Source organism: Bombella pollinis (assembly GCF_026385485.1).
Taxonomy (GTDB): Bacteria; Pseudomonadota; Alphaproteobacteria; order Acetobacterales; family Acetobacteraceae; genus Bombella; species Bombella pollinis.
Window position 1 is genome coordinate 1 of the sequence record NZ_JANIDX010000008.1, and the last position, 57671, is coordinate 57671.

The 57671-nt window shown below is 53.5% G+C and carries 45 protein-coding genes, 3 tRNA genes and 1 riboswitch (1 of these 49 running past the window's edge); of the genes, 15 read left to right on the forward strand and 33 right to left on the reverse strand.

Annotated features, from left to right (window positions below; genetic code table 11):
- Positions 1–169: 169 nt before the first annotated feature.
- The 6 genes from atpC to NQF89_RS08115 all read right to left on the reverse strand — a co-directional run bounded on the left by atpC (position 170) and on the right by NQF89_RS08115 (position 5681).
- Positions 170–601: an ATP synthase F1 subunit epsilon gene (gene atpC / locus NQF89_RS08090; RefSeq protein ID WP_266137928.1), complete on the reverse strand. Its 432-nt coding sequence runs from the start codon at positions 599–601 to the stop codon at positions 170–172.
- Positions 602–604: 3 nt separating this feature from the next.
- Positions 605–2068: a F0F1 ATP synthase subunit beta gene (gene atpD, locus NQF89_RS08095; protein ID WP_155573929.1), complete on the reverse strand. Its 1464-nt coding sequence runs from the start codon at positions 2066–2068 to the stop codon at positions 605–607.
- Positions 2069–2090: 22 nt separating this feature from the next.
- Complete coding sequence (locus NQF89_RS08100; RefSeq protein ID WP_155578920.1) at positions 2091–2990, reverse strand: F0F1 ATP synthase subunit gamma; 900 nt, start codon at positions 2988–2990, stop codon at positions 2091–2093.
- Positions 2991–3001: 11 nt separating this feature from the next.
- On the reverse strand, positions 3002–4540 hold the full coding sequence (gene atpA, locus NQF89_RS08105) for a F0F1 ATP synthase subunit alpha (protein WP_155573931.1): 1539 nt from the start codon (positions 4538–4540) through the stop codon (positions 3002–3004).
- On the reverse strand, positions 4540–5115 hold the full coding sequence (atpH, locus tag NQF89_RS08110) for an ATP synthase F1 subunit delta (RefSeq protein ID WP_266137929.1): 576 nt from the start codon (positions 5113–5115) through the stop codon (positions 4540–4542). The genes atpA and atpH overlap by 1 nt, the downstream gene beginning before the upstream one ends.
- A 491-nt stretch (positions 5116–5606) precedes the next feature.
- Positions 5607–5681, reverse strand: a tRNA-Gly gene (locus NQF89_RS08115).
- A 195-nt stretch (positions 5682–5876) separates the two neighbouring features.
- Here NQF89_RS08115 and NQF89_RS08120 point away from each other — a divergent pair.
- The 3 genes from NQF89_RS08120 (at position 5877) to nusG (ending at position 6822) form a co-directional block, all read left to right on the forward strand.
- Positions 5877–5953, forward strand: a tRNA-Trp gene (locus NQF89_RS08120).
- 71 nt (positions 5954–6024) lie between these two features.
- Entirely contained in the window at positions 6025–6279 is a 255-nt protein-coding gene (secE, locus tag NQF89_RS08125; protein ID WP_155573974.1) for a preprotein translocase subunit SecE, read from the forward strand.
- A gap of 9 nt (positions 6280–6288) precedes the next feature.
- On the forward strand, positions 6289–6822 hold the full coding sequence (gene nusG / locus NQF89_RS08130; RefSeq protein ID WP_155573932.1) for a transcription termination/antitermination protein NusG: 534 nt from the start codon (positions 6289–6291) through the stop codon (positions 6820–6822).
- A gap of 154 nt (positions 6823–6976) precedes the next feature.
- On the opposite strand, the gene NQF89_RS08135 is transcribed toward nusG, so the two are convergent.
- From NQF89_RS08135 to NQF89_RS08145, 3 genes are read right to left on the reverse strand one after another with little or no spacing between them, the layout of a single operon-like run.
- Positions 6977–7636, reverse strand: a complete 660-nt coding sequence (locus tag NQF89_RS08135; RefSeq protein ID WP_266137930.1) for a PqiC family protein — start codon at positions 7634–7636, stop codon at positions 6977–6979.
- A 3-nt stretch (positions 7637–7639) separates the two neighbouring features.
- Positions 7640–9316: a PqiB family protein gene (locus NQF89_RS08140; protein WP_266137931.1), complete on the reverse strand. Its 1677-nt coding sequence runs from the start codon at positions 9314–9316 to the stop codon at positions 7640–7642.
- Positions 9313–10704 (reverse strand): paraquat-inducible protein A, encoded by a 1392-nt coding sequence (locus NQF89_RS08145; RefSeq protein ID WP_230873214.1) that lies wholly within the window; start codon positions 10702–10704, stop codon positions 9313–9315. The genes NQF89_RS08140 and NQF89_RS08145 overlap by 4 nt, the downstream gene beginning before the upstream one ends.
- A gap of 169 nt (positions 10705–10873) precedes the next feature.
- On the opposite strand from NQF89_RS08145, the gene NQF89_RS08150 reads away from it, so the two are divergent.
- A tRNA-Thr gene (locus NQF89_RS08150) sits at positions 10874–10948 on the forward strand.
- Between the two features lie 26 nt (positions 10949–10974).
- Positions 10975–11772: a restriction endonuclease gene (locus NQF89_RS08155; protein WP_266137932.1), complete on the forward strand. Its 798-nt coding sequence runs from the start codon at positions 10975–10977 to the stop codon at positions 11770–11772.
- A 62-nt stretch (positions 11773–11834) separates the two neighbouring features.
- On the opposite strand, the gene ahpF is transcribed toward NQF89_RS08155, so the two are convergent.
- Together ahpF and ahpC are read right to left on the reverse strand one after the other, a co-directional pair.
- Complete coding sequence (ahpF, locus tag NQF89_RS08160) at positions 11835–13403, reverse strand: alkyl hydroperoxide reductase subunit F (RefSeq protein WP_155573935.1); 1569 nt, start codon at positions 13401–13403, stop codon at positions 11835–11837.
- 141 nt (positions 13404–13544) lie between these two features.
- A complete protein-coding gene (ahpC, locus tag NQF89_RS08165; RefSeq protein WP_099027534.1) occupies positions 13545–14117 on the reverse strand; it encodes an alkyl hydroperoxide reductase subunit C in 573 nt (190 codons plus the stop codon).
- A gap of 230 nt (positions 14118–14347) precedes the next feature.
- Here ahpC and NQF89_RS08170 point away from each other — a divergent pair, with 230 nt between their 5' ends.
- Entirely contained in the window at positions 14348–15298 is a 951-nt protein-coding gene (locus NQF89_RS08170; RefSeq protein WP_155573936.1) for a hydrogen peroxide-inducible genes activator, read from the forward strand.
- 151 nt (positions 15299–15449) lie between these two features.
- On the opposite strand, the gene putA is transcribed toward NQF89_RS08170, so the two are convergent.
- The 5 genes from putA to NQF89_RS08195 form a co-directional block, all read right to left on the reverse strand.
- Entirely contained in the window at positions 15450–19085 is a 3636-nt protein-coding gene (gene putA, locus NQF89_RS08175) for a bifunctional proline dehydrogenase/L-glutamate gamma-semialdehyde dehydrogenase PutA (RefSeq protein WP_266137933.1), read from the reverse strand.
- 276 nt (positions 19086–19361) lie between these two features.
- A complete protein-coding gene (gene mnmA, locus NQF89_RS08180) occupies positions 19362–20438 on the reverse strand; it encodes a tRNA 2-thiouridine(34) synthase MnmA (protein ID WP_155573938.1) in 1077 nt (358 codons plus the stop codon).
- Between the two features lie 10 nt (positions 20439–20448).
- Positions 20449–20763 carry a ferredoxin family 2Fe-2S iron-sulfur cluster binding protein gene (locus tag NQF89_RS08185; protein WP_099027482.1) on the reverse strand — a complete coding sequence of 105 codons (315 nt, stop codon included), beginning with the start codon at positions 20761–20763 and terminating at the stop codon, positions 20449–20451.
- Between the two features lie 36 nt (positions 20764–20799).
- Complete coding sequence (locus NQF89_RS08190) at positions 20800–21954, reverse strand: cysteine desulfurase family protein (protein ID WP_266137934.1); 1155 nt, start codon at positions 21952–21954, stop codon at positions 20800–20802.
- A complete protein-coding gene (locus NQF89_RS08195; protein WP_266137935.1) occupies positions 21951–23132 on the reverse strand; it encodes a cysteine desulfurase family protein in 1182 nt (393 codons plus the stop codon). Before NQF89_RS08195 ends, NQF89_RS08190 begins: the two co-directional genes overlap by 4 nt.
- 294 nt (positions 23133–23426) lie before the next feature.
- Here NQF89_RS08195 and NQF89_RS08200 point away from each other — a divergent pair, with 294 nt between their 5' ends.
- Positions 23427–24152, forward strand: a complete 726-nt coding sequence (locus NQF89_RS08200) for an alpha/beta hydrolase (RefSeq protein WP_155578924.1) — start codon at positions 23427–23429, stop codon at positions 24150–24152.
- 40 nt (positions 24153–24192) lie between these two features.
- On the forward strand, positions 24193–25443 hold the full coding sequence (tyrS, locus tag NQF89_RS08205) for a tyrosine--tRNA ligase (protein WP_266137936.1): 1251 nt from the start codon (positions 24193–24195) through the stop codon (positions 25441–25443).
- Between the two features lie 11 nt (positions 25444–25454).
- Here tyrS and NQF89_RS08210 read toward each other — a convergent pair whose 3' ends face one another.
- Both NQF89_RS08210 and rpe read right to left on the reverse strand, forming a co-directional pair.
- Positions 25455–27086: a heparinase II/III family protein gene (locus tag NQF89_RS08210; RefSeq protein WP_266137937.1), complete on the reverse strand. Its 1632-nt coding sequence runs from the start codon at positions 27084–27086 to the stop codon at positions 25455–25457.
- A gap of 15 nt (positions 27087–27101) precedes the next feature.
- A complete protein-coding gene (gene rpe, locus NQF89_RS08215; RefSeq protein WP_155573943.1) occupies positions 27102–27764 on the reverse strand; it encodes a ribulose-phosphate 3-epimerase in 663 nt (220 codons plus the stop codon).
- Positions 27765–27879: 115 nt separating this feature from the next.
- A riboswitch (TPP riboswitch) is annotated at positions 27880–27992 on the forward strand.
- Positions 27993–28069: 77 nt separating this feature from the next.
- Here rpe and NQF89_RS08220 point away from each other — a divergent pair.
- Genes NQF89_RS08220 through pnuC form a run of 3 tightly spaced genes read left to right on the forward strand, consistent with a single transcriptional unit; the run spans position 28070 to position 32124 of the window.
- Positions 28070–30457 carry a TonB-dependent receptor gene (locus NQF89_RS08220; RefSeq protein ID WP_266137938.1) on the forward strand — a complete coding sequence of 796 codons (2388 nt, stop codon included), beginning with the start codon at positions 28070–28072 and terminating at the stop codon, positions 30455–30457.
- Positions 30458–30459: 2 nt separating this feature from the next.
- Entirely contained in the window at positions 30460–31584 is a 1125-nt protein-coding gene (locus tag NQF89_RS08225; protein ID WP_266137939.1) for a phosphotransferase enzyme family protein, read from the forward strand.
- Positions 31585–32124, forward strand: coding sequence for a nicotinamide riboside transporter PnuC (gene pnuC, locus NQF89_RS08230; protein ID WP_099027491.1), 540 nt, complete (start codon positions 31585–31587; stop codon positions 32122–32124).
- A gap of 14 nt (positions 32125–32138) precedes the next feature.
- On the opposite strand, the gene NQF89_RS08235 is transcribed toward pnuC, so the two are convergent.
- The 4 genes from NQF89_RS08235 to NQF89_RS08250 are packed head-to-tail and all read right to left on the reverse strand — an operon-like array spanning position 32139 to position 38282.
- Positions 32139–32498 (reverse strand): hypothetical protein, encoded by a 360-nt coding sequence (locus tag NQF89_RS08235; RefSeq protein ID WP_266137940.1) that lies wholly within the window; start codon positions 32496–32498, stop codon positions 32139–32141.
- Between the two features lie 37 nt (positions 32499–32535).
- Positions 32536–34002: an efflux transporter outer membrane subunit gene (locus NQF89_RS08240; protein WP_266137941.1), complete on the reverse strand. Its 1467-nt coding sequence runs from the start codon at positions 34000–34002 to the stop codon at positions 32536–32538.
- Positions 33999–37142, reverse strand: a complete 3144-nt coding sequence (locus tag NQF89_RS08245; protein WP_155573947.1) for an efflux RND transporter permease subunit — start codon at positions 37140–37142, stop codon at positions 33999–34001. The genes NQF89_RS08240 and NQF89_RS08245 overlap by 4 nt, the downstream gene beginning before the upstream one ends.
- A 6-nt stretch (positions 37143–37148) precedes the next feature.
- Positions 37149–38282: an efflux RND transporter periplasmic adaptor subunit gene (locus NQF89_RS08250; RefSeq protein WP_266137964.1), complete on the reverse strand. Its 1134-nt coding sequence runs from the start codon at positions 38280–38282 to the stop codon at positions 37149–37151.
- Positions 38283–38579: 297 nt separating this feature from the next.
- Here NQF89_RS08250 and NQF89_RS08255 point away from each other — a divergent pair, with 297 nt between their 5' ends.
- Both NQF89_RS08255 and NQF89_RS08260 read left to right on the forward strand, forming a co-directional pair.
- The gene (locus tag NQF89_RS08255; protein ID WP_155573949.1) at positions 38580–39146 is read left to right on the forward strand and encodes a TetR/AcrR family transcriptional regulator; all 567 of its coding nucleotides are present in this window, start codon (positions 38580–38582) and stop codon (positions 39144–39146) included.
- 182 nt (positions 39147–39328) lie between these two features.
- Entirely contained in the window at positions 39329–40771 is a 1443-nt protein-coding gene (locus NQF89_RS08260; RefSeq protein WP_266137942.1) for an amino acid permease, read from the forward strand.
- 93 nt (positions 40772–40864) lie between these two features.
- Here NQF89_RS08260 and phoU read toward each other — a convergent pair whose 3' ends face one another.
- From phoU to pstC, 4 genes are read right to left on the reverse strand one after another with little or no spacing between them, the layout of a single operon-like run.
- Positions 40865–41581, reverse strand: a complete 717-nt coding sequence (gene phoU / locus NQF89_RS08265) for a phosphate signaling complex protein PhoU (RefSeq protein ID WP_266137943.1) — start codon at positions 41579–41581, stop codon at positions 40865–40867.
- A 20-nt stretch (positions 41582–41601) separates the two neighbouring features.
- On the reverse strand, positions 41602–42405 hold the full coding sequence (pstB, locus tag NQF89_RS08270) for a phosphate ABC transporter ATP-binding protein PstB (protein ID WP_155573978.1): 804 nt from the start codon (positions 42403–42405) through the stop codon (positions 41602–41604).
- Between the two features lie 35 nt (positions 42406–42440).
- Positions 42441–43298 (reverse strand): phosphate ABC transporter permease PstA, encoded by an 858-nt coding sequence (gene pstA, locus NQF89_RS08275; RefSeq protein WP_155573979.1) that lies wholly within the window; start codon positions 43296–43298, stop codon positions 42441–42443.
- Between the two features lie 20 nt (positions 43299–43318).
- Positions 43319–44263 (reverse strand): phosphate ABC transporter permease subunit PstC, encoded by a 945-nt coding sequence (pstC, locus tag NQF89_RS08280; protein WP_155573952.1) that lies wholly within the window; start codon positions 44261–44263, stop codon positions 43319–43321.
- A 250-nt stretch (positions 44264–44513) separates the two neighbouring features.
- Here pstC and NQF89_RS08285 point away from each other — a divergent pair, with 250 nt between their 5' ends.
- Together NQF89_RS08285 and dps are read left to right on the forward strand one after the other, a co-directional pair.
- Positions 44514–47012: a glycosyltransferase family 2 protein gene (locus NQF89_RS08285; protein WP_155578904.1), complete on the forward strand. Its 2499-nt coding sequence runs from the start codon at positions 44514–44516 to the stop codon at positions 47010–47012.
- 100 nt (positions 47013–47112) lie between these two features.
- Positions 47113–47622, forward strand: coding sequence for a DNA starvation/stationary phase protection protein Dps (gene dps / locus NQF89_RS08290; protein ID WP_155573954.1), 510 nt, complete (start codon positions 47113–47115; stop codon positions 47620–47622).
- Between the two features lie 99 nt (positions 47623–47721).
- On the opposite strand, the gene NQF89_RS08295 is transcribed toward dps, so the two are convergent.
- The 7 genes from NQF89_RS08295 to NQF89_RS08325 all read right to left on the reverse strand — a co-directional run.
- On the reverse strand, positions 47722–48246 hold the full coding sequence (locus NQF89_RS08295) for a hypothetical protein (protein WP_266137944.1): 525 nt from the start codon (positions 48244–48246) through the stop codon (positions 47722–47724).
- Position 48247: 1 nt separating this feature from the next.
- Positions 48248–49480 (reverse strand): glycosyltransferase, encoded by a 1233-nt coding sequence (locus NQF89_RS08300; protein WP_266137945.1) that lies wholly within the window; start codon positions 49478–49480, stop codon positions 48248–48250.
- A 26-nt stretch (positions 49481–49506) separates the two neighbouring features.
- Positions 49507–50415, reverse strand: a complete 909-nt coding sequence (locus NQF89_RS08305; RefSeq protein WP_155573957.1) for a hypothetical protein — start codon at positions 50413–50415, stop codon at positions 49507–49509.
- 130 nt (positions 50416–50545) lie between these two features.
- Complete coding sequence (locus tag NQF89_RS08310; protein ID WP_266137946.1) at positions 50546–53518, reverse strand: glycosyltransferase; 2973 nt, start codon at positions 53516–53518, stop codon at positions 50546–50548.
- Complete coding sequence (locus NQF89_RS08315) at positions 53515–55299, reverse strand: tetratricopeptide repeat protein (RefSeq protein ID WP_155573959.1); 1785 nt, start codon at positions 55297–55299, stop codon at positions 53515–53517. The genes NQF89_RS08310 and NQF89_RS08315 overlap by 4 nt, the downstream gene beginning before the upstream one ends.
- Before the next feature lie 15 nt (positions 55300–55314).
- Entirely contained in the window at positions 55315–56811 is a 1497-nt protein-coding gene (locus NQF89_RS08320) for an HlyD family type I secretion periplasmic adaptor subunit (RefSeq protein WP_266137947.1), read from the reverse strand.
- Positions 56811–57671: the end of a peptidase domain-containing ABC transporter gene (locus tag NQF89_RS08325; RefSeq protein ID WP_155573980.1), read on the reverse strand. The gene runs 1311 nt beyond the window's last position; 861 of the gene's 2172 nt are visible here — the last part of the coding sequence; the start codon falls outside the window, past its right edge; its stop codon occupies positions 56811–56813. Before NQF89_RS08325 ends, NQF89_RS08320 begins: the two co-directional genes overlap by 1 nt.

Below are 57671 nucleotides of genomic sequence, written 5' to 3' on the forward strand. Positions count from 1 at the left end.
TCACATAATCTTCAAAAAACGCAGAAAACAGCCAATTATTAAAAAATCACTCCCCCTCACAAATCACCCAATGCCATTCCTAAAAACAAAATCCCTGTGAGCCTGAACATAAAAAAAGCCGCCTCCTTCACAGGAGACGGCATTCTCTTAAATCACGCACTCTCTAAGCTTAAAGAGCCTTGAGGTCATGTTGTTGGACTTTTTGAGCCACTTCAATCTCAGCACGGACAATCTGAATCTGGCGACTCAAGCTCTCGCGAAGCTCGATTTCATCAGGCCCAACGCTTGTCCATTGGCTTTTTAGCTCATTAAGCGTCTGACGAGCATCATCAATGGAGAGGTCCTCCAAAGCGCGCACCGAATCGGCGAGAATCGTGCAGTGGTCTGCTGTCATATCGACAAAACCACCCCCAACGAAGCAACGCTCCAGAACCTTGCCATCCTGATACAAGGTGACAACCCCACCGCGGAGCTGCAACATCAATGGGGCGCGGCCTGGCATGGCCGCAATGTCCCCCTCAGTCCCCGGAACAACCACCATATCGACCTCACGGTCGGTATAGCGTTTCTCCGGACTCACAATCTCGGTGCGAAGCGGCATGGATCAACCCTCCTGCTTCATCTTCTCGGCTTTAAGCTTAGCTTCCTCGATGGAACCAACCATGTAGAAGGCACCTTCTGGCAAATCGTCACACTCACCATTCACAACAGCCTTAAAGGACCGCACTGTATCTTCCAGAGCGACCAGCTTCCCCGGAGAGCCCGTAAAGACCTCAGCAACATGGAAGGGCTGAGACAAGAAACGCTGGATACGCCGTGCGCGACCAACGATAAGCTTATCTTCTTCAGAAAGCTCATCCATACCCAAAATTGCAATAATATCTTGCAATTCTTTGTAGTTCTGAAGCGTGCTTTGCACAGCGCGTGCGACTTCGTAATGCTCTTCCCCCACAATCTTAGGATCCAAAGAGCGAGAGGTGGAATCCAGAGGATCAACAGCTGGATAAATCCCCATCTCAGCGATGGAACGGTTAAGCACCGTTGTTGCATCCAAGTGGGCGAAGGTCGCGGCAGGAGCCGGGTCAGTCAAGTCATCCGCAGGGACGTACACAGCCTGAACGGACGTAATGGATCCCTTCTTTGTAGAGGTAATGCGCTCCTGCAATGCGCCCATCTCTGTTGCCAAGGTAGGCTGATACCCCACGGCGGAAGGAATACGCCCTAACAGAGCAGACACCTCAGAACCGGCCTGTGTGAAACGGAAGATATTATCCACGAAGAAGAGAACATCTTGCCCTTCCACATCACGGAAATATTCCGCGACAGAAAGGCCCGTCAAAGCAACACGCGCACGGGCACCGGGTGGCTCATTCATCTGCCCATAGACAAGGGCCACTTTGGAGCCGCCATCACCGCCATTTTTATCAAGCTTGATAACGCCTGCACCCTGCATCTCGTAATACAGGTCGTTCCCTTCACGCGTGCGCTCACCCACACCGGCGAACACAGACACACCACCATGCGCCTTAGCAATGTTATTGATAAGCTCCTGAATAATAACGGTCTTACCAACACCAGCACCACCGAAAAGGCCAATCTTACCACCCTTCAGATAAGGGCAGAGAAGATCGATCACTTTAATCCCCGTTACGAGAATCTCCGTATTGGCGGCTTGCTCCTCAAAAGATGGGGCAGGGCGATGAATCGGAAAGCGTTGGTCCGTCTTAACCGGGCCGCGCTCATCGACAGGCTCACCAACAACGTTCAGGATACGGCCTAATGTTGCTGGCCCAACAGGAACAGTAATCTGCTCCCCTGTATCGGTTACCTCTGCCCCGCGGGTGAGACCATCGGTCCCCTCCATAGCGATACAGCGAACTTGATGCTCACCAATTTCCTGCGCGACTTCCAGAATAATGGTTTGGTCACCATTCTTCACATGAAGTGCATTCAGAATATGGGGTAGCTTGTCCGTAAACTGAACATCCACCACAGGTCCACGAATCTGGGTGATCCGTCCGACACCTACGCCGGCATGGTCAGCAGAGCGGTTGATTCCCTCAGACATCAGATTTCTCTCCTGCATGATCTCAGACGGCTTCCGCGCCGGAAATAATTTCGATCAGCTCATTAGTAATGTTGGCCTGCCGCGTACGGTTATATGTAAGTGACAGACGCTCGATAGCCTTGCTCGCATTACGGCTAGCATTATCCATAGCCGTCATACGAGCCCCTTGCTCGCCAGCGGCACTCTCTAAAAGTCCAGAATAGAACTGTACTTCCAGATTGCGCGGTAGAAGCTGCGCAAGCAACCCGTGGCCATCAGGCTCAAACTCATAAATGGCACCATCCTCCCGCTTATTAGCGGCGGCACCATCATTTTCCACCACGGGAAGCGGAACGAGACCAAGCTTCTCCGCATCTTGTGTCATCGCATTCACAAAGCGATTCCGCATGAGTGCGCAGGCGTCAATCTCCCCAGCCTCGACCATCTCCGTAACCTTTTTGGCCAATTTCTGAGCCAAGGCATAGGCCGTTTTTTGAGTGCTGGCATCGTTATGAAGCGACTCTACAATGAGGTCGGGGTAGTAACGCTGAAAAACATCCGTCCCCTTACGCCCGACTGTGAGCAAACGCACTGTGCGCCCCTCAGCTTGCAAAGCTGCAATCTCCTGCCGGGCGAGACGGATGATATTGGCATTAAAGCCACCCGCCAAACCACGATCGGACGTCACAACCACGAGGAGATGCACATTATCCTTACCTGTCCCCGCTAGTAGCGGAGGCAGAGTAGAGGGGTCCATCCCCTGAGAGGCCGCGGCTAACTCACCCATCATACGCCGCATTGTATCGGCATAAGGGCGGGCTGCTTCGGTTTGATTCTGGACGCGCCTCAATTTCGAGGCGGCGACCATTTTCATTGCGCTGGTAATCTTCCGGGTTGATTTAACCCCGGCAATCCTCCCGCGCAGTTCCTTCATTGAAGCCATGACCTAAATCCTCAGGCCGTAAACCGTTTGCCGAAAGCGTCTAGCAAGGACTTCAACGCGCCCTCGCTCTCCGGTGTGAGCTGCTTCTCTGTATGAATCTTCTCCAAGAGGTCCTTACCGCTACGGCGGACTTCCTCCAGAAGGGAAGCCTCATAAGAAGTCACTTGGTTCACGGCAACAGAGTCCAAATAACCATGCGTACCAGCGTACAACACCACCACTTGCTCAGCAGCGGAGAGTGGCGCAGTTTCTGGCTGTTTGAGCAGCTCCACCAATCGGGCACCACGGTCTAGCTGACGGCGCGTAGCAGGGTCGAGGTCAGAAGCAAACTGAGCAAAAGAGGCCATCTCACGATACTGAGCTAGCTCTAGCTTGATGCTCCCAGCAACCTGCTTCATCGCCTTAATTTGCGCTGCCGATCCCACACGGGACACGGACCCACCAACATTCACAGCAGGACGAATCCCTTTATAGAACAGGTCTGTCTCCAAGAAGATCTGCCCATCGGTGATGGAAATCACATTGGTAGGAATGTAAGCAGATGTATCACCGGCTTGCGTCTCAATCACCGGCAGACCTGTCATGGAACCGCCACCGCATTTATCGGACATCTTGGCGGAACGCTCCAAAAGGCGGGAATGGAGATAGAACACATCCCCGGGGAACGCCTCACGCCCCGGCGGACGGCGCAGAAGCAAGGACATTTGACGATAAGCAACAGCCTGCTTGGAAAGGTCATCATAGCAAAGCAGGGAGTGCATGCCATTATCGCGGAAATACTCACCCATAGCCGAGGCAGAATAAGGGGCGAGATACTGCATTGGTGCGGCATCGGAGGCTGTCGCGGCCACAACGATGGAGTATTCCATCGCCCCGGCTTCTGTCAGCTTACGCACGAGGTTTGCCACTGTGGAACGCTTCTGCCCGATAGCAACATAAATACAATAGAGCGTCTTTTTAGGGTCACCCTCGGAGTTTACAGCTTTCTGAGCGATGATTGTATCAACCAGAATGGCGGTTTTACCTGTCTGGCGGTCACCAATCACAAGCTCACGCTGGCCACGCCCGATAGGCACAAGCGCATCAATGGCTTTAATCCCTGTCTGCATAGGCTCGCTAACAGACTGACGAGGCATAATGCCTGGGGCGCGGACATCAGCGCGGCGATATTCAATATCATCCTTAATGGGGCCACGACCATCAATCGGGTTCCCCAACGCATCCACAACACGCCCTAGAAGCCCCTTACCAACGGGGACCTCCACCACTTTACCCGTCCGCAGGACGGTATCACCCTCGCTGATGTCATCGCCATCACCAAAAACAACGACACCCACGCTATCATTCTCAAGGTTGAGGGCCATGCCGCGCACGCCACTCCCCTCAAACTCAACCATCTCACCGGCCTGCACATTGGTCAGACCATAGACACGAGCAATACCATCCCCAATGGAGAGAACGGTACCCGTCTCTGACACGGCTTCAGGCTGATCGAAAGACGCGATTTGCTGCTTGAGGATTTCTGAAATCTCGGCGGGACGGATATCCATCACGCGGCTCCCTTCATGGCGTTCTGCAGACGGGCCAGACGCCCGGCGATCGATGTATCAAAAAGAACAGAACCAACACGCACCGTCATACCCCCTAAAAGGGATTGATCGACACGCTCGGTTATAGCGACATTGTTATAGCCAGCCTGCTGGAGACCGGCGCGAAGAGCTTCGCGTTGGCCATCATCCAGAGGTTGTGCTGTCGTTACTTCTACGGGTACTTCTCCGCGCTGTTGTGCGTCTAAGAGAAGAACGGCGTAGAGAATCTCATCTAAGCCCGCAAGACGGCGTTGCCGTGCGATAAAACCGACAAAGCGGCGTACCGCGTCCCCCAACCCTAAAGCTGAGACAAGGGCCTTCACCACACCTTCTGCCTGCCTAAGGTCAAGCCGAGGGTCAGCCAACGCGATACGGAGATCCTCACATTGAGCAATTGCATCACGCAATAAGCCCACCTGCTTCAGGACATCCGCTGTATCTTGTCTGCTGTCCGAGAGATAATCCTCAAAGGCCTTTGCATAACGCTGCGCCACTTCTCCGGGCGTTCTGACCTGCTTATCCTGTGCAACCGTCACGGGCTCATTCCGTCTTCATGAGGTTCTGCTTGTTGGCCAGTTTCCCAGCCCCCTGACCGGTACGCCCCAAGACGATGCCATACGATATGACCCCTCCTAGAACCGGAACCCGGTCAGCGTTTCGTTCATAACCACTAACACGGCCTTTACCGCCAACGCAACTACGCGCCCTACCCCGCTATGCCCCCTCATGAAGGGGTAAGATACCCTCTAGGACACAGCGATTTACCCCCTCTTTATCGCCTCATCTTATGAGAGAAAAAATCTATCCTTTTAAGGGAACGCAAAAAGGCAATACGGCCTAACAACCCCCTGAAATAAAGCTGTTATTGCAACAATAAGACCTGCGTACAACGCAGAAGGAAAAGCGTAGATAAATAGGAAAACAGCCCCCCTCAAAACCCTGCTGAGAGAAGGCCATATCATCTTGCTGCAAAAGCTGCCCTTGCACAGGAAGCATAGCGGCACTGAATTTATTTATGAGAAAATGCTGGAGCGGGCGAAGGGAATCGAACCCTCATCAGAAGCTTGGAAGGCTACTGCATTAGCCATTATGCTACGCCCGCTCGATGCGCTGGGGCTTATAGCTCATCCCGCTTCTTCTATGCAAGAGATTCTCCCATAAGAAGGAAATAATAAAGTTTTTCTATTTTCATGCTAATTTTCATGGAGATAGCTCTTGACTTTATAGCGTTCTCGTTATCTTTTCCTGCCCATCATCCAACCGCATGGAAGGATGGTTAAGGTCGATTCGACCCTGAAGGGGTGTAGCTCAATTGGCTAGAGCGCCGGTCTCCAAAACCGGAGGTTGCGGGTTCGAGACCCTCCACCCCTGCCACGTCATACCCTGCCTGAACCGCTTGCCTTACAATGAGGCAAGCTGTGATGGCCGCAGTCGATTTGAGGATAATGGTGTCGGTCACAAAGCCGAAAGGCACTTCGCCGAAAAGGCCCCCGGCCCAGAAAGGCCAAGGATTCAGCCTTCGCAGATATTTTGCAGATGTTCGTGCCGAGGCCAAACGTGTAACATGGCCCACACGGCGCAACACTATTGTGACGACGGGTGCCGTGTTGGCAATGGTCGTTGCGACCTGCATTTTCTTCTTTATCGTGGACCAAGTGATTGGTCTGGGAATCAGTAAAATCTTGGGTATCGGAGGCTAAAGAAACATCATGGCAAAGCGTTGGTATGTTGTGCATGTTTATTCAGGCTTCGAGAAAAAGATTGCCGAGCATATCCGTGAGCAAGCCGATAAAAAGGGCTTGAGTGACCAGTTTGAGGAGGTTCTTGTACCTTCTGAGGAGGTTACGGAGGTGCGCCGTGGGCGCAAAGTGAATGCGGAACGGAAGTTCTTCCCCGGCTATGTGCTGGTGAAAATGGAGCTGACGGACCAAGCGTGGCATCTCGTCAAGAACACGCCCAAAGTAACGGGCTTCTTGGGGACGCGTAATAATCAGCCAACGCCGATTAGCAATGCAGAAGCTAAGCGCATCCTCCAGCAGGCACAGGAAGGTGTGGAACGTCCACGCTCCAGCCTCAGCTTTGAAATTGGTGAACAAGTCCGCGTCTCTGATGGGCCTTTCACCTCCTTCAATGGCAGTGTTGAAGATATTGATACAGAGAATCAACGCTTGAAGGTGAGCGTCTCCATCTTTGGACGCTCCACCCCAGTTGATCTTGATTATAATCAGGTTGAGAAGCTCTAAGAAAGCTTACCCGTCTTTCTTCTCATTATAAAAGCCACCTACACTTTCTCCTAAAGGGCGGTGGCTTTTTTATTAAGCTATCTACCTAAAACCCTCTACGAATCGAGATGATTCATAGAGGGTTCATCACATACCAAGCTAGATCTGTTAGTTTTTACCGTGTGGAAGGCGGCAAGCTAGATAACAGCTGGATCGTTTGGTCTGACAGTGCCCCTAGCCCTTCTGCCAATCGAGCTACCAACGCAGCCTGCCCTCCCATTACAGGTTGAGACGATACCCATTGCACTGGGACCGCACGCGCCTCTGCCGGTGATGCCCCTACGCGATGCGCTGACAACACGCCTTTAATAATAGCATGGTCTGCATCATCTTCCTCAAACTGGGAGAGGCTTAACTCCACAAAGGCTCCTGGCCCTACCGCTACCGATTCATTTTGTGAAAACACGATATGACCCGGCAAGCGTTGGCGCAGATTCGCAACTAACGTATGGCCTATCATCTCATTAAGCGGCTCGCTCCATGCGGCACCGGGGATGATGTGGTCCTGCGCGTTGCGTGTTACTTGCACAATGCCATCTTTATCCAGCCGCGCCGTTACTGATGGCGTCCGCACCTCAACCACTTGCGGCACTGTCATCCCCACAAGGGAGGGTGCAACCACCCCCTCCTGAGGGGCCAGCACATAATAGGCGGTTGGCCCACTACTACATGCGGTAAGCATAACACCACTTCCCACGCAGACCGCACCGAGGAGGGCCAAACGCCCCCCCTTCTTACGCAAAAAGAGCGAGGGGATATGAGAAAACTTCATCATAAATCAATGCTTCCGGCCAACGATAAGGGACGAAGGATGACGGTCCAGATAATCTGCTAGCATCTGGAAGGAATGGGACATCCGCGTCAGTTGTACAATAAGGGCCTCAATATTTCGGCGGGCATCTGTATCCCCTCCATAAGCCCCAAGCAGGGTCTTTGCTTGGCCCAAAGCCCCATTGAGATTCTCCATAATCGCGGGGAGATTCTGGTCTGCATGGCTCAGCAAATGATTCAACGACTCTAAAGAGGCCCGCAAAGCTGTAAGAGAGCGCGCCGTATCAGGGCTACTGATTCGCTCATCACTATGGGCTAAGAGGTCGCTCAAATGCTCGCCTATTTGCGTCAGCGGCATGGCAGAAATCTTATTCGTAATCGTGGAGACAGACTGAAGGATACCATCCATACCACCCGGTTCGCTGGGGATAACAGCCACCCCCCCTTCAAAAGAGAGAGTGGCAGGCTTCCCGGCGGCCTCATGAACAAAAGTGAAGGCAATCATCGATTCCCCTGTCAGGAAGCTGACATTCTGGACCGAAGCCCGCATCCCTTCTGCAACAAAATCGCCCAATAATTGGGACATATTCTTCGGGTCGCCATCGCTTTCCCCAACAACACGTTCGGGTTCTAACTGCATCTCAACACGCACGCGAGGATTATGGGATTTATTACCCAGCTCCAGATGGACACCTGTTACTTGGCCAATTTGCAGGCCAAACATGGTGACCTTGCTCCCTTCTGTTAGCCCACCAACGGCTGCATCAACATAAGTAACTACCCGTACACGGTGCCGATACCGGGCATTATCAGCGTCATCCTGCGTCTCATAAAGATGAAACACGGAATTAGACGCCGCTACAGGTGTATCCTCATCCTGCACTTTATCAGGCCGCCCAAAGGCAACACCGCCAGACAGCAACGCTTGAATGGATTGCAAACGAATCTTCAACCCACCGGGGCCAAAACCAATCTGCATCCCAGAGACATTCCAAAAACGGCTATCGGTCCGCAAATAACGGTCATACGGGGCTTTAACAAACACGCGCAACAGCAAGGGACCTTCACCCCCGGGAGGTACAGTATATCCCAGCACCTCACCTACCTGCATATCACGGTAGAAGATAGGCGCACCCGGCCCAAGAGAGTCCAGCTTGGAGGAGACCAACCAATACATGCTCCCCGGCTGGTCAGACCGCACACCTGGAGGGTTCTTCAACCCCTGAAAATGGCTTTGATACCGCCCCCCTTTTGGATCGCCGGGGTCCATCGCAATATAAGCCCCGGAAAAGAGCGTATCCAACCCAGTAATGCTCGTCCCATTAATACGCGGGCTTACAACCCAAAAGCGCGTATGCTCATTTAACGCGCGAGAATCGATACCGCTCATTTGGACGGTAACATCAGCATGGGTCATGTCTGGGCTTAGCGTGACAGACTGCACAACACCCAAGGTGACGGCCTTGTTTTTCACCTGTGTTTGGCCGGGGATAATGCCATCAGCGGCATCAAAGGAAATAACAATACGCGGGCCCATCGTGGCAAAATGCTGCCATGCCAACCAACCTGATATGCCCAACGCAATGACAGGAATAATCCAAAGAACGGAAAAGCGGGCTGGGCGGGTCTCCCCGGCTACATCACGCCAATGGCCCGGATGTTTCTTATGCTGCTCGTCACTCACGCTTTTTCGGGCTCCATATCCTGTAATGCCGGTTTATCGCTTTCCCCTTTTTGCGAGGCGCGATCAAACGATTCTTGATTATACCCTGCGGCATCCCACATGCAGCGTGGGTCATACAAATCCGCTGCGAAAATAGTTAATACCACCACCATGGCAAAAAAGACCACACCGGGCTCGGCCTCAACACTTGCCATAATGCCAAAGCGCACAACAGCCGCCAAAATGGAAATCATGAACACATCAATCATCGACCAACGGCCAATAACAACAACGAGTTTATAAAGCCGGGTAAGTCGCCTCAGCCCTGCAAGGCTCGCCTTCCCACGATATTGGCAGATAATCATCAAGCCCAGCAGGACAATCTTTAAAACGGGCACGGTGATACTCGCAAATAAGACAAGTAAGGCTAGAAAATAAAGGTCGGATTGCCAAAGCTGTATCACGCCAGAGATAATTGTGCTGGGATGGCCGTGGCCCATCCTGATAAAGGCCATAACAGGCAATAAATTAGCGGGAATGTAAAAAATTAACGCTGCCAATAAAAATGACAAAGCAGCGCGTAATCCGTTGCGCTTCCGCCGCCGTAATATCTGCCCACAACGAGGGCAATCTCCCATATCGCGCTCATCATCCACAACATGCCGTGCTACAAAGCTCATACCGCACGCATGGCAGGAGAGCATATGCTTCTCCGGTGGGATGATGCGGTTTTCTATCTGATACACACCTAATTTACGCCGCTGCTGGACAGAGCGATGATGCCAGATCATCTCTACATCGAATGTAGAATCCATCGCCGCCATCAACAGCATCAATCCGCCCAGCAAAAACACCCCCGGCTGGAGTGTAACAAGAGCGAGGTCCACCAATTTGGTATAAGCCACCAAAACCCCAATAACGAAGACCTCTATCATGGACCATGGGCGTAACCGCTCATACCATGCCATAAGCGGGCGCACCCATAAGGGCATCTCACGGCGTGACGCTCCGTATAAAATCACCGCCATAAGACATAGAACAATGCCAGGCATCAGCACGCTTGCAAGCAATACTAGAATACTAATTCCACCAAAGCCTTGTCGGGCCAGCTCCATCGGGCCGCGATAAAGCGATACCGTGCTCTCCCGCCCATAGACATTGATCGTCAAAAGCGGGCTGACCAATAACACAATGTACAGAGCCAAAGAGGCAAGGCAGAAAATTAACGGCCCGCCAATCTCATCAGTTTTACGGCGGCGGGCCATTGTCTCCCCACACCGTGCACAAGTCAGCACATGACCGGGCTTTAACGGTGGGAAATGCTGAAACAGGCCACAGCCAGCACATTCATGCACGCCTTCCACAATTTTAAGATGTGGCTGCTCGCTCTCCTGCCGTGTGAAACTCAAGGACCCGCCTTGGATCCACAACCCCTTATGAAAATGGTCTTTTCTAAGCATCATCTTCTCATGCTCTGTTGCGCGCCTCTCTGCAAGCCTCCTTCGCCCTCTTAACAAGAAATAATTTTACCCATACCATTGCCCCCCTTTGTAATTTTTTGTATAGGCTCGACCGGACGCCGACATAGCTCAGGGGTAGAGCAACTGATTCGTAATCAGTAGGTCCTCGGTTCAATTCCGAGTGTCGGCACCATGTTCCTTATAGGAGCAACGCGCTATATGATTGCGACCGTGCCGTCATTTTTGCCCGGACACGCTATCGCCATCCTCCCAGCAGATTTTGGGCTAGTCTGCTTCTTCGCTATCCTCTTTTTGCAATATCGCCGTTACGTCAAACGCAAGCGCAAAGCATGGCTTGTACTATGCCGCCTGATTGTCCAACACCAAAATACGCTCGCACAACGCCGCCAGACATGTTTGACGAAGGATCATTACGGCATCATCCATAAAAAACGCTGGGATACGGAGCTGGACTATTTTTGCCGCGCTATTTTACGTCCGGCTTTAAACCAGCAGACACTCGGGCAATTTTGGCCTATCCTCCAAAAGCCTATCATGCGGCGTATTCATCGGGTTACAAAAACTCTCCTCAAACGCCAACAAAACGCCCTTACCCAACTACAAGATAGCGCGCCAGACCTTCCCCCAGAACAATTCACAACTGCTATGGACCCGCTAGATTATGAGCGTTTTTGTGCAGGGTTGCTCTGTAAAGCAGGCTGGAAAGCCGTAGCAACCCCACCGGGGAGTGACCAAGGGGTGGATATTCTTGCCGAGCAAGCGGGTATTCATTTTGTTGTTCAATGCAAGCTTTATACACGACCAGTCGGCAATAAGGCCGTGCAGGAGATTTTTACAGCACGACAGCATCGTCATGCTCATTATGCTGCTGTGGTCTCTAATGCCGGTTACACACGCTCCGCTCGGCAATTAGCCCACGCAACGGGTGTGCATTTACTGCATCACAGCCAGCTTACAACCCTGAGTCTTGAGGACCTCCAGCCCGCCTTAGCCTAATACCAGACATAGAAAAGGCCGGCTCTTACACCGGCCTTTTCTCCCTTCAGAGCCGCTAAGCTTTAGGAGGCTGCTGGGACGCGGATCAAATGGTCAAAGGCGGAGAGAGCGGCTTTTGCCCCTTCACCCATAGCGATGATGATCTGCTTATAAGGCACCGTGGTCGCATCACCAGCGGCGAACACGCCGGGGATGGAGGTACGGCAGCGTTCATCAATGCCAATCTCACCGATGCGGGACATCTCGATGCTGCCACCTTTCAGCCAGTCTGTGTTCGGCAACAAGCCAATCTGCACAAAGATGCCGTCAACATCGATGCTATGCTCGCTATTATCCTTCACATCCTGCCAGCTTAGGCCCGTCATCTTACGGCCATCACCACGAATCTCGGTTGTGCGTGCATTCACCACAATATCGACATTCGGCAAGCTACGGAGCTTATTTTGCAGCACCTCATCGGCTGTTAAGACCGGGTCATATTGGAGCAGCGTCACGCGGGAGACGATACCGGCGAGGTCGATAGCCGCTTCCACACCGCTATTACCACCGCCAGCCACAGCCACCGGACGTCCCTTAAAGAATGGGCCATCACAATGCGGGCAGTACGCCACACCGCGTGTACGATATTCTTCCTCGCCCGGTACGTTCAGCTGACGCCAGCGAGCACCCGTTGCCACAATGATGGTACGCGCCTTAAGATGCGCGCCGCTCTCCAGCACGATCTCATGCAGCCCACCTTCCTTCTCAGCAGGGATGAGCTTTGCTGCACGCTGCGCCGTAATGACACGAACATCATAGCTACGAACATGCTGCTCCAGATTCTTCGCCAGAGCGGGGCCTTCCGTCTCCGGTACAGAGATAAAGTTCTCAATCCCGGCTGTATCCATGACCTGACCACCAAAGCGTTCAGCCAGGATACCGGTCCGCACACCTTTACGCGCGGTATAAATCGCCGCAGCACAGCCTGCTGGGCCGGAGCCAATCACCAACGTATCAAACGGGGCTTCATCATTCAGCTTCTCAGAGGCTTTTGCAGCACCCTCTGTATCAATCTTAGCCAGAATCTCCGGCAGTTCCATCCGCCCGGTGGAGAAACGCTCCCCATTGAGGAAGACTTGCGGCACAGAGCGTACATCACGCTCATTCACCTCATCTTGGAACAATGCCCCATCAATAGCGGTATGATGGATGTTCGGGTTAATCACGCTCAGCGTATTGAGAGCCTGCACAACATCTGGGCAGTTATGGCAGGAAAGGGAGAAATAGGTCTCGAAGTGGAACTCACCCTTTAGAGCCTTAATCTGCGCAATCTGCTCAGCCTCAACTTTTGGGGGATGACCGCCCACCTGTAGCAGAGCCAGCACCAGAGAGGTGAACTCATGCCCCATTGGGATACCGGCAAAACAGACCTGAACATCAGAATCCGCAGCACGAATCACAAAGGAAGGACGGCGAGAGTCCGTGCCATTATCTTGATAGGAAACTTTATCAGAGAGTTCGGAAATTTCTGTCAGAAACTCCTTCATCTCACGGGACTTGTCGCCCTCATCGAGGGAGGCAACAAGCACAATATTATGGCGCAGATGCTGGAGGTACCCTCTCAGCTGGCCTTTAAGATCATCGTTCAGCATGATTCTCTCCAGAAGCTCTGGTGCTCAAAAACACTCTGTTAAGGCCATAAGCCCTATGAAAAAGGAGGCGCGCCACAGCACAGCACGCCTCCCCAAAAAGGTGGGGAGAGGCCCCCACCAATATCCCTTAATAGGATGTGATCAGATCTTGCCGACCAGGTCCAAAGAAGGGTTCAGAGTAGCTGTATCACCGCCCTCTTTCCACTTAGCAGGGCAGACCTCACCGGGGTGAGCTGCAACATACTGAGCGGCACGGATCTTATCGAGCAGCTCCGCAGCACTACGGCCTACGCCCTCGGAAGTGATCTCCATGTACTGGATCTTCCCTTCTGGGTCGATCAGGAAGGTCGCACGGTCAGCTGTGTGGCTGCCATCAGCACGCAGAGCATCGAAGTTACGTGCAATATCACCAGAAGGATCGCCGATCATGGTGTACTGCACCTTCCCAATAGCTGGGGATGTGTCGTGCCATGCTTTATGCGTGAAGTGCTTATCGGTAGAGACACCGAAGATCTCTACACCCAGCTTTTGGAATGTAGCGTAATTCTCAGCGAGGTCTTCCAGCTCTGTCGGACAGACAAAGGTGAAGTCAGCCGGATAGAAGAAGACGACAGACCATTTGCCGCGTAGGTCCGCATCGGAGACCTGAAGGAACTTACCATCACGGAAAGCCTGAGCGGTAAAAGGCTTAATTTCGGAACCAATAGCAGGCATGGAGACCTCCTCATTTACTAACAAAGTGTAAACTTCCACCGAACTTGTGGAGCCCCTCATGGGAGCAACCGAAGCGCGAGAAAGTCAAGCAAGTTTATTGGTACCCCACCCTAAGGGTAACGTCTAATTGAGAGTTATTATGAGTATAATTAAGAATCATTATCAATCTTTCATTCCTTTCCATCTTTCCCTCTTGGCTCTGCCTCCAACTCCGCTTATGGATAGACTCTATGTCCTACGTTCCTCTCTCCGGTTTGTCCCTACGGGACATCGAATATGTTGTCGCAGTTGATGATCTGCGTAATTTTTCCCGCGCGGCTGAGCGTTGTGGCGTCAGTCAGGCGGGGCTTTCTGAGCAAGTACGCAAGCTAGAGCAGCTTCTTAATGTTACTTTGTTCGAACGCTCCCGCCGGCATGTTGCCCCCACGCCAGAAGGTGAACGACTCATCGCCTTAGGGCGCGACGTCCTCGCTTCTGCTCGCAATCTGCTAGAAGTCGCTCGCGCTCATACGGGGCCGCTGGATGGCTTGCTGCATATCGGCGTTATCCCAACCTTAGGGCCTTATTATATTCCCGGCCTTCTCCCACGGTTGCGGCAAAAATACCCTCAGCTCGGTTTGCGGTTAAGCGAAAATACAACGCCAAACCTTGTCCAGCTTCTCCGCCAAGGTAGCCTTGATGTTGCCTTTATGGCACCAACCACCGCGACCGAATCGCTAGAGCATGCGCCGCTCTTTCAAGAGCCATTCTTAGCTGTGTTCCCAAAAGACCACGAGCTTGCCCATAAGAAGAATCTCTCCATCAATGACCTAGCACGCCCTGATTTGCTCTTGTTGGAGGATGGCCATTGCTTGCGTGACCAAGCTCTCTCCCTCTGCCCCAGCAATTTCCGCGCCCAAGACCAGCGTCTTGCAACTAGCTTGGAAATGTTATGGCACATGATTGGCGCAGGAGAAGGTTTCTCCCTCATACCGCGCCTTGCTCTTAATAATCGGCATGAGTTTGAGGGGCTTGTTACGATTCGTGAACTTAACGAGGCTGAAGCCCGGCGGACAATTAGCCTTGTCTGGCGTCCATCCGACCCACGAGCAACCTCCTTCCGTGAGTTAGCCAACTTCCTCCGCGTTGCCACGCCAGAAGGATGCCTCCCCCTGCCCAAAACAAAAATCCCTACCACCTAAAAGCAGAACAGGACATATCATCATAAAAAGGGGGGAAAGAGCCATGGCTTCTTCCCCCCTTTTTCTTATCCATACCCTGCATATAGCACGAAGAAGGCCGGGTGGATTATGATTCACCCGGCCTTCTTCATCTATAAAGCGGAAGCCCCTCTTAGCTCAGAGCCATCAGCTCCGCATTACCACCAGCAGCCGCCGTATTAACGCTCACTAGCTTCTCTTGCACCAAAGCTTCCGGCTGAAGGGTGGAGCCATCTGCCCAATAGACCAACGGTACAGGGGCATCAGGGTTTTTGAGCTGGTCCGCCACAATCTGCCACAGCCCCTCATGCGCACTCTCAGCAAGAATGACAGAGCATGCCTCAACATCTTCTAACGAATCAGCAGGATGAATTGCCTCCCGTAGGACATCTGGCATGGTCTCCAACGTCTTAATCACCGCAGGAGCAGCAAGAGCGATGACCTCATTGCCACAGCTAATGGCATAGCTGATCATGCGCTTTAGGCCCTGCTCCGTCTCTGCCACAGCGAGGACGCGGCCCCGTGGCTCCAACGTGTAAGTATTGCTCTCCCCAACCGGGGATGGCAGCGCAAGCTTGCAGGAAAGCAAGCCATGATCCATCCAAGGTGTGACCTCATGGGCTAGGTCGCGATCATTCGTGCCCAGCCATAGCAACCATGAGCGTGCCATAGCCGGCATTGCCCCCGGTTGTGCGAGTGGCGTCCGTGGAGCATCTGCCAACTGGCGGCGCAAGGCCAGCGGACCCCCAGCCTTTGGCCCCGTGCCAGAGAGACCATGCCCACCAAAGGGTTGCACACCTACAATCGCCCCAACAATATTGCGATTAACGTAGATATTCCCTGCTTCCACCCGCTCCACAAGGAAGTCAATGCGAGAGGCAACACGGCTATGCACACCAAAGGTGAGGCCATACCCCCCTGCATTGCTGCGTGTGATAAGGGCTTCTAGCTCATCACGTTTATAGCGTAGGACATGCAGCACAGGGCCGAAAATCTCCCCGCCAACATCAGCGATGGAACTCACCTCAATCAAGGTTGGTGGCACAAACGTCCCCCCTTGTGTTTCCTCCTCCACGGTTGGAGCTTGGAAGACAGGGTGATTCCGGCGGCGTAGAGCCTCGATGTGATCGTTAATCCCTTTGCGAGCGACCTCACTAATGACAGGCCCAACATCAGTTGGCAACTTGGCGGGAATCCCAATCCGTAACTCCTCCATCGCGCCTTTCAGCAAGGAGATGATACGATCCGCAGCATCTTCCTGCACGCATAGCACGCGCAGAGCCGAACAGCGTTGCCCCGCACTATCAAAAGCGGAGGAGACGATATCCTTCACCACCTGCTCTGGCAAAGCGGAGGAATCGACAATCATCGCATTCAACCCGCCAGTTTCCGCCACAAGTGGAACAGGCTGACCATTGCGGCCTAAACGGCCATTCAACTGACGTGCAATAATCTGCGCAACAATGGTAGAGCCCGTAAACATCACACCACCGATGCGCTGGTCTGCCACCATGGCCTCCCCGACATCCCCTTCACCGGGAAGGAACTGCACAACCTCCTCTGGTACACCTGCCTCATGCAGAAGCTTTACAGCTTCCATAGCAATCAATGGGGTTTCCTCAGCCGGTTTGGCGATGACGGTATTCCCCGCAGCCAAAGCAGCGGACACCTGACCAAGGAAGATCGCTAACGGGAAGTTCCACGGGCTAATGCACACCACAGTGCCTAGGGGGCGGTGCGTCTCATTATTAAACTCCCGCCGGACTGTCCCGCCATAATAACGCAAGAAGTCGATCGCCTCACGGACCTCAGCCACAGCATTGGGGTAGGACTTCCCTGCCTCACGCACGGCCAACCCCATATAGGCAATGTAGCGTTCCTCCAGCAAATCAGCAGCGCGCTCCAAAATCGCACCACGTTCCTCAGCTGGACGTGCGGCCCAGCCTGCAAAAGCTGCTTCTGCAACATCTACAGCGTGGCGAATATCCTCAGGCACCGCAAAGGTCACTTGGCCGACCTGATCCTTGCGCTCCGCAGGGTTTGTAACGGGATGAACCGGACGCGTCGCCTCACCCAAACCGGGCACTAGCGGATAAGCCTCATACTGCTCTGGCAGGCTGTAAAGCACCTCGCCAAGATGGCTCAAAACAGGCTCATGGTTCAGGTCCATACCCTTAGAGTTTTGCCGCTCTGGCGCGAACATATCGAGCGGTTTTTTAATCTCAGGGTGAGGGGCTCCCACAGGGCTATAAGAGCGCGTAACCTTAACAGGGTCCTCCACCAATTTTTCTAGCGGAATGTTGGGGTCACCAAGCAGATTGATGAAGGAGGAGTTCGCTCCGTTCTCCAATAGGCGGCGGACGAGATAGGCCAACAGCGTGTCATATGTCCCCACCGGGGCGTAAATCCGACAAGGCCGGTTGAGGTTCTTTGCCCCCACAACGCGCTCAAAAAGGGCCTCACCCATGCCATGCAGACATTGGAACTCAAATTGCCCCGGTTGGAAGTCCTGACCAGCCATTGCGTAAATCGTGGCCACTGTCCGCGCATTATGTGTCGCAAATTGTGGGAAAATCGCATCCATTGCCCCTAAGAGCTTACGCGCACATGCAATATAGCTAACATCCGTATGGCATTTACGCGTAAAGACGGGGAAGTCCGAAACACCATCAATTTGAGCCTTCTTCAGCTCGCTATCCCAATACGCCCCTTTTACGAGGCGAATCATCACACGGTGATGCGTCTCACGGCCAAGGGCGATGATGTAATCCAACACAGCTGAAGCGCGCCGCCCATAAGCCTGCACAACAAAGCCGATGCCATCCCAATCCGTCAACTCTGGGTCGCGGCACAAAGCTTCCAGAATATCGAGCGAAATATCCAGCCGTTCGCTTTCTTCAGCATCAATATTCAAGCCGATATTGTAATGCTTCGCCCGCACAGCGAGGGCTTTTACAGTTGGCAGCAGCTCCTCCAACACGCGCTCACGCTTTGCCCGCTCATAACGCGGATGCAGGGCAGAAAGCTTAATGGATAGGCCGGGACGCTCATAGACATTCTCACCCTTAGCCCGGCTACCGATAGCCTCCAACGCTGCATGGTAAGACGCCTGATACCGCTCGGCATCGGCATGGTCCAACGCAGCCTCACCCAGCATATCGTAGGAATAGGTAAAGCCTTGTGCCTCACGCTTGCGGGAATCCTTCAATGCGCCTTCAATAGTCTGGCCAAGGACGAATTGCTGGCCCATCATCTGCATTGCAAATTGCACAGCCCGGCGGACAATCGGCTCCCCACGATCACGCAGCAGACGATGAATCACGCCCATACGCCGCTTAGGCGCAACGAGACGGCCGGTAATGTCCAATCCCCATGAGGCTGCATTGATGATCAAGCCACGATCACGCCCCATATGAGAGAGCCAGTCCCCCACACCAACTTGGTCCCGAATCAACGCATCACGCGTGGCATGGTCTGGTGTACGCAGCAAAGCCTCGGCCATGCTCATCAGAGCCACACCCTCCGATGAGGCAAGGCTGAACTCTTGCACCAAGGTCTCAACAAGGCCTGGCTGGCGATGATCGCGCAGCGCACGCGCTAGAGAAAGCCCAACTTTGCTGGCGATTGCTTCCTCATCAACGCTCATCTCAGCGGCTGGAATCAAAGCCTCAACGCAGGCTTGCTCTGGGTACCGGATTTTCTCGGCAATGGCCTTCCGCAGAGCGGAACGTTCCGGTAATGAACCAAAATGACGTACAAAATAAGCCATACCAAACCCTCAAGCTGATAGCGTGATAATCACTTCCCGTTGCTGGTGGAGAAAGAACTTCTCTACCTCCAGCCAGACCATGAAACATAGGGGGTTGTCCATATCCAAAAGGAAGATTTGTGCAAAATATATTTTAAAATCGAAACATTCCTAAAGCGTGGCCCCCTCTAAGAGGCCAAATAACACCTTCAGAGCCCACTTTTGCGCCCCTCTTTCGCAAAAGCGACTCTTTTCCTCCCATAAAATCAATAAGATGTGATTCATATAGTAGAGCGTTTAGGCGAGAATAAACCCACCACCCAGAACACGCTCCCCCTCATACATCACACATGCTTGCCCCGGTGCGGGCAAAGCGGGCTCTTCGAGCTGAACCTCTGCCCGATTCCCCTCTAAGGGGCGTATAAGGGCTTGACGCAACCCCTCACGCGCGCGTAGCTGCACTCCGCAGCGCACGCCGTCTGCTGGGGCATCAATCAGCCAATTCATATCCCTTAGCTGGACGATGCGGCGGCTCTCATCATGAATGACCTTCTGACGCGGGCCAACAATAATGCGGCGGGAAGGCACATCAATCGCCGTGACCATCTGACGTTCCCCCGTACCGGTATGAATATCCCCCAACCGGCGGCTCTGCCCCACAGTGTAACGCGCAATCCCCTCATGCTGGCCCAGCACATTGCCGTGCTCATCTACAATATCGCCCGGCCCACCAATCTCTGGTCGCATCTTCTCCACCAATGTGGCGTAAGAGCCATTCGTCACAAAGCAAATATCCTGACTATCGCGCTTTGTCGCCACATCCAGCCCTAGCTCCTCCGCTAAGGCACGGACATGAGCTTTATCGGGCATCTCACCAAGGGGGAAGCGGAGGAACTCCAACTGTTCCCGCGTTGTGGCAAAGAGAAACCAACTTTGGTCTCTATCCCGATCCACAGGGCGGTGCATCTCCACCCCAGTAGGGCCCTCAACCCGGCGGACATAATGGCCAGTCGCCATAGCCTCGCAGCCTAAATCCCGCGCCATTGTCAGGAGGTCCGTAAACTTAACGCCCTGATTACAAGCCACACAAGGGACAGGGGTTTCTCCCCGGGCGTAAGAATCGGCAAAACTCTCAATAACGCTATCGCGGAAGCGGCTCTCCGCATCAATAACGTAATGAGGAAAACCGATTTTCTCCGCCACTAAACGCGCATCCATAATGTCCCGCCCTGCACAGCAAGCCCCCGGCTTGGCGGGGCCGCTATGGTCGTAAAGCTGTAAGGTGGCCCCGATGACCTCGTGGCCTTGCTGCTTGAGCAACGCTGCCACAACAGAACTATCGACCCCACCAGACATAGCTACAAGGATGCGCATAACGCTTACCTTACCCCGCTTTGGGAAGATGAACGACAAGGCCATCCAGCTCATCTGTCATGATGATTTGGCAGCCAAGGCGCGATGTTTTCTCCAGCCCAAAGGCGAGGTCGAGCATATCTTCTTCATCATCGGTTGGGCTGGTGAGTTTATCGGCCCATGCTGGGTCCACGATAACATGGCATGTCGCACATGCTAGGGAGCCCTCACAGGCTCCTTCAAGGTCGATATTATGCTCATGGGCAATCTCCAAGACGGAGAGACCTGCCTGTGCCTCCACCTCATGGCGGCTACCATCACGCTCAACAAAAACCATCCGTGGCATAAACCCTCACTCCCTCTGAAATCCACACAGGCGTGGTTAACCACCTGTTAAAACCTGCCTAAATTGAGCCACTGCGCGTTCCACGTCATCTGCTGAGGTAAAGCGTCCGACCGAAAGACGCAAGCTCCTGCGTGCTTCTCTATCGGTCAAGCCCATTGCCTGCAATACATAAGACGGCGCACCAGACGCTGCCGAACATGCTGAACCAGCCGAAAAAGCCAGCCCCGGCAGGGATTTCATCAAGTCTTGAGCCTCCGGCCCATCAGGTAAGCAGCAATTCAGTACACCCGGCAGATGCGGAGCTTGGCCGCCATTAAGCCGCGCTGTTGGGCAAAGCCTCTGCATAGCCTGCCAAAGCTGGCCGCGCAATGCCATAAGGCGCGGCACCTCCTCCGGCTGGGCGGCTAGGGCAAGACGTGCAGCGACAGCCATCCCCACAATGAGCGGGACAGGCAATGTGCCAGAGCGCATACCACGCTCCTGCCCTCCACCAGAGATTAAAGGCAATAGCCGCACACGAGGCCGCCGCCTTATATATAACGCTCCGACCCCTTTAGGGCCGTATAGCTTATGGGCCGAGAATGAGGCGAGGTCGATCCCCTCTAAACTGCATGGTAATTTACCGAACCTCTGCGCCATATCAACATGCAGCAACGTCCCTGCTTGCTTGATAAGCGGCATAAGCTGGGGAATGTCGTGGATTATACCTGTCTCGTTATTCGCTGCCATGAGGCTTACAAGCGCGGTTGGTGTTTTTAAGGCCTCGGCTAATCGGTTTGGCTCTACACGCCCATCAGGCCCTACGGGGAGGATAATAGGCTCAAACCCTTCATCTGCGAGGGAGCGCACAGCCTCCAACACGCATTTATGTTCCGTTGCGGCTGTAATGACGCGCCGTCTTGTATCGCCCTGCGTCTTTAAGAACCGCACCGCCCCTTTAATGGCCAGATTATTGGATTCAGTCGCCCCCGAGGTCCATATCACCTCATGAGGGCTCACCTGCAAAAGCTGCGCCATCTCTTGGCGGGCCTCCTCTACGGCCTCCTCCGCCGCACGGCCAAGCTGATGCACACTCCCAGCATTGCCAAAGGACGCCGTAAAATAGGGCAGCATGGCCTCTATAACACGCGGGTCACAGGGGGTTGTCGCGAGGTAATCTAAATAGATAACCTCCTGCTTATCCGCCTTCATGACGTAGTACGATTATTTTGTAAGAGGCCACGCTCGGCAAATCGCTGCGCCATACGGCTATAAGCCTGCCCAAAGGCACGCACATGCTCTGCTTGCACATTCCATGGCAGAGAGATGCGAATCGCCTGCCCCGCGCCTTCGCCTTGCCCCATAGCCTCCAACACATGGGAGCGCGCCACTTTGCCGGATGAACAGGCCGAGCCAGCAGAGACGCAATAACCCTCGATATCCAAGGCCATAAGCTGCATCTGCGCCGCTACACCGGGTAGAAGGGCACTCACCGTATTCGGCAAGCGCGGGACGTCACGGCCCATAATGACCGCCCCTGCATGGCAGCAGATGGCCTCTAGCTCATCACGCAATATCTGCAGGCGACTCCATTCTTGCTGCTGGCTTTCCACCAACGCAGCGGCCATGCTGAGATGCGCTGCAAGGGCGGGGGTACCCCCGCGCCGTCCACGCTCTTGCCCCCCACCGGGAAGAAGGGGGGGTAAGGGCCGGTCCTCTGGCAGAAGAAGAGCCCCCGCCCCCATTACCCCACCCATCTTATGGGCAGATAAAGCAAGGCTCGCCCCTACTAACGCCCCTGACGCCACGGCTTGAGAGAAAGGGTCTGTCCCGCTCATCCGCCCCGCTGCTTGCACCGCATCAATATGCAAATGCGCTCCGTATTGGCGGCATAAAGCGGCAATATCCTCCAACGGTGCGTACACGCCTGTCTCATTATTCGCCGCCATAATACATACGAGCGCACCTGCCTCTGCTGCATGGGAGGCAAGCTGTGTTTCCAAAGCTGCACATTCTATGAGACCATTTTGATCCACCGGAATCACGCATGCTCCCGGCGCGGCTTTACGAATGGCGTCATGCTCGGTCGCACCGATGAGGATAGGCCGCCCTATCGCATGGCCAAAACCATGCACGGCAAGCGTATTCGCCTCTGTCCCACCGGAGGTGAACACAAAGCTATCCGCCTCTCGCCCAAAGGTCCCAGCAAGCTGTTTGCGTGCTTGCTCTAGCATCACACGGGCCTTACGCCCTGCTGTATGCACAGAGGCAGGATTACCCAGCTGGGCAAGCCCCTCATTCAACGCCTGTTGGGCTATGGGGCGTAACGGCTCTGTCGCATTAGCATCCAAATAAAGCGGGTTATGCTGTGAAGGCGGGGCATGAAGCATGGAGACTCCTCCTCTTTCTGCTGCCTCTGATAAACCTGACCCCTATAAAGAGACAAACATAATCTGATTTACTTTTTTGAAAAAACCGGCATGTGAGAGTCGATTTTACTAGAAATTAGTAAAGCAAAACCGATATACAACGCCGATATACCTCTCCCGGCTTGGTGTCCATCCATCTGCGAGGGGCGCAAAATCATGCCCGGTCCCACAAAGGCCGGGCATAATCGGTTCGTACATCACCTTACCCTCCATATTTTAGGGATGGTCAGGGTGGACAATAAAGATGAGAGACGCATGCCTGAAGTCATGTTCGCTGGCCCTGATGGGCGGCTCGAAGGCCATTATCACCATTCCGAAGACCCTAACGCTCCTCTCGCCCTTGTCATCCACCCCCACCCGCTCCATGGCGGGACGATGAACAACCGCATCACTTACACCATGTATCGGCGTTTTCAGATGATGGGGTTTTCCGTCCTGCGTTATAATTCCCGCGGGGTTGGTCGCTCTCAAGGCCGTTATGATGGCGGTATTGGGGAAATCTCCGATGCAGCAGCTGCTCTGGACTGGATGCAGATGATTAACCCCAACTCCTCGGAGTTGTGGATTGCTGGATATTCCTTCGGGGCCTTTGTAGGGATGCAGCTGCTGATGCGCCGGCCAGAAATCCGCGGTTGGATTAGCGTTGCCCCCCCTGCTGATGATTATGACTTCAACTTCCTCGCCCCCTGCCCCTGTAGCGGGTTAATGATTGCTGGTGGGCGAGATAACATGGCCCCAGAGCCTGTCATCCGTAAACTGGTTGAGAAGCTCAACACACAAAAGAATGTGACGGTGGATTATCGCCTCTTCCCAGAGGCAGACCACATCTTCTCCCAGCAAGCGGAGCTGATTGCCGATGCGTTGGAGGACCATGTCACCACCCGGCAGAAAAACCTCTTTGCACCAGAGCCTGCCTCTATCGCCGCCCCCGCGCTAGAACATGATGCAGAGCCAGAGCATGAGGCAGAAGCCATCGGCTAAGCGATCCCCCTTGCTATAGACTTCAGAAAAGAGCTTTTCCATGACCGACATCACACTTAAAAGCCCCTTCCTGCAAGAAGCTCAGGCCCGTGGGATGATTTTCCAATGCACTGATTATGAGGCGTTGGATGCTCTTATGCAGGAAGGCCCCATTACGGCTTATATCGGCTTTGACCCTACAGCTGATTCCCTGCATGTGGGTAATGCGATGTCGATTATGATGTTGCGGCTCTTACAAAAGCACGGCCATCACCCTATTGCGCTCATCGGTGGGGGGACGGCGAAAATTGGTGACCCGTCCTTCCGCGATGAAGCCCGCTCGCTGATGAGCAACGAGACCATCACCCATAATCTCGCAGGGTTGCGCGCCTCACTGGGGCAATTTTTGGATTTTGATGATGGTAAATGTCGCCTCGTCAATAATGCGGATTGGTTGGATAAGCTCTCTTACATCAGCCTATTGCAAGATGTTGGGGTGCAATTCTCTGTCAGTCGGATGCTCTCTTTTGAGAGTGTGAAGCAACGTCTTGAGCGTGAGCAGGGGCTGACCTTCTTAGAATTCAACTACTCCATTCTTCAAGCATTCGACTTCCGGGAGCTCTATCGCCGTCATGGGGCCATCCTTCAGATGGGGGGCTCTGACCAATGGGGCAATATCGTCTCCGGCATTGACCTCGCTCGCCGTACCGATGGAGCGCGGCTATTTGGGCTGACAACACCGCTTGTTACCACCTCCTCCGGGGCTAAGATGGGCAAGTCCGCCAATGGGGCGGTGTGGGTCCGCAAGGAGCGGCGGCCTGTATTTGATTACTGGCAGTTCTGGCGCAATACGGAAGATGCGGATGTAGGCCGCTTCCTCAAAATGTTTACCGACCTCCCCGTGAAGGAATGTGAACGCCTCGGCGCGCTGGAAGGAACAGAGATTAACGAAGCTAAGAAGATTCTGGCTACAGAGGCCACAGCCATCTGCCACGGCCGTGCTGCCGCTGAGGAAGCCGCTGCAACTGCCCGCACCGTGTTTGAGCAAGGCAGCACACAAGCCGCCCTGCCAGAAGTCACCCTGCCTGCTAGCCTATTTGCCGAGGGTGTGCCTGCCTTTAAGCTCTTTGCAGAGGCAGGCTTAGCCGCCAGCGGGGGCGAGGCACGCCGCCTCATCCGCGGAGGTGGTGCCCGGCTGAATGATGTCGTCATCAAAGATGAGAATCAAATCATCACATCTGCCGACCTAACAAACGGCACGCTAAAGCTCTCCTCCGGCAAGAAGAAACATATCCTCATCCGGGTAGGGTAGCAGGGTAGCCCCTAAAGGGGCACATATTCCAGCACCCATTCCACCTTTTGCTGGCGGCGGGGGCGTGTCTCGGCCCCCTCCTTCTCCGTTGTAGGTGACGTTAACGTCCGACCGGGACGGGAATAAACGACAATCTGGCGCGTTTCCTCCGGTGTGCCGCGGCCCATATAAAGGTCGTCCTCCACGGCTATCTCTCCACCTGTTTGATGAAAACGCCATATCTCGGAGGCTGTATGGAGGATAATCTCCTCATCCTCGCGCTCTACCCGCACATCAGGATGAATATGGAAGCGCAACGCAAAAGGCACATCACGCTCCCCTTCCACACGCTCGCAACCGCGTAACTCCTCCCCTGAAGGGTCTAAGAAAAGCGAGCGGGACCATATCACCCCATGAGAGGGATAATAGCCATTATGAGAGAGATGCACGGCGTCTGCTCGGCCCTCTCGCTCTTGCTGGCAGCGCACTTGTGAAGGCCGATGTGTTATATGACCACCCGCCCCAAACCCTGATGAGGACTCTCCTTCAACAATCAGGGCTGTATGGGCAGCAGACGAGCGCAAGGCGCGTTGCCACCCCCCGCCCATAGCAGAACCACAATTTACAAATAATCGCTGCCGATGATGGGAGAACTCAAAAGACAATGTCCCCGCATGGGCCATACGGTCCAACCCGCGCGGTGGGGGTGGGGCTGCATCCACCAATAAAAGGGCCCGCCCTGCTGTAAGCCGCACAAAACCACCTTGGCTCAAACTCGAGGCAACAATGCGGTAACGTTCAGCTTGCTCTAACAAAGCGGTAATGGCTTTTGCGCCATGTTCCTGCGCGCCATTAAAGAGAGCTAGCCCCCCATCGCCATGGCAGAAAGCCCGCAATACTGCACAAGCCCGCCCTAGAGCGACAGAGACGCACTCCGGTGGCAACCATTGCAAAACACCGAACATCCCTTGAATCGCAGTAAGTTCCTGCACGCAGCGATATTGGGCCTCCGGGCTGCGCTCTGCCGCAATACCCTCCTCCCCCAACAAGCGGGTCAGCACATGGGGGAGTTGCTCCTCAAAGCGTTTGAGAAAGCCATCATAATCAGGCACCGCCATATAAACGGCTAACAACCCACGCAGAGCCGCAAGCTCCTCCCAGCCTAATGAGGAAAGAGGCAACATTGCCGAGAGCCGCCGTCCATCTTTAACCGCAGCCTCTAACACAATATGCTGTGTGTTCGCTGTAGCGGTGGAGAGGCAGAACTCATAATGCCCAAACCAATTTGCTAAACGGCGGCCTATCACCCCACCTTCCCGCGCGATGGGGTCATTAGGAGGACGGTCTGCCCATGAAGTGACCATGGAGCGCGCTAATAACCGCCCTCCATTTGTGCCGAATGTACGAAGGTCTTTCAGCCACTCAAAGCTATACACCCACCGGCGTACATCTTCAGGCCAATTATTCTTTTGCCAAACATCCCGCATTGGCAAGCGATAGGTCTTTTGTGCAAAACGGAACACACCACCCGTCAATAAAGCGGCTTGGTCAATGTCCCCTTCTTCACGGTCTTGATACAAACAAACAGGGCCAACTTCGTCCCGCTGACGGGCTGGCAGAGAGGCACATAATAGCCGAATATACCGCCAGCAGGACCTAAACAAGCCGCTCCCCTTCCATCAAGCGCGGCGTGCGGGGCGGGCTACAGCGCGCATCCCCTCTATAGCGGCTTTGCGGTCACCCTTACCAAAAATAGCAGAGCCTGCCACGAGCATAGTCGCCCCGGCCTCCGTCACCAACGGGGTTGTGGTTTCATCAATCCCACCATCAACGCCTAGTGTAATATCCCGCCCGCTCCTACGGATCATCTCTGCAAGGGTGCGGATTTTAGCAAGCTGACCATGCAGGAACTTCTGCCCCCCAAAACCGGGATTAACCGTCATAACCAAAATAATATCAACCATATCCATCACTTCGGACAAAGCCTCTGGTGGGGTTGCAGGACAAATCGCCACCCCTGCTTTACAGCCTAAGGCATGGATGGTTTGCAACGTCCGATGCAGGTGAGCATTCCCCTCCACATGCACCGTAATATGGTCTGCTCCCGCTTTGGCTGTGGCTTCTAAATACGGGTCCACAGGGTCAATCATCAAATGAACATCAAACTTGGCCTGACTATGTGGCCGCAAGGCTTTAATGACGGGCATCCCAAAAGAGATATTAGGCACAAAATGCCCATCCATCACATCAAGATGCAACCACGGGGCCTCCACCACCGCGCTCATTTCCTGACGCAGATTAGAGAAATCAGCAGCAAGCAGGCTCGGTGCAATTATGGGCATAAGACCCCCATTATAAAAAGGACAAAACGCATAGGCTTGATATTGGCAGAAATAGGCATTTTTACAAGAGAGCCTTGCACTTGAACAAAAGGGCCTTTCTCTGCTAACGAAGAGCACATGTTCCGAGGGGTGCCTTCATCTGCAAGGCTGAGAGGATGGGCAAGGCCATCCAACCCTTTGAACCTGATCCGGTTCGTACCGGCGAAGGGACAGGAAAATAGCATGGATGGAACACCCCCATCTTCCCCTGAACTAACGCCAGCCCAGCGAACCTTCCCTATCGACCTCTCGAAGGTGAAGATTCTATGCGCTTATCTTTTTCTGGCTTGCGGGCCCTCCTCTTACTCCCCTTATGTTGCCCCAGCTTAGCCTTGGCTGAGGAGCAAACAAAAGGCCAACAGACGCACACGCACACACCAACACATCCCACCACCTCACATCCCCATGATGTGCAGGCAAAAGAGGTGGAATATATCACCACCCATGCCACAACGGAGGTCACCCAACGCGGTGGGGGGTTAATCCGCCCTCAACATGGCACGCAATCCATCAGTGAGGTGGGCCGTAGCTATATGGATGTACAAGCCCCTACGGCTTCGGCTTTTCAGCTTGTCTCCATTTTACCCGGTGCAAATGTTGCTACCTCCGACCCTTTTGGCATTTCCCCTAATACGAATATCAGTGTCCGTGGGCTAAATGGGGATGCTATTGGCTATGTCTTAGAGGGTATGCCCCTCAATGATATTGCCTCTTATGGTGGGTATCCCAACCAATTTGCTGATACAGAGAATTACAGCACCGTTGGACTGCAACAAGGCTCCTCCGACCTGGATAGCCCCGTCCTCAATGCCGCTGGGGGATTGATGAAACTCTCCTTCCTAGACCCGGCCTTTAAACCCGGCGGGTTTGCCACTTTCTCATATGGCTCTTTTAACACGCGGCGCGGCTTCCTCCGGCTTGAGACAGGCGAGATTGGTCATAGTGGCGTCCGCGGCTTTGCCTCTTACTCCAACACCCATACTGATAATTGGCGCAGCGGCGGGTACGATACCCGCCAGCATATTGACTTCAAGCTCCTTAAAGAATGGGGGCAGGACAATCGCGCAAGCCTTGTTGGGTCATGGAACAGGGCCATCACCAGCTATTATCCCTTCACGTCCCTCAAGGATTGGAAAACATACGGCATCCATAGCGGTGCCCTTACCCACCATTATGAACCCGGCGATAATAGCTATAATTACTGGCGGCTTTCCCGCGACCCAGAGGAAACGCTCTATGTCGGTGCGCCTGTGCATCTGCGCTTTAACCAGCGTTATAGTTTTGACATCACCCCTTATGCTCAAAGTGCTTATGGTAACTTCCCGTACGGCTCCCAGCTCTCTGGTACAGGGAATTATTATGGCACCCAGCCTGTTTCCTCCCTCCCTTTAACCGATAATCAAACCGTCCGTTCCGAATACACGCAGCGTAGCTATCGCGCTGGGGTGAATATGGCCTTCCATGCCCGGTATAAATGGAATGATTTCGTTATGGGGTATTGGTATGACTACTCCGATGATAACCAACGCCAACCCTTTACCACCGTTAATGATGATGGAAGTTCGGCCAATATTTGGGGCGATAAACGGCGTGACCGTGTGCTAATGCCCAATGGTAACCCTTACCTTGCGGGGGCCTTTCATACTATGTCGCAGGTCAATGCGCTGTATATAGGCGACCATATCTCCCTCATGCAGGATAGATTAGCGATGGATATTGGCTTTAAAGAAGTCATGATGCATCGTTGGGGAACAAATGACGTCCCCGGCCCTCAGCGGACCATCTCTAGTAATAAAGCCGAACCACTGCCGCGCTTTGGCATGAGGTGGAACTTTACCAAGCAGGACCAGCTCTTCCTCAACGTCAACACCAACTTCCGCGCCCCAACAGCCTCCAGCTATTACAACCAATATGCTGGGACGGATGCGAATGGCAACGCCAATGGCTCCCTCAGCAAAGCGGGGACAAACCATCTTAAAAATGAATATTCCATTGCAGAGGAGTTCGGCTATCGCCGTACGGGGGAATGGATTACTGCGAGCGTGACCTTCTTTAACTACAATTTCCGCAATCGGCAGATTAAAACAGGGGAGCCCAATAACCCCAATATCTCCACCTCCATCAATGCGGGGAAACAAACCTCACGCGGGGTAGATGTAGAGATTGGCACACGCCCTTGGCATCATCTCAGCCCCTATGCCTCTTTTGAATATCTCCATGCCACCATCGATAGTAACATTGCCGCCAGGGGGGACCTCCTCCCTACAGCAGGCAAAACGGCTATCCGTAGCCCTCATTTCCAAGCGGGAGCGGGGTTACGCTATGATGATGGACACTTCTTCAGCATGATGACGATGCATTATATGAGCCACCAATATGCCACCTTTATGAATGATGAGCGCATCCCTGCCATCATGACGGCAGACCTCGCTTTGGGGTACCGCTTTAACAATATCGGCGTACTCAAAAAACCCACCTTGCGCCTGAACCTGAGCAATTTAAGCAATCAACGTTACCTCTCTGGTATTAACAGCACCGCTTTTAACGCTCATACGACAACCGGCCTGCATGGGACGCGCATTAAAGGCTCCAGCCCTGATTACTTCATCGGCAGTCCCTTTGCCGCCCTTGCAAGCTTTACAGCGGGGTTTTGAGCATGTCTGCACGCCCCCTTGGCTTAGAGAGCGGCTATAATAGCTGTGTGTGGCCCGCCCTTACGCGCGCTGATGTAGCAACTCTCTTGCCTCATTGGGGCATGCATCCCGCTAACGATCCTATCCTCTGGCATAGCCAGCGGCCCTTTTCTGCCTCGGCCATCATCGCGTTGCAGGATGGCCAGCATATTTTCCTCAAACGGCATGGGCGGGCTTTGCGCTCCGCCCGCACAGTGACAGAGGAACATCGCTTTGCCCAACATCTCGCAGCGCAAGGGCTAGCCGTATGCGCCCCACTCCCTATGGAGGATGGCACCACCGCCAAAGCAGAAGGGCATTATATTTATGAGGCCTTTCCCCTCTTTACCGAGCACGATGCTTATCGCGGGCTTGAATCATGGCGGCCTTATAAAAGCACGCCCCAAGCGGACTCTAGCGGGCGGCTCCTTGCCCAATTACATCACGCTAGTGCGGGGTATGACGCGCCCCCGCGCCATAATCCCCCCCTCACCTCCATCCGCCATCCCCTGCTCGGGCCATCCTTAGACGATACACTCCTCCCTTGGGCAGCACAGCAAAAGGGCCTTACATCACTTTACTCCCTTGAGGATGTACGCTCTGACGTTCTGCCCCTTTTAGAGCCATTTCATCAGGCCTTACGCCCCCTCTTACCGCATGACCGCCCCCTTTGGGGACATGGTGATTGGCATGGGGCAAATCTCTTATGGCAGAATGAGGGGCAAGACCTCACCGCCGTGCGTATCTTCGATTTCGGCATGTGTGACCAAACCAGTGCCGCTTTTGACCTCGCTGTGGCGATAGAGCGTAGCTTCATTAGCTGGCTCGCCCCTGACGGCTCCCCCACCGTGCATGAGGAGCAGCTACGCGCCTTCCTCCACGCTTATGATGCCCAACGCCCAAGAAACCTCGTAGAACGACACCTCACAGCACGCTGGCTCCCCCTCTGCCATGTGACCTTTGCCCTCTCTGAAACGGCTTATTACGGCCATACGCTCCATAACCAAGCAGCGGCGGAGATTTCTTGGCGGGATTATCTCATCGGCCATGCAGAATGGTTCCATTCCCCCACAGGGCGTACCCTCCTAAGCATGTTGGAGGCATGTTAAATGATGGAGCTTATCGCTGCATGCTTTAGTGCAAGTGGGGTATGGCTAACCGCCCAACGCTGCCTCATCGGCTGGCCAATTTCCCTCCTAGCAACCTTTCTTTATGGCTGGGTCTTTTTCCATGCCCGCCTTTATGCCGATACCATATTGCAAGGGGTGTTTAGCCTCACCATCCTTTATGGCTGGGCTTTATGGGCACGGGATAAAGCACGGCAAAACGCCCTCCCGCCCCAGCCGCTGGCCCTCAAAAAAGCCATCATAGAGACGCTTGGCTTTTTTATCCTCTCCACCTTATGGGTTATAGCCCTGCGCTGTTGGAGTGACGACCCAGCCCCCCTCCTTGATGGCGGCCTAAGCGGGGCCAGCTTACTCGCTCAATTATGGACCGCACGGCGGCACCGCATAAGCTGGCTGCTCTGGGCAGGGATTGATGTAATTTATACAGGGCTTTTCTTCAGCCGTTCGCTCAGCATTACCGCTTTGCTTTACGGGGGCTATACCCTTCTCGGCCTCTATGGCTATTGGCGGTGGAAGGCCTAAAAAGCGACGACCCTTTATTGGGTCATCCGGTCCAGCTCCTCAGGGGTGAGACGCTGAATCCGCACCGCTTTACCTGTGGAATCATAATAGACAATCGCCGCACCGCGCCGCTCGGCATAGCCATCAGGCACGCCACTCTTTTTACGAAAAATCAACCGCCCATGCTCTGGCTGAATCGTCACCTCATCCCCGCGTGGGACAAAATGGAACATGCTGTAATCAGCATGAACACGCGGCAAGCTGGTTTTGGGCATGGGCTTACGCACAACACTATCTAGCCCATCAGCCCCATCATCAGCATAACTAAGCCCCGTACTGCCTATCATCAGAGCCATCAGCCCTAGCCCTAAACCGAGCGTCTTTACCAAACCCATTGCCTCTCTCCTCACCCACCGCAATGCGGCGCGTACGTTACTTCTGCCCTTGGCTCTTACGACTCCACCCCCCACCTAATGCACGATAAAGAGTTACCATATTTTGGAACCGTGCCGCCTCCACAACAATACGGCTCTGCTGGGCTTGGTAAAGCTGACGCTCCTGCACCAAGGTGGTTAGATAATTATCGATCCCCGCATGATAGCGCATCCGGGCGAGGTCGTAAGCCCGTTGGGTTTGTGTCTCTAAAACAACCATATGTTCATCTTGCCGGCGATAAGTCTCCCGCGCTGTCAACGCATCGGATACTTCTCGAAATGCCGATTGCACGGCTTTTTGATATTGCGCCACATTCTGCGCAAGCCTTGCTTTTGCTGTCCGTAAGTTCCCCTGATTCACACCCCATGTGAGCAAGGGGATGCTTATATTAGGGGAGACACCCCATGTTTCGGCCAAATGGCTAAAGAGCTTGCGAAATTGCAGCGAGCTTGTCCCCTCATTCGCTGTAAGGGTTACCCGTGGGAAGAAGGCCGCCCGCGCCGCACCAACGGAGGCATTCGCCCCCAATAACAGATGCTCTGCAGCCATGATATCAGGCCGTTGCTCTAAAAGGTCGGACGGCAAACCCGCCGGTAATTCCGCAATCATCGTTTGTCGGCCCATCGGCAAAGCCGGGGGCAGATTCGCCGGCAAGGGCGTGCCGACTAAAAGTTGTAAGGAATGTTCATCATCAGCAACGGCCCGCGTCTCTTTCTCCTCATCAGAGCGTGCTTGCTCTAACTCCGCCGCACTTTGGGCGAGAGTGAGCGCATCTAACTCATCATGCTTAAACTTAAGGTCATTCAACCGCCATGTATCGGCCCGCGTCCGCGCTGTATTGCGCGCAAGGTCTAGCAATCGCTTATCAGCCAACCATTGAATATACATGCTTGCCACCTGCGAAACTGTCGTCAGCCACAGGTTACGCAGATTCTCAGCCGCACTTAATGTTTGCTCCTGCTGGGCGCGCGCCATATTGCGAATACGCCCCCATAGGTCAATCTCGTAAGATGAGAACCCAATGGATGTCTGATAAAAACGCAATGTAGAAATTGAGCGGCCAGAACCCGGCGCAAAGGCAAAGCCCGCCGTATCCGATGGCCCCACATATTGGGCTCCCCCACCAGCCGAAATGGTCGGGAAAAGGGCGGCATTCTGTACTTGATACTGCCCACGCTCTGCCGCGACTGCCGCCATCTGCGCGGCGAGGTCTCGGTTATTGGTCAAAGCCAAAGTGATAAGGGCCTTTAAGCGGGGGTCTGTAAAGAAATCCTCCCACCCAAGGTCGGAGACACGCTGATGTACCGGCTGGCCAGGCTTTAACTCCGCATCGGCTGGGTATTTCTGCGCAACGGCGGGGTCTGGGCGGTGATATTTCGGGGATAAATTGCACGAGGCAAGCAGCATACTGCCCACAGCCATCACCCCGTAAGTGAGGCTCCGTTTTGTGCTATAAAGGCTCATGCTTGGCCTCCTTCCTGCCCAGCTTCATGCCGCTCTGAAAGACGTTTGACGCGAAAAAGCCGCAACACCACGACAAAAAAGATGGGGACGAAATACACAGCCAACACCGTTGCCGTAATCATCCCCCCGACAACGCAGGTCCCAATCGCTACACGCGCCGCAGCCCCGGCCCCGGTGGCAATCGCCAAAGGAAACACACCGCATACAAAGGCGATAGAGGTCATCAAAATAGGGCGTAAACGCTCTTGCCCCGCTTTCAACACAGCCTCTTCTAACGTATCGCCGCTTTCATAAAAGGCCTTGGCGAATTCAACAATCAGAATGGCGTTTTTGACAGCCAACCCAACAGTGGTCAGCAACCCGACTTGGAAATACACATCATTGCTCAGCCCTCGCCATAGGGTGGAGGCAATCGCCCCTAAGACACCCAAGGGCAGCACCAGCAATACGGAGAAAGGAATCGCCCAACTTTCATACAAAGCAGCAAGGCAGAGCAAAATCACAATCACTGCCAGCGCGTAAAGCGGCCCTGTAGCATTGCCAGAGGCTAATTGCTCAAAAGTGAGACCTGTCCATTCATGCCCTACACCGGGGGGCAGCGTTTTTAGGATGGCCTCTATCTCCGCAACGGCACGACCAGCACTTACCCCTGCCGCAGGCACACCCTGAATCTCGTAAGAATTAAGGCCGTTATAATTCTCCACCTTCTGCGGCCCTACAATCCAATGGCCAGAGGCAAAAGCGTTAAAGGGCACTAACTCGCCAAGATTATTGCGGATATACCAGCGATTGAGGTCTTCTGGCCTCATGCGGGCAAAAGATTCACCTTGGATATATACCTGTTTTACACGGTCATTCCGGGTGAATTGATTCACATAAATCGAGCCTAAAGCCCCCTGAATGGTCGTATTAATATCCTCGTTGGTAATGCCCTGCGCGTTAGCTTTCTCACGGTTTAAGTCCAACACAAATTGCGGCGCATCTTCCAACCCCATTGGGCGCACAGCCACAAGCAACGGGTTCTTCTTCGCTTCATCAAGCAATTTATTACGCGCCGCAAGGAAGGCTTGATGGCCAATATGACCATTATCCTCAAGCTCTAAGTCAAAGCCAGTCGCATTACCAAGCTCCATCACCGCAGGAGGATTAAGAGCATAAATCTGCGCCGCAGGGTCACCAGCAAAATGCTTCATGATCTCACTAGCAATCGCCATACTGGAATGTTTATAGCCCGGTCGCTTATCCCATGGCTTCAGCCGGATAAAGAACGCCCCAGCATTTTGCCCCTGCCCTGCAAAGCTAAAGCCATTCATCGTAAAAACAGATTCGACATCATGGCTATACGTCTTCATCACATAATCGGTGATGCGATGGTTAATCACCCCCATCTGTGCATCAGTAGCCCCCGGCGGCGTGCTAATCTGCCCAAAAATAAGGGCTTGGTCTTCATCAGGTAAGAAGCCTGTTGGAACCTTGAGGAACATATAGCCCACAAGCAGCGTCAGGCCTAAAAACACTAACATCGCCGGGAGCCGTAAACGCAATAAATGCCGCACCCCGCCTATATAGCGATGCGTTAGCCACTCAAAGCCATTATTAAACCAGATCGCTGGGCGAAAATGGACCTCATGATTGGTTGGCTTTAACATCGTAGCGCAAAGAGAGGGTGTCATAATCATCGCTACGAGGACGGACAACCACATAGCCGCCACAACCGTGATAGAGAATTGCCGGTAAATCACCCCGGTGGACCCACCAAAAGCGGCCATAGGTAAAAAGACCGCTGTAAGGACCAACACAATCCCCACCAACGCGCCAGAGATTTCATCCATCGATTCACGCGCAGCCTCACGCGGGGGGAGATGCTTCTCACTCATCACACGTTCGACATTCTCCACCACCACGATGGCATCATCCACCAATAGCCCCACTGCGAGGACCATAGCCAACATCGTCAAGGTGTTGATGCTGTACCCCATGATGGACAGCAACCCAAACGTCCCCAGCAACACCACCGGCACGGCGATGGTCGGGATTAATGTCGCGCGGAAATTTTGAAGAAAGACGAGCATCACGACAAAAACCAGAATGATGGCTTCCACCAATGTCTCAATCACTTCCTCAATCGAGTGCGTGATGAAAGGCTCCGTATCCAGCGGGTAAACCACCTTCACCCCTTTAGGGAAGAACTGGGAGAGGTGATTAATCTCCGCGCGCACGGCATCTTCTGTCACCATCTGGTTCGCCCCGGGGGCGAGCTTGAGGGCTAGGGCTGTGGCGGGTTCATTATTATACCGGGATGTGAAATTATAGCTCTGTGAGCCTAGCTCCACACGCCCAATATCGCGCATCCGCACTTGGCTGCCATCTTGTTGGACCTTCAGCAGCATATCGCTAAATTGCGCCGGGTCTGTCAGGCGGACGGGACCGATGATAGTGGCATCAAACCCTACAGATTTTTGTGCTGGTAGGCCGCCTAGCTCCCCTGAGGCAACCTGAATATTCTGATTCTGCACCGCATGCTGTACATCAGCAACTGTCAGGCCATATTTATACAGCTTATCAGGGTCCATCCAAATACGCATGGCATATTCGGAGCCAAAGAGCGTATGGTCCCCCACCCCAGAAATACGCGAGAGAGGGTCCATCACGTTAGAGGCCACGTAATCGGAAAGGTCCTTCCCGCTCATGCTGCCATCAGTGGAGATAAAGCCAATCACCATCATGAAGTTCTTGGCAGCCTTTGTGACACTCAAACCTTGATTGACCACTTCCGGCGGGAGGCGCGGTTGAGCGAGCTGTAATTTATTTTGCACCTGCACCTGAGCAATATCGGGGTTTGTCCCTTGCTCAAAGGTTAGGTCAATTTCCATATGCCCATTGCCGTAAGACTGTGCCGATAGATACTCCAAATGGTCCAACCCGGACATTTGTTGGAGAATCGGCTGCACCACCGTGTTATTCACCGTATCGGCGGAGGCCCCGGGGTCATCCACCGCAACGGCAATTTGCGGTGGGGCAATCGTAGGATATTGGGCAATCGGCATACGGGTGATGGAGACACCACCCACAAGCATAATAATCAGCCCAACCACCCACGCAAAAACAGGGCGGTCGATAAAGAAACGCGATAAAGACATACGCTCTTACTCCAGCCCCAGCTCGGCTTTATCGGCTTCATGAGGCTTTACCGTACCTTCGGCCCGTATCTTCTGTAGCCCAGAGATAACCACGGCCTCTCCCTCACTCAGCCCATGTAAAACGTGCCAATTAGCCCCTATGGTCTGCCCCACCGTCACCATCCGCAAATGAACATGATTTTGTTTATCCACCACCATGACATAAGGCTCTGCTTTATGGGTCCTCTGCACCGCTAATTGAGGCACAAGGAGCGCGTTAGGGTCGCTGCCCTCCTTAATATGGGCATGCACGAACATCCCCGGCAAAAGCAATTTATCGGGGTTAGGCATCACCCCGCGTAGGACCAACGTCCCTGTTGCTGGGTCCACCGTGACTTCAGAAAGTTCTAGCTGACCTGTATGCCCATAAAGGGAGCCATCAGGCAGCTCTACCGTTACAGCAGCATCACTACCTTTACGCTCTAACTGACCAGAGGCCAGCTCCCGCCGCAGACGTATCATATCTTCTGCAGCGAGATTCACATCCACATAGATAGGGTCTAACCGGGTCACAACCGCAATCGCATCACTCTGATTCGCCGTTACCAGCATCCCTGCTGTGTAAAGCGTCCGACCAATGCGCCCATCAATCGGGGCATAAACATGCGTATAGTTAAGATTAACCTGCGCACTCTCCACCGCAGCTTGACTCTGCACAACCTCTGCATCCGCTTGCCGTGCTGTCGCCAAGGCATCATCATATTCCTGCCGACTTACCGCCCGCGCGCCCACAAGGGACTGATACCGCCGCAACTGCGCATGAGCACGAATGGCACTCGCCTGCGCTTCCATCAACCGTCCGCGCGCTTGGTCATACGCCGCTTGGAAGGGAGCAATGTAAATCTGGAATAATTGCTGCCCAGCTTTAACGTCTTTCCCCTCCTCAAACATACGCTCGACCAACACGCCACCAACCTGCGGGCGAATCTGTGCTTGCTCATAAGCTTCCACACGGCCGGGGAGGGAGGTCTCCATCGGGACATTTTGCTTATGCAAAGTCACCACAGCGACCTCTTGCACGGCAGCCTTATGCGGGGCCTTTTTCTGACAGCCCGCTAAAAAGGTGGTGCCTAGTAACATTGTCCCGCCCAAAAGAGCCATACGGGACAAACAAACAGCCGGAAACACGCGACATATGGACATAAATGACACTGGCTCTCTTAGGATTAGCAAAACCGAAAACTATACCTACAGGCAAATAACGCTACCTGCATCAGGGTCTCTCATACTTTTATACACAAACCATGCAGTGCGAGGAAACTAATAAGTTTCCATCTGTCAGGTCAAGCCCTTTTCCTATAATGAAAGGACCGCTATAGCCTCTATCTCATCTGTCAATAGGAGTATGGTGCCATTTCTACCCCCCAGGATTTAGACCGCCGTAGCACCATCCTCAAAGTGGCCTGCACTCTATTACAGGAGCAAGGCTATCACCATACCACAATGGACCATATTGCCCACCAAGCGGGCATGTCTAAAAAAACACTCTATCTCTTTTTCCCGTCCAAACGGAATCTCATAGAACAACTCATTCTGGAAGAATTATTTCCCCCCTTTACACCTGCCCCTCACCCTCATGAGAGCCTTGAATCCCAATTACGCCTTATGATTTTTCAGATGGCTGATATTTTCCTCTGTGAAAAACGCCTCAGCCTTCTCCGCACGATTATTGGGGAGACAAACCGCTCCCCCTCCATCCAACAACTCATGACAGAGCTTTTTCACCTCGCAGGCAGTAAAACGAACGTACAAAACTGGCTACAAGCCCAAAAGGAGGCAGGCACCCTCACCTTCGCTAATGCCACCGATGCCGCCGATCATCTCTTTGGCTTGACCATTGGCGGGCCAATGCTCTCCCGCCTTGCCCATTGCGGAGCAGCACGCAACAAGGCCGATTTGCAGCGTTATTTAGAAGAAGGATTACGCATTTTCCTACATGGCTGCACCCCTCTCCCCCTGTCATAAAAACAGCTTATTATTACGCCTCTGTAATTGGTTATTAAAATCTCGCTTTAAACTCATCATCCATTGGCAAAGTCCCAAGGGTTAGTTATAGAATCTATTCGTATAACACATAGCAGACCATACAGGAGCGAAATACTAACCCGCGCCCTTCTCCGCACACAGCCCTATCGCAGGATGAACGCATGACTATACCCTCCTCTGATCAAACCACCCCAGACCCAACCTCCACCAGTGATGAGGGGTATCAAAAAGATTTAAGCCGGCGGCATGTCCAAATGATCGCCATTGGGGGGGCGATTGGTACAGGCTTGTTCCTTGGGGCAGGCTCGCGCCTTCAGGTCGTTGGTCCATCTTTGGCCATCACATATGCTATTTGCGGTCTCTGCGCCTTTATGATTCTCCGCGCTATGGGCGAGCTTGTAATGTACCGCCCAAGCAGTGGGAGTTTTGTCACCTATGCTCGTGAGTTCCTTGGGGAAGGAGCCGCCTATGCTGCGGGGTGGTTCTTCTTCCTCAACTGGGCGATGACGGGCATTGTCGATATTACCGCCATTGCGCTTTACATCCATTACTGGCCCATTTTTGGGGCCATCCCTCAATGGTTGATTGCCCTTGGTGCGCTTGTTGTTGTCGGGGCGGTAAACCTTACCGGTGTACGTTATTTTGGTGAGATTGAGTTCTGGTTCTCTCTTGTTAAAGTTCTCACCTTAGTCATCTTCCTCACAGTAGGCGGCTACATCCTTCTTAGCGGCACCCATGTTGGGCCTTACACCCCGGGGATTCACCTCATCACACAGTCCGGCGGGTTATTCCCCCATGGGGTTGTCGCCTCATTAATGCTCATCCAAGGTGTGATCTTCGCTTATGCCGCAACGGAGCTCATCGGCATTGCTGCTGGGGAGTGCGATAACCCCCGCAAGGTCGTCCCCAATGCTGTTAACAGCGTCATTTGGCGTATTATTTTCTTCTATGTAGGCTCTGTCACCCTGCTCGTCTGCCTCATGCCTTGGTCAGCCTATCATGGTGGGGAAAGCCCTTTTGTGACCTTCTTCCACAAGCTTGGCCTACCCGCCTCTGACAGCATCATGAACTTTGTGGTCCTCACAGCGGCTCTTTCCAGCCTTAATTCCGGCTTATATTCCACAGGCCGCATTTTACGCGCCTTAGCCCTCGGCGGGTCTGCCCCTAGTGCCATGAGCAAGCTCAACCGTAATGCTGTGCCTTATGTCGGCATTGGTGTGACGCTCTTTATCTATCTCGTGGGTGTTTTGATGAACTACCTATACCCCACGCAAATCTTTGAGATTGTATTGAGCATCTCCTCTCTTGGTATTTTGGGTACATGGGCGACCATTCTGCTCTGCCAACTCCGCCTGCATCGGGCCATTAAACGGGGACGGATTGCCACTACCAGCTTCTCTATGCCCGGTGCCCCTTATACAGGTTGGCTTACGCTCGCCTTTCTCTTGCTCGTGCTAGTGATGATGGCATTTGATTATCCCTCTGGCACCATCACTGTTGGCTCTATCCCCATTCTCGCTCTCATTTTCTATGGCGGGTGGGTCTTGCTCAAACGCAACCAGACAGATGAAGACGAGGAGGATGGCTCTACAAAGCCCTCCTAACGAGGCCATACCATTTTAATTAAAAAATCCCCGGTTAGCCCATAAGCTGACCGGGGATTTTCATAACGTAATACAAAACTTAAAGAGAAAAGCTTACACCTCTTTGCTCACAGCACGGATTGGGTTTTCCCCACGGGGCCGCTCTGGTGGTAAATTCTCCCCTATGACAGCATAGAAAACACGCTCTGCTACATTGGTTGCGTGGTCACCAATGCGCTCCAGATTTTTAGCAATAAAGAGCAGTTCCGTGCAGGCGCGAATATTGCGCGCATCTTCCATCATATATGTGACAAGCTCACGAAAAAGAGCCACATAATGCTCATCCACCCCACGGTCCGCGTGCCACACCTCCATCGCCATAATCGGGTCATGTTGGATGACAGCCTCTACCGTGCGGCTCAGATTATCCCGCACAAGGCGGCACATACTCCGCAAGCCAGAAAATGAAATCTGCGCCTCACTAGAAGCCGCTTTAATCGCCTTCCGCGCAATAGAGGCCGCATAATCACCAATGCGCTCCAAATCTCCGGTGATTTTCAACGCGGCGACAATCTCGCGCAAATCCGCCCCCATAGGACTACGCAACGCTAAGAGGCGAATCACAAGGCTTTCTACCTCACGCTCTAGCTCATCCACCTCCGGGTCGCGGCGCGTTGCCTCGTCAGCGGCGGCTTCGTCATGCTCGGCTATGGCAGAGAGAGCAAGCGTAACTTGTTCCTCCACAATATGTCCCATCTGCCCCATCATAGTACGCAGCTGGTCTAGCTCCTGCTCGTAGCTTGAAACAATGTGAGAACGCTCATGTGGCATAATCTTTCTCCCTTCCCCGCTTAACCGAATCGACCGGTAATATAATCCTGCGTCTGCTTCTGACGCGGGTTGGTGAAAATACGATCCGCCGTGTCCATCTCAATCAAACGGCCTAGATAAAAGAATGCCACTTGGTCCGCACAGCGTGCTGCTTGCTGCATATTGTGCGTCACAATAACAATCGTGAACTCCTCTTTAAGCTCATCCAGCAATTCTTCAATCCGGGCGGTGGAGATAGGGTCCAAGGCAGAGGTTGGCTCATCTAACAAAAGAACCTCAGGCCGGGTGGCAATACTACGCGCAATGCATAAACGCTGCTGCTGCCCGCCTGATAACCCCGTTGCTGGCGCATGGAGGCGATCACGCACCTCATTCCACAAGGCCACGCGTGTAAGAACATCCTGCACGCGCGCATCCATCTCCGTACGGCTCAATTTTTCATGCAGACGCACACCAAAGGCAATGTTCTCGTAAATCGACATCGGAAAAGGCGTGGGTTTTTGAAAGACCATCCCAATACGCGCACGCAACATATCAAGACTAATCGAATCGTCTAAGATATTGCGCCCATCAAACATCACCTCCCCCGTTGCCCGTTGGCCGGGATAGAGATCGTACATCTTGTTAAAAATCCGCAACAAGGTGGATTTTCCGCAGCCGCTAGGGCCTATCATGGCGGTAACGCAACGTGCGGGGAAGTCTAACGAAATATCATGCAAAGCATGGTGGGAGCCGTAATAAAAATTAACCCCCCGCACAGAAAGGGCGACCTCCTGAACAGGCCCATCGCCTGATGACCCGGTGAGATGCTCGGTAAATGGCATCGAAGCAGACATCATGAAACTCTCTCTCCTAGACATCAGTGACGGGATGAAAGCCGCACAGTGATATTGATAAGAAGCACGCCAAAGGTCACCAACAAAGCCCCCGTCCATGCCAGCTGCACCCAGTCTTCATAAGAGGCCCCAGCATATTGGTAGATAGCTATTGGCAAGCTCGCCATAGGGCGATTCATCGCTGTGGACATGGTTTGATTGCCCAAGGATGTAAATAAAAGCGGTGCCGTCTCCCCACCCATCCGCGCAAGTGCGAGAAGAATCCCCGTCAGCACACCCTTCCGCGCGGAGCGTAAACAAAGGAAGATAATAACACGCCACCGTGCCGCCCCTAAGGCCGCTCCAGCTTCCCTCATCGCTGTAGGGACGAGTCGGAGCATATCTTCTGTCGTGCGTACAATCAGGGGCAGAGCCAAAACCGCCAAGGCTAATGCCCCTGCTAGGCCAGAGAAATGGCCCATCGGCACGACCAAGAGCTGATAGATGAACAAGCCTATCAAAATGGACGGGGCAGACATCAACACATCCGCTACAAACCGCACCCCACTGGCGAAATAATTCCCCTTCCGCCCATATTCGGAGAGGTAAATCCCACACATCAACCCAACAGGGGCCGCCATCAATAAGGCCAAGCCCGTTTGGATCACGCTGCCGATAATCGCATTGGCTAACCCCCCGCCAGATCCGGGCGGTCCCATTGTACGCGTCAATGTCGCCCAAGAGAGACCCTCTAGCCCATGGCGTAAGAGCGTCCATAAAATAGAGACCAGCACCAAGAGCAGGATACACCCTGCCATAACACTCGCCCCTGTAGCGAGATTATTACAAACACGCCGCCGCACAGCCTTGCGACTAGGCCGCCAATCATCACGCGCGGGCATAAGAGCGGACTTCCCCGTCTTCATGAGCGTTTCCCCCGTAGCAAGCGCGCCAACACGAGGCTAACACAGGACAAAACCATAAGAATGAATCCCAACGCCATCAGTGAGGAAAGCCGTAAAGACCCCGCCGGACTTTCTGGGAACTGTAGGGCAATCAAAGAGGCCACCGTACTGCGTGGGGCAAAGAGCGACCAGCCAACACTCGTCACATTACCGATGATGAAGGTCACCGCCATCGTTTCACCTAAGGCACGCCCCATCCCCAGCACAATCGCGCCAATCATCCCATTACGCGACCATGGCACGACAATCTTGCGCATCATCTCCCAGCGTGTGGCCCCAAGACCATAAGCACTCTCCCGCAGCATGGGCGGTACAGCCCCAAACACATCCACCATCACAGCGGTGATGAAAGGCGCAATCATCATCGCAAGGATAATACCCGCTGTGACAAGCCCCGTCCCCACGGGCGGGCCTGAGAGAATCGGCCCTAATATGGATGTATGGCGAAAATGATGATTTAAAAAAGGCTGAACATCACGCGCAATGAAGGGGACAATCGTCTGGAAGCCCCACATGCCGAAGATAATAGATGGCACAGCCGCCAAAAGCTGGATGGTTGTCCCAACAATTGAGGCAAAACGTGAGGAGGCAATATAAACCAACCAAAAAGCCGTCCCAAACGCCAGAGGGACGGCAATTAACATCGCAATGACTGTACTAACAACAGTGCCCAATAACGGGGCTAGAACCCCATATATATCCTTAACGGGATTCCAAGACGTTCGTGTAAAGAAATCAAGCCCAAAAGCGGTGAAAGCCTGCCATCCCCCTGTTGCCATCAACAGGATGAGACCCCCTAGCGAGGCTAATACAAGCATCGCACATAGCCAGAGCAACCCGTGGAAGACCGTGTCAAACCCAACTCTATGGTGAGAGGAACGCGTTACAGGCGTCATGCGCATCTATCTGAAGCCTTGGCCATTTTAACATCAACGGCGACCACCACCATTAGTGCCGCCCCATTTCGTGCATTAACGCCCTCATTGGCAAAGAACAACCGCTCTGAGCAGCAATTAAGCCAGTTTCACGCATCATGGCTGGTTTTTTTATTAACTTCCCTATAATTTAGGTGAGACGGTCATCCATCTGCCACACTTATATTGCAACTTGATGACAAACTTTGTGTTTTACACCTTTAAATAGGAGGGGTCTTTGCCTGTCAGCCAATTCCGAGGTTATGTTGACGTCATAGACACCCATAGCGGCATTATCCGCGGATGGGCCATCAATTTACGCAACCCATTCCGACCTGCTCAGATCCATGTCATCATGGATGGTCAGGAAGTCATGCAAGTATTATGCGACCTCCCGCGCGAAGATGTCCGCATGACATTACACACACCGAGCGAGAAGCTGGGCTTTCAATTCACACTCCCTCAGGCCGCTTTTGATGAAGAGCCGCATGAAATCTCTATCCGCTTTGAGGACCGCTCGGCTCTGCCCTTCCCTAATGAGGAGGACCCCCTAACCCCTCATGAGGTCATCACCTTTACCCAATGCCCCCGTACAGATTACAAAAGTTGTGTTGATGGGCTGCATGAAGGGTTTTTGCGCGGCTGGGTCATTGCCCAACATCGCCCCACTGAAGCATGGGAGGGCAATGTTGTTATCTCTGTTCAGGCAGATGGCATCTCCCTAGGAACATTCCGCGCCAATCATTATCGTGGCGATGTTACAGAAGCCCTTCATTGTGAGCCAAATTGCGGTTTTGAGGTACCCATCCCTCAACAATTCCACGATGGTATCCCCCACACATTCACCGTTACCACCCTGCCAGACCACACCCCCCTTGCAGGCAGCCCCTTTATCACAGCCTTAGTGGATGACCAGCTCACCGCCAAGTTGGTACAGATTGAGAACACCATCGCTAACCTCCATCGCCAACTCACTACCTTACGGCGAGAGACACATAACCTCATCCCCAAACGGCCTCTCAACCTCCAACATTATGACCGTTGGGCGCGCCGTTATTATGCCCATCTTAGCGAGCAAACCGCCCTCCAACGGCAAGCTCATCCCCTCAAAGAAACTCCTCTTATCTCCGTCCTCTGCCCCACATGGCGGCCTGATGAAGATGATTTCCGGGCTGCGGTAGAGTCCGTTATTGGGCAAACCTACCCCCATTGGGAACTCATCCTTGTTGATGATGGCAGCGAATGCCCCCGCACGACAAAGCTCATCCAAGATTATTGCAAGAGCGATAAACGCATTCGCTCTGTCGTCCTGCCGAAGAATCAAGGCATTGCTGGGGCTACCAATGCGGCCATCAAAGCGGCCCGTGGGGCATATATCGCCTTTTTTGACCATGACGACCTCCTTGTTGATGTCGCTTTGGAGCGCATGGTCCGCGCTGCCCTAACAACAGGGGCTAAACTGCTTTATTGTGATGAAGATAAAGTGGATGCCGCAGGCCATTTCCTAGAGCCTAACCTCAAGCCCGATTACGATTACCGCTATTTGTTAGGCTGTAACTATATTTGCCATCTCACTGTTATGGAGGCCGATCTTGTCCGCAAAATTGGCCCGCTAGAGGGGCAGTATAATGGCGCACAAGACCATGACTTCCTCCTCCGCGCGGTGGAACTCATCTCGCGCGAGGCCATCCATCATGTACCGGAGATTTTGTATCATTGGCGCAAAACGCCTAACTCCACCGCCAGCAATATCGGCAATAAGAGCTATGCTGTAAAAGCGGGGGTTGAGTGTGTGACAGCCCATCTCCACCGCCAAAAGATTAAAGCCACTGTTAGCTCTATCGATCGGCTAAGCCTATATGCCATCCAATGGCCCTTCCGCAAGCAGCCCTCTGTGAGCATCATCATCCCCTTCCGTGATCAGCTAGAGATGACGCGTAATTGTGTCGAGTCTTTGCTCGCCTCGCAAAAATATCGGCAATTTGAAATTATTTTGGTCGATAATTTCTCTGTAGAAAAAGATACACTCGCTTGGTTGGAGAGCGTCCAGAATCATAAAAAGGTCTCTGTCCTGCGGGTGGAGGAACCTTTCAATTATGCACGTCTCAACAACCGTGCAGCCTCTCAAAGCACAAGTGACCAGCTCCTTTTCCTCAATAATGATGTTATCATCACCCAGCCAGACTTCCTCACAAATATGGTTCATGAGGCCCTCGCCTCACCAAAAATTGGGGCTGTAGGGGCACGGCTTTTATACCCTAACGGAACAATTCAACATGCTGGGGTCGCTGTCGGGCCGGAGGTCATTGGGGTACATGTTCATCGCCTCCAACCCAATACGGATTTCGGCTATATTGGGCGTATTCGCCTCACCCATGAGGTCACAGCGGTAACCGGTGCAGCTCTCATGGTCCCACGGACCCTGTTTGATGAAATCGGCGGGTTTGATGAAACCTCCCTCGCTGTGGCTTATAATGATGTCGATCTCTGCTTAAAAATCCGCTCAAGCGGACATACCATCATCTATTGTGCCACAGCCGAAGCCATCCATCATGAGAGTTACTCCCGCGGGAGCGATGATCGCCCCGAACATGAGGCGCGCTTCTTTCACGAAAAACAAGTCATGCTTGAACGATGGAAAGAAAATTTACTCTTTAAAAATGATCCAGCATACCCACATTACTTCAGACAGGACCTGCGGACCTTCTTTGACCTCCGCAACCCTGAGGATATATAATCCAAGGGCGTGAGGAAGAAGCCTGGGAGACGTCCCGCCCGGTTTCTGAGTGCCTTCCCCCATTTAAGGGGGGAGGCCAATATCATAGAGGAGCGATATAATGAGCAAGATTCACCATTTTCACACAAGCAACAACACCCCAGACAACACAAAGAGCGTCTCTATCGAGACACTTAATGCCCGTCTGGCAGACCTGATCGACCTCGCGTTGGTCACCAAGCAGGCCCATTGGAACCTCAAGGGAACAAACTTCATCGGCGTGCATGAAATGCTCGATGGCTTCCGTGGCGGGCTTGATGGCTTTATCGACACCGCTGCTGAGCGTGCGGTACAGCTTGGTGGGGTTGCCCTCGGCACAGTGCAGACAGTGCATGACCACACAAACTGCGCCCCTTACCCCACAAACATCTTCACTGTTCTCGACCACATCAAAGCCTTGGCAGAACGCTATGGCGTAGTGGCCAACAAAATCCGTGAGGCCATTAAAACAACGGCCGAGGCTGGCGATGATGATACAGCGGACCTCTTTACAGAGATTTCCCGCGGTTTGGATAAGAACCTCTGGTTCCTAGAGGCTCATCTTCAGGCTGAAGCTGGCCCGCGCTCCTAAGGCGTATAAAAAGAGGGAGCCGCTCATCAAGCTAGCTCCCTCTTTTATAAAAAAGGCGTGCCCCCCACGGAGGACACGCCTTTTTCTTTACCTTCCGCTTTACAACGATAACGCTAAATGGAGTCGCGCAAAATAGAAGGGATCTTCCTGCAAAACATCCCGCACACGCCGGCCATCAGGCAACACCTCATTCTCCTGCACCGAATCCGCGGGCATGAAATCCTTACGCCATTCACTCACCGTTGTCTCGGCTAATAAGCTTGGGAAAAGTGGCTCTGGCTCTGGCTCTGGCTCTGGCTCTGGCTCTGGCTCTGGCTCTGGAGAAGCAGCTTGAGGAGAGGCTTTTGGCTTACCAAGCCCTAGAGACGCCATAATCGCGCGAAAATCATCCTCTAACAAACGGCCGGGAACAGTCCCACGCTCACGCTGTGCAATCCACTCTCGCGTTAGCTCCCTAAGAGTATCTTTCCCCGGCCCATGTGCATCTGACCAACTCGCATAAGCGGCCTCTGCTAATTGGGTACAATCATCCTCAGTAAGTTTCTGCGGCGGGGATGATGGCGATTTTTTAACAATCCATCCCCCTACCAACCCTATTAAAGCCGCTTTATCCATCTCTGGCATCTTATATCGCCTCCCGGCCTGTCATTTTACTTATCAGGGCCTCATATTGGGCCAGATACTGCTGCATATCCAAGGTCTTCTCGGCTCTTTGGCGCACATTATGGCTCAACTGCGCCCCTAATGTACGATGTTCCAAAAGATTCAAAATAGCCTCGCTTAAAGCATGCGGTTTTAAAAAAGGTACCATCAGAGCCGTTTCCCCATGGGTAAGATATTCTTGCACGGGGGCTGTATCACTCACAACCAGAGGGCACCCTAACGCCATAGCCTCTCGCAAAGACCATGATAGAACAAAAGGATATGTTAGATAAATATGAGCATCAGAGCGTTGCAACACACGAATCATCTGCTCACGCTCCAACCACCCTACAAAATGAATCCGTGAGAGGTCTAGCTGGCCCTCAAGCTCCTTTAACATCTGCTCACGCCACGTCCCGCCACCTACAGGGGGCACACCATAACTTACATCATCCCCCCCCATGAGGATAACCCGGCAATCAGGCCGAGCCTTTAACAAAGCAGGCAAGGCGCGCATCATACTATGAAAGCCACGATAAGGCTCCAAATTGCGCGCGGCGTACGTCACCAATGTTTCATAAGGCGCGACCACTATCTCACCAAGCTGAAAAGGCTCCCGCTTTATCATAGGGTCCGGACGATAGCGCGTAAGGTCCACCCCTTCATCTAACAAAGTAAGCTTATCATGCGCCCATTGCGGATAAGTATCCCGCTGAAAACGCGTTGGCGTTTGCCCTAATCCTGGCCCTGCTAAAGCCTGAAGATTGACCGTATTCTTACAGCGAATCAGCAGCTCTACATTCTCTGGAGGAGGGAACTCAGGGTCAAACCCCGTATCCCGCCCTGTCAGACCATAATAGAACTCAAAATATCCCAACAAGGGCACGTCTGGAAACACAGACTCTAGATTCAACAACTCACCCCAGCCATGATGACCGATGATAATATCAGGCTGGAAACCAAGCGTCTTTAAGGAGCGTGCTACCGCCGCCACTGCCTCAGCACGGCGAATCGCGTAATCAAACTCCCCTACAAAAGGATGGCTCTTACCGCGCTCCAGCTCCGGTAGGCGGTACAAAACCCGCCTGACACCGGGAATGTCTGGCCCTTTACCAGCGGTAAGAAACACGACATCATGCTCAGGGTTACGCCCTAGCCGTGCGACAATATGAGCATATTGCGCGGGGAAACTCTGATGAACAAAAAGAAAACGCACCCGTTCCCCCAGCCAACCTTAGGCCATCACGCTTTAGCAGACCGCGCCCGACCCTGCGTACCGCTTGCTTTAGCAGACCGCCGCCGCGCAGGCACCAACTTGACACAAAAAGCCTCCAGCGGAGCAAGGCTCTCTGCCTGGAGGGCATCATCATCACTATCTGCGAGGCTTACTTCTGTTCCATCGGTAAAGCACGCTACAAGATCAAGCGACCATTTTTGTGCAGCCTCACCCTTTAAGCGTACACGCAACCCTAGAATCGGCAAGGACATCCCACGAGAGCCACAAAACTGCCCGCCTTCAGCCCATGGCGACAACCAGCCACGCCCAAGAACAGCCTGATATTCTATATCTTCTGCAGCAACCCCTTCCTCAGATGGAGTGATGGAGAAGCCCTCAATCCACCGTTTGCTGCCTTTTTTACCAACCCATTCCCCCACGGCACAGCCAACATCACCATGCCGCTGCACATGAGCTACAACCTCATGCTTACTCGCCCCGGCTGCACCAGAGACAGACGCTTGGCTCTGCCCCCCTTCCCCAGCAACGGGAGCAACAGCCTCACCACTCACTTGCCCAGCTGGTACACCACCAATCAAACGAATCACCTGCAAGCGCGGGGCCTCCCCACCTGCCTGACCATCTTGATATGTTGTGACCATAATCCCCGCTGGACCACGGCGGATGCGCACCAATGCCGCACTATTAGCCGCTCCCATCCAGCCATCCTCTGCAAAGGTGACAACCTCTACAGCATCAGCCGGGGAGCCCGGCGCACGGGAGATGCGAATCCCCGGCAGACCGCTTGGTCCGGCCTCTGTCTGCCCCGGCGCATGGAACACGCAAAACACCCCCGCATCCAACGTCATCACATGCGCACCGGCCTTGAGGTCCGTAATATGATGACGGGGTTGGTCTTTCTCTTTGTCGGGCATGTTTTCTCCAATAGGCCGAGACTACAAAATACGAAATCTTTATTCGCACAGAACAAGTTGGTATGTCACCTTCAGAATACCTTATTTTAACCCTTTCTGCAAAATCATTATATTTCAAAAGGTTGTTATGCTATCCGTGCGTCATAAAAAACGCTGCTAACCGCTCCACTGGCATCCCCAAAGGGATGATCTGCCCCCATTGCGGCCCAGCTTGCTTAATCCGCGCAGCAGAAGCCCCAATATCAAACCCCACCACAGCCAAACCAGCCTGCCATAACCATCCCAACGCATAACACCATGTTTCTGGCGCGATTGAGGCAATAAAGCCGATATCTGCATCCGCATCTCGCAACAACGCCATTGTATCAGCTTCCTCATACGCACCTGTCACGCTTACCCCCGCTTGCAAAAGAGCATCGTCATCATGTGTGCCCCCAATCAATATCAAATGCAGAGGCAAAGCATGCTTTTGGATATACTGCCCTAGTGTCAAAATAACGTCATATCCTTTCCACCGGCTAATACCGCCGAGAATCACAATCCGTCTTGGCCGCCCCCGTACTAAAAAGTAATCCTTTACTAACAGCGCGGAGCGAGCATGTATCGTTTGGTCATCCTCCAAAGCTTCACAGATAATGGACCTTGTAAGCGACACATGACGTGCCAAGCGTTTTGCTGCATCCTCACTAGGGGCTACAATCCGGCGCGCTGCGTTTAATTCCTTTGTTGAGCGAGCAATTAAAGCGGGCAGACTTATCGCCTCATCCAACGGGACATTGCCCTCTGCCAAGCACGCCTCACACCCGGTGAGAGACGGCTCCCCACAATAACGCCCTTCCTCATTACACAAAGCGATACGGGGGCAGAACCATATATGATCATGCACATAGACCTCATATGGCACACCCAATTTATGATGCAGCTGCCGCATCCCCGGCTCATGCCCTAATAAATGATGCCAAATGACACATTCCACCCCCATCTCCTGCAAAAAGGCCACCAAAATGGGATAGTCCTCTGGCAAAGCGAAACGAAGATTAGGGACCACAAGCCCCTCAACCGGACTTACAACCCGGCACCCCTCCATCGTGGGCTCGATAATGAACGGTAAAAGCCCCGCTTTACATAAACGCACCGCATGTTCACGCACGGCGCGCGCGACACCCCCACCGCCCCGATGTTGGAGCAACACCACCGCGCTGGAGAAACGCACCCGATGCTGGGCCATGCGCTGCCAATCCAACTGCCGCCAGAAAACACGCAGCGGCTCCACCTGCTTCCACCGCTGGATCGCGGCATCATAACCGGGATAAAGGCGATTCAGAATCGTAAGATTCCGCTGCAAAAGCGGGCTGCCTTCGGCCCCGAAAGAGCCATGACCATAATGCAGAACATACACATCCGCCCCCACAAGATGCGTAAAACCTGCCTCACTAGCCCTTAGGCAGAAATCATTTTCCTCCCCATAACCTTGCGCAAAATACGCCCCTCGTAATCGTCCTACCGCTTTAAGACACGCAGCCGAAACAGCCATGCAAAACCCATTTGCTGTCGGTAAGCTCACATGAAGTGGCATGGCCTCCGCTTGTTGTTGGCACAGCGCATCTAGCGCGGCGGCTTCTTGCACAGATGGAGCGGGATTGTCACGATTCGGCACCGGGTAAGAGGTCAACCCGCCTGCATTAGAGAGCGGCGTGACCGTCCCCACCCCCGCTTGGCCCAACCAACGGCGCAATCGTTCTACCCACGGGCCAAAGACAAGCGTATCGCTATTAAGCCAAATGACATCCCACCCCTCTGGCACCAAAGCAAGGCCGGTATTAATGCTCTCCACAAACCCTTGATTACGCTCATGACGCTTAATCCGCACACGCCCCTCTTGTGCGAGAGAGAGGAGATACGTACGCAAAGCTACCTCTGGGGACGCATCATCAATAATAATAACCCGGCATGAAGGGGGAATGGTCGCTAACACGCTTTCTACACAAGCTTGCACCATAGCTTTATCCCGATAAACAGGGATAATCACCGCGCATCCCGCTGCTACCGTGCTTTGCTGCCCCTTGCCCACATACTTACGCGCCTTCCGGCAACCTTCCCGCGTCCAGCCTTTCCGCTTATTCCCGGTAGATGAGGGCGATTGCATCAACTGCACAAGGGCCGGGTCTAACGGCGCGCCCTGTAACAACCTGCCATAACCATCATAAAAGCCCGTCCGCTTTACCGCTAAGTCTGGCCATGCTTCATAGGGAAGGTAAAACCCATAAGGACGCTGCAAAAGAGCCGTGCTGCTAAAGCCCTCCGCTAGCCCCTCTATCTTTATCGGTACTTCATGACCATCCACCCTAATAGTGGGCACAGCCCCCGGCTCTCCGGGGTACCATAACCATCCGCGTACCCCTTGGGCCTCTGGCGTGATGAGGGAATGGCAGCGTATCACGGCCTGAAGGTCAATCTGGCCTCCTAACATAGTATGGCCATCACAAATAATATGGAGGCGTTCCCCACGCCACCACGGGCCTTTCTGTTGAGGGACATGCTCTGCGAGGTCATACATACCACTAGAGAACGGCCCTAAAGGGACATCATCTAAAAACACCGTCACCAGTTTTCTAACGCGCAGCCATAACACCCCCGCGCACGACAATGATGCCCATCCAACAGCCTTTATAGAGGCTACAATGCCATCCATGAGCACATCATGCCCGTCCCCAAGGCTATTACGCGCTAAAAGCTGCGCCATAACGCGCGCAGCATCCACCGCACGTCCTTGCTGCGATAACACGCCTGCAAGGGCCAATCCCGTTTCTCTCACCCCAGATTGACCCCATAAATCCTCTAACCGAGGAAGGGCCTTGGCCAAAAACCCTCCCTCCCATAACGCCATAGCGTATGTGAAGCTAAGCGTAGCAGCCCGACCAGAGAGACGCTCAGCCCGCCCTAGCCAGAATAACCCATCCTCCAACTCCCCCTGCTTGATGCACGCCATCCCTTTGGTGAACATCTTGTGCAACTCTTGGAGATGCTGCGCCTCCCAACGCGCTTCCTCCTGCGGGGTACAAAACCGCCCATAACCGGGAATAAACGTAACAGGTGTCTTCACGATACCGCGGGGGCAGAAGACGATGACGGCATCTCCTCCAACAAGGCTTTCGCACGTTCAACCCCTTGTTGAGCGGCCTGTGTCAACCAGTAGCGGGCTTGCTCTACATCTTGCTCACCGCCTAGGCCTTTAAGCCAATAACGCCCCAACATCATCTGCCCTAAACCATGACCCCGTTGTGCGGCTTCCTCAAAATAATGCCGCGCACGGGGCAGGTCGGCAGGGACATTATGCCCACCCCCATACATCGCCCCAAGGGAGAAATACGCCTCTACCAAGCCACCCTCTGCCGCTTGATGATACAGCTCCAACGCGCGGGCATGATCCTTTATGCCATTCACCTGCCCCGTCACAAAAATCTGCGCCACACTCGCGCAAGCTTCTGGCATACCCTGCCGCGCGGCTTTCTCCATCCACATCAGCCCATAACGCTGATTTTTGGTTACACCGCGCCCCTCAAATAACATACGGCCATACCAATATTGAGCATTCACCACACCTTCCCGCGCAAGCCCAAACCAATGGAAGGCATGCCGCTCATCCGCTGTCGCCCCAATCCCTTGGGCTAAACAGACGCCCAAATTAAACGCCCCTAAAAGGTCACCCCCCTCTGCTTGCTGCCGCAACCGTTTATGAAGGTCCGCTCGCTCCTCATCAGGACGCACAACACCTGCGAGTACAAGATTCCCAAAATCTGCATCGGCATGCTTATCACCCCGCATGGCCGCAAAATTAAACCAATGCGCCGCTTTGGCCTCATCCCGCACAACGCCTGTCCCGGTAAGATATAACACCGCTAGAACACGCGCCGCTGATGTATGATTTTGCTCAGCAGCAAGCTCATACCACCGGGCGGCCTCCATAGGGCGATGAAGAAAATCCTCCCCACGGATATATAAATCCCCTAATAAGGCCGCGGCCTCCGGGTCTCCCCCATAAGCAGCCCGGCGCAACCATGTTTCCGCTTGCACAGGGTTAGGCGTAACCCCAACACCTTTCAGCAACATCAAGCCATAACGTGCTTGGGCTGACGGAATCTCTAACTCTGCGGCTTGCTTATAATAGGCTGCTGCTTTTTCGGCATCACGCTTCTGCCCGCCAACACCATGCTCATACAGCCAGCCCATCGCCGCATTGGCGATTCCCACACCACCATCTGCTGCCCGCTGCACCAAAGCCATCGCATAAGCACGCTGAGCATCATCTACAGCTTCATCCAGCAGGATAAGCCCTAGCCCCAAAGCTGCTTGTAAGGACCCGCCCCGCACAGCTTGCCCATACCAATGCCGTGCAGCCTCATTATCCCGCACATCTTCAGGGCCATGATTAAAAATATGCCCTAATAAAGCTTGGGATTCGACATGCCCTGCCTCAGCCCCACGCTCCGCCCAAAAACGGGCCTGCGTAAAGTTAGGCGCGTATCCTTCCTCCTCACCTTCCTGAGCGGGGTCATAAAGCCCTCTCTCCACAGCAGCAGGGGTTGTAGGGTCAAAATCAGACGGTAACCCCATGGCGCATAAGGTCGCCAAGGTAAAGCAGGCCTCTACCAACCCTGCTGCTGCCGCGCGATACGTCCATCGGGCTCCTTCCTCCAACGAAGGCGGCGTGCCTTGCCCAGCAAGATAGCATTGCCCGACCTTATACGCTGCCTCTGGCACACCAGAGCCTGCCAGCCGCGCTAGGAGGGAGAAGGCTTGCGTGGCCTTCCCCCGCTCTTGCAACCGCTGAGCACGATTCAGCTTACGGGGAACGGAGTTAAAAAATTCAAAACGGCCCGCCATGACTATACCCTCCCTTTATGAGGGTTCCTTCATACCATCTGTTGCAATCGGCACAGCACGACTAAACAGATATTCCAGAATCGTCCGCTTACCAACATCAATATCCGCCGTAATGGGCATACCAGGGCTTGGATGGAAGAAGGACGGCTGACCATGCAACGTATATTTATCAATCTTCAACCGAACACGATAGAAAATCGCTGCTCCGCCTGACTTCATCAACGCAGATGGGTCTATCCCTGCGCGGATATTCCCCTCCACCATCTCCGGCGGCAAGAACGTATCGGCACTAATAAGCCGAACCGTCCCTTTAGCCCCGCCATATTGCACATAAGGAAAGCTCGCGAATTTAATAATCGCATGATGCCCCTCCCGCACATAGGCACTATCCTGCGGGCTCATAATCGCCTCAACTTCCATCCCTGTATCGGTTGGCTCCAACGTCATCACCCGCATAGTGGGCGAAACCATAGACCCAACAGAAATCGGCGCAATGGTAAGGACAATTCCATTTGCTGGCGCACGAAGGTCAATATCCTTTTGGGCTTCACGGCCCTTACGATATTGGCTTCTCAACTGGTCCAGTTTTCGCTCATCTGTCACAAGCTGGTTATAAATGCTCACCATCCATGAGTGGACATAGCTATCACGCTGAGCTTGGAGAGCTATAAGGCGGTTTTGTGTTCCCCCCACTTCCTGCTGAGCAGCAATGAGAAGCCGCTCTGTATCCATCACAGCATCTTGCGCCCCAAGGGTAGATAAGCGAGAGCCTACAGCCTCCTTCTGTTCACGTTGGCGCATATCCAGCACAGCACGCGTTACACGCAGCTTGCTGCTATACATCGCGACATTGCCCTTAGCGGCCTGCAAATCATTCTGCATCCCTGCAATGCGGCGATCATAATCCTGCAAATGCGCTTGATAATCAGCCTGCATTTTAAGGAAGACTTCCTGCTGCTGGAGGGAGGCAGGGACATTCATATCCACATGATATGTCTGATTGCTCGCCTGCGCTTTAAGCCGTACCACCTCTGCTTGGAGAGAGAGCATCTGAGCGGAAAGATTCTCCATATCCGCATCGCTCAATGTAGGATCCAGCCGCGCCATAACCTGCCCTTTACGGACATATTGCCCCACACTGACATTGATCGTCTTTACACGCCCCATAGCTGAGGGCTGAATAATCGCAATAGGCTCTGTCGAAATAAGCCGCCCAGTCGCCGTAACCACCTTATTAACCGGAAACAACCCCATCGCTGCAATAGAGGCTAAGACCAACGAACCAACAATCCAAACGATATAACGAGCCGAAGCCGTCATGGGCATATTAACAAGCCCTAACGTTGGGGAGTGGAACTCCAACAACGCAACGGGCATGTCATGCGGGGCGTACGGATCATCTGCCTTACGCGGGCCCTTTACGCTTACTGCCTCCATAGAGGTATCAGACACATCTTCCCGCGTGCCTCCATCGCGCTGGGGGGCGGGGCTGGTCGATTTATGATTACTCATCAGTCCTGCCCTCCTGCGGGGTGATTATCGTCTCGCGCCGCCCCGCGTGAGGGGGACGATTCTGCTGCTTCTAAATGCCGATTTTGCTGTAACCAGAGTGTTCGATACACATCACAACGCTCCAACAAGGTTTCATGTGGAGCAATATCCACAACACGCCCTTGGTCAAGAACAGCAATTTGGTCACATTTCACCAAAGAGGAGAGGCGATGGGAAACAATCACCATCGTCCGCCCCTTTGCCAGATTTTGCAAATTCGCATTCACCAAAGCTTCTGATTCCGGGTCCAGAGCGGAGGTTGCTTCATCCAAAATCATCAATTTAGGGTCGGAAATCACAGCACGCGCAATCGCCAAACGCTGCCGCTGCCCACCGGAAATATTGGTAGAGCCTTCCTCAATCCACGTCTCATAGCCCGCAGGCATACGCTCAATAAACTCCTCCGCTCCAGCTAGGCGGGCTGCACGGATAACATCATCCAACGTCAAACCCGGTCGCCCGGCGGTGATATTATCGTGAATCGTGCCGCGAAAGAGGAAGTTATCCTGCAACACAACACCAAAAGACCGCCGCAAATAATGCAAGTTAATCTCGCGCAAATCGACCCCATCGAGACGGAGATACCCTTGATAATTACGACTCACCCCCTGCAACAGGCGCGTAATGGTAGATTTACCGGATCCAGACCGCCCCACAAGGCCGAGCATCGTCCCCGCAGGAACCTCAAAATTAACATCAGACAGGGCCTTATTAGCCGCCCCCGGATAGGTAAAGTTGATGCTATCAAAACTAAGAGCCCCTTTGATAACAGGGCGCATCCCATGAGTAAGAGCGTATGTTTCTGTCGGCTGGTTCAATAC

Excerpts from the sequence above, each read along its gene's own strand:
- NQF89_RS08135 (WP_266137930.1), bottom strand. The coding sequence starts at position 7,636 with ATGATGAAGTTTTCTCATATCCCCTCGCTCTTTTTGCGTAAGAAGGGG.
- NQF89_RS08240 (WP_266137941.1), bottom strand. The coding sequence starts at position 34,002 with ATGAGCCTTTATAGCACAAAACGGAGCCTCACTTACGGGGTGATGGCT.
- nusG (WP_155573932.1), top strand. The coding sequence starts at position 6,289 with ATGGCAAAGCGTTGGTATGTTGTGCATGTTTATTCAGGCTTCGAGAAA.
- NQF89_RS08185 (WP_099027482.1), bottom strand. The coding sequence starts at position 20,763 with ATGCCACGGATGGTTTTTGTTGAGCGTGATGGTAGCCGCCATGAGGTG.
- pstC (WP_155573952.1), bottom strand. The coding sequence starts at position 44,263 with ATGCGCATGACGCCTGTAACGCGTTCCTCTCACCATAGAGTTGGGTTT.
- atpD (WP_155573929.1), bottom strand. The coding sequence starts at position 2,068 with ATGTCTGAGGGAATCAACCGCTCTGCTGACCATGCCGGCGTAGGTGTC.
- tyrS (WP_266137936.1), top strand. The coding sequence starts at position 24,193 with ATGACCGACATCACACTTAAAAGCCCCTTCCTGCAAGAAGCTCAGGCC.
- ahpF (WP_155573935.1), bottom strand. The coding sequence starts at position 13,403 with ATGCTGAACGATGATCTTAAAGGCCAGCTGAGAGGGTACCTCCAGCAT.
- NQF89_RS08225 (WP_266137939.1), top strand. The coding sequence starts at position 30,460 with ATGTCTGCACGCCCCCTTGGCTTAGAGAGCGGCTATAATAGCTGTGTG.
- NQF89_RS08220 (WP_266137938.1), top strand. The coding sequence starts at position 28,070 with ATGCGCTTATCTTTTTCTGGCTTGCGGGCCCTCCTCTTACTCCCCTTA.
- NQF89_RS08170 (WP_155573936.1), top strand. The coding sequence starts at position 14,348 with ATGTCCTACGTTCCTCTCTCCGGTTTGTCCCTACGGGACATCGAATAT.
- NQF89_RS08295 (WP_266137944.1), bottom strand. The coding sequence starts at position 48,246 with ATGCCAGAGATGGATAAAGCGGCTTTAATAGGGTTGGTAGGGGGATGG.
- NQF89_RS08200 (WP_155578924.1), top strand. The coding sequence starts at position 23,427 with ATGCCTGAAGTCATGTTCGCTGGCCCTGATGGGCGGCTCGAAGGCCAT.
- atpC (WP_266137928.1), bottom strand. The coding sequence starts at position 601 with ATGCCGCTTCGCACCGAGATTGTGAGTCCGGAGAAACGCTATACCGAC.
- mnmA (WP_155573938.1), bottom strand. The coding sequence starts at position 20,438 with ATGCGCATCCTTGTAGCTATGTCTGGTGGGGTCGATAGTTCTGTTGTG.
- ahpC (WP_099027534.1), bottom strand. The coding sequence starts at position 14,117 with ATGCCTGCTATTGGTTCCGAAATTAAGCCTTTTACCGCTCAGGCTTTC.
- NQF89_RS08100 (WP_155578920.1), bottom strand. The coding sequence starts at position 2,990 with ATGGCTTCAATGAAGGAACTGCGCGGGAGGATTGCCGGGGTTAAATCA.
- dps (WP_155573954.1), top strand. The coding sequence starts at position 47,113 with ATGAGCAAGATTCACCATTTTCACACAAGCAACAACACCCCAGACAAC.
- NQF89_RS08155 (WP_266137932.1), top strand. The coding sequence starts at position 10,975 with ATGATTGCGACCGTGCCGTCATTTTTGCCCGGACACGCTATCGCCATC.
- pnuC (WP_099027491.1), top strand. The coding sequence starts at position 31,585 with ATGATGGAGCTTATCGCTGCATGCTTTAGTGCAAGTGGGGTATGGCTA.
- rpe (WP_155573943.1), bottom strand. The coding sequence starts at position 27,764 with ATGCCCATAATTGCACCGAGCCTGCTTGCTGCTGATTTCTCTAATCTG.
- NQF89_RS08195 (WP_266137935.1), bottom strand. The coding sequence starts at position 23,132 with ATGCTTCATGCCCCGCCTTCACAGCATAACCCGCTTTATTTGGATGCT.
- pstB (WP_155573978.1), bottom strand. The coding sequence starts at position 42,405 with ATGCCATTTACCGAGCATCTCACCGGGTCATCAGGCGATGGGCCTGTT.
- NQF89_RS08260 (WP_266137942.1), top strand. The coding sequence starts at position 39,329 with ATGACTATACCCTCCTCTGATCAAACCACCCCAGACCCAACCTCCACC.
- NQF89_RS08305 (WP_155573957.1), bottom strand. The coding sequence starts at position 50,415 with ATGCCCGACAAAGAGAAAGACCAACCCCGTCATCATATTACGGACCTC.
- NQF89_RS08190 (WP_266137934.1), bottom strand. The coding sequence starts at position 21,954 with ATGAAGGCGGATAAGCAGGAGGTTATCTATTTAGATTACCTCGCGACA.
- NQF89_RS08315 (WP_155573959.1), bottom strand. The coding sequence starts at position 55,299 with ATGGCGGGCCGTTTTGAATTTTTTAACTCCGTTCCCCGTAAGCTGAAT.
- phoU (WP_266137943.1), bottom strand. The coding sequence starts at position 41,581 with ATGCCACATGAGCGTTCTCACATTGTTTCAAGCTACGAGCAGGAGCTA.
- NQF89_RS08320 (WP_266137947.1), bottom strand. The coding sequence starts at position 56,811 with ATGAGTAATCATAAATCGACCAGCCCCGCCCCCCAGCGCGATGGAGGC.
- NQF89_RS08250 (WP_266137964.1), bottom strand. The coding sequence starts at position 38,282 with ATGGCTCTTTTGGGCGGGACAATGTTACTAGGCACCACCTTTTTAGCG.
- atpA (WP_155573931.1), bottom strand. The coding sequence starts at position 4,540 with ATGGATATCCGTCCCGCCGAGATTTCAGAAATCCTCAAGCAGCAAATC.
- NQF89_RS08235 (WP_266137940.1), bottom strand. The coding sequence starts at position 32,498 with ATGGGTTTGGTAAAGACGCTCGGTTTAGGGCTAGGGCTGATGGCTCTG.
- secE (WP_155573974.1), top strand. The coding sequence starts at position 6,025 with ATGGTGTCGGTCACAAAGCCGAAAGGCACTTCGCCGAAAAGGCCCCCG.
- putA (WP_266137933.1), bottom strand. The coding sequence starts at position 19,085 with ATGGCTTATTTTGTACGTCATTTTGGTTCATTACCGGAACGTTCCGCT.
- NQF89_RS08245 (WP_155573947.1), bottom strand. The coding sequence starts at position 37,142 with ATGTCTTTATCGCGTTTCTTTATCGACCGCCCTGTTTTTGCGTGGGTG.
- pstA (WP_155573979.1), bottom strand. The coding sequence starts at position 43,298 with ATGCCCGCGCGTGATGATTGGCGGCCTAGTCGCAAGGCTGTGCGGCGG.